This is a genomic window from Vibrio profundi (genome assembly GCF_043642225.1).
In the GTDB taxonomy this organism is placed as follows: Bacteria; Pseudomonadota; Gammaproteobacteria; order Enterobacterales; family Vibrionaceae; genus Vibrio; species Vibrio profundi_A.
Window position 1 is genome coordinate 309,842 of the sequence record NZ_JBHZSF010000003.1, and the last position, 57,671, is coordinate 367,512.

A 57,671-nucleotide genomic window follows, 5' to 3' on the forward strand; every position below is an offset into this window, starting at 1 on the left:
GTGTTGCTTTTGCTGCGAAAGCTGCGATGACAGGTGATTTCGCGATTATCGGCTCGATGTTATTTGGTTTCCTATACGCACCGCTTGTTATTACCGGGATCCACCACACAACTAACGCCGTTGATCTGCAGCTAATGCAAGAGCTAGGTGGTACACCAATTTGGCCACTTATTGCACTTTCAAATATCGCTCAAGCGTCAGCTGTAGTAGGCATTATCATCCTGAGCAAACGTGAAGGTGAGCGCGATATTTCTGTGCCTGCGGCGATTTCTGCTTACCTTGGCGTAACTGAACCAGCGATGTACGGAATTAACTTGAAATATAAGTTCCCAATGTTAAGCGCAATGATTGGTAGTGCTGTTGCTGCTGCGATTTGTGGTAGTGCTGGTGTCATGGCAAATGGTATCGGTGTTGGTGGCTTACCGGGCATCCTTTCAATTCAGCCTCAATATTGGTCAATCTACCTAGTGGCGATGCTAGTAGCGATTGTATTACCGGCGACTTTAACATTGTTCTTTTATAAGCGAGCTCAAGCAAAAGGCGAATTGTCTCCTGCGAGTGCAAGCTAGTCCCACAGCGTAAATACAAACCTTTTGGAGTGGTGGCGTTCACCACTCCGCTTTTGATTTTTAGTGAGTAAGTAGAGATGACGATTCAACAGAAAGATGCTTTGTGGTGGAAAGCGGCAACCATCTATCAAATTTACCCGAAAAGCTTTTGTGACAGTGGGGCGCAAGGCTCTGGTGATCTAAAGGGGATTATCTCGAAATTGGATTACCTGAAAGATTTAGGCGTCGATGCGATTTGGCTGACCCCTGTTTATGAATCACCAATGATTGATAATGGTTACGATATCTCCAACTATTACGCAATTAACCCTGAATTTGGCACTATGGCTGATTTCGACTTATTGCTAGCAGAGGCGCATCAGCGTGGTATTCGCATTGTGATGGATATTGTGGTTAACCACACGTCTACAGCGCATGAGTGGTTCCAGTCTGCACTTGGAGATAAAGCTAGCCCATACCGCGATTACTATATCTGGAAAGATCCGGTTGATGGACAGGCTCCAACGAATTGGCAATCAAAATTCGGTGGCAATGCATGGGAGCTTGATGAGGCGACAGGTCAGTACTATTTACACCTTTTTGCTAAAGAGCAAGCCGATCTGAACTGGGAAAACCCGAAGGTTCGCGGCGAAGTGAAAGAGATCATTAGCTACTGGGCGGAAAAAGGCGTCGATGGATTCCGCTTAGATGTGATTAACCTGATCTCTAAGCAGCAAGACTTTTTAAACGATGACATTGGTGATGGGCGTCGTTATTACACTGATGGCCCACGTGTCCACGAGTATTTGAAAGAGATCAGTGAAGCGGTATTCCAGAAGTATGGCAGCGTGACCGTTGGAGAAATGTCTTCAACGACATTAGAACATTGCCAACAGTATTCGAACGTAGATAACAGTGAGTTATCTATGGTATTCAATTTTCATCACCTAAAAGTCGATTACACCGATGGTGAGAAATGGACAAAAGCTCCGTTTGATTTCTTACAACTTAAATCGATTTTTAACCACTGGCAAACGGGTCTAAACGGTAAGGGATGGGGAGCGCTATTCTGGTGTAACCACGATCAGCCTAGAATTGTGAGTCGTTTGGGTAATGATCAGCAATACCGTGTGGAATCGGCGAAAATGTTAGCGGCTTCTGTGCATATGATGCAAGGCACACCTTATGTGTATCAAGGTGAAGAAATTGGTATGACAAACCCTGGTTACACCAGAATTGAACAGTACCAAGATGTCGAAAGCACCAACATGTATCAACTGATGGTGAATGAGCAAGGGCTTGAACACGAAGACATGATGGAGATCTTGGCTCAGAAATCTCGAGATAATTCGCGCACACCGATGCAATGGAATGATCAATTGAATGCCGGGTTCTCAAAAGGTAAACCTTGGCTAGATGTGGCAGAAAATTATACTGAAATCAATGCAGAGCAGGCTGTTCAAGATGAAGACTCGGTTTTCAACTTTTATAAGCGGCTGATTGAGTTAAGAAAGGAAGTGGCTGTGATTACCGATGGTGATTACACAGATTTGCTACCTGAACACAGTTCGATATTTGCCTACTCTCGAAAAAATGCCAGTCAAACTTTGTTGTGCATTAATAACTACTATGCAGAAGACACAGAGTGCGTTTTACCTGAATGTTATGAGATGGCGAAAGCGAAGACTTTACTGTCTAACTATCAAGGTTCATCCGCTATAGCGGCGTCGAGTCATCAGGTACTACGTCCTTACGAGACTCGCATTCTTTTAATTGAAGAGTAGTTGAATCTAAAATTTTGATTGCGCCTAATCTCTATCACCCTCGAGAGTTTAGGCTTAACTAAAGGCTTTGGAGTGCTCCCCAAAGCCTTTTTCCGTGTAGCTCGCTCGAACTAAGCACTTTCAATCGAGGCCAATATCGCGACGGTTTCCTCAATGGTTGTTTGTTCGACCGACATCAACTCCACTTGTTCGATTAAGCCGATACTCGGGTTGAACCAGCGTTCTGCTGAGGTTGCAAACTCCGTAGAGTCCATTTCCGCACAGTTGAGGTAGTAGGTATTCTTCTCTGTTAAATTGGCGGCCTCAATAGATTTACCTGAGATCTTGAAGCTTTTACGTACGCCTGTTTCTGCGATTTCTTGTTGCCATGTTACTAGGCAAGAAGCGTCAGCAGGTAGAGCTTGCACCCATTCATTCTCTTCAAAATCACTCAACATGTTTGCGACCGCAGTCCCATCTAAAGTGACTTGTAATGAAACGGTTTCTTCACTGATATCAATGGTTGGATTGCTCGCTTTTACGTCAGCCCCTGTTAAGCGGAATAGTGGGCTGCTGTACATCATCCTTGTAATGAGTCGACTATCTATGAAGTAAGCTTCAGTAATTTCGTGCAACCCACGATCGGGGCCAGCAAAATAGATCGCGCCATCTTCATGCTCCCCCTCACTATCGACGGAGGTTTCCTTAGCCGCATAAAACTCAGTAATGCCATAATTGATAAGATCATTGACCACTTTGGTCAGGGCTTCGTTTCCACTTTCTTCTTCAAGCTCGGCAATAATCAACTCACCGCTTAACGGCATAAAACTCAGCCTCATATCACCTTCTAATTGAGCATCGGTAGTAAACGAGTAATTTAGAATCGTGTTGGGCTTGGGTGCAAATTCAGAGTTTTTAATTGGGTAATCAACTTGCTTATTTGAGCCTTTATGGCTCTTCGATGAACCGGAAGAAGAGCTATCTCCGCCGCCACATCCATAAAGAGCAAAAAGAGAGAGGGTAAGCAGCGTCATCGTTTTTTTCATGTATAGCGTTCCTAATGTTGATGGCCTGGATGACCAGATGTTTTTAGGAATGCTATTGTTGCTAGGGTAAATAGGGCAAAAAATGAAGACACATAAGATCTTAATTTATATTTAAGTTGTTGTTTTTATTTGGATGGAAGACTTTTTTTTGTGAGTTGATTGTCGATAGCTGTGCAGTAGTTAAGCATTAAATTCTCCCACTGTTTAATGATCCGTGGTTCTTTGATACTTAATTTTAAGTTTTTCCAGGGCTGGAGGCAGGTCGATTTTGACTCCGGCTTTGATAGCCTTGCAAACAATTCTTCGGAAGGTACGACTCTCAATAAAGCGACCAAAGATTCCATGTAGTTGAGGCGGAACTTATCCATGTCTCCCTGTTGGTAAGCGATATGGGAAACCATCATATAAACCAGTGCATTCTCGATACTGGTGTTGCCTGCAGGGTTAGTGAGGAAGTCTTTCGCAGTAGGAAGATCTCTTACCTTGAAGTGAATAATCCCTAGCCAGAGCTTAAGTTCATTTGGAATGAGCTTAAAACGTGTTTGAACTAAGTTTGTGAAGTTAACCAGACGTTGGTGGTTGGTCTCGAAAAGTGCCAGTTGTCGTGCCAGCAGAGTGGATGTCATCACGTTGAGCTTCGTCTTTTCAAGATTGATGGCTTCACCGTTAAGCAAATGGTTGAGTTCCGCGCTATTGGTCGACCAGATAGGTGACAGCGGTGCAGGCAGAGTAAAATAATTGGCTAGCTCATGGTTGATTTCCATCAGACTATCGCTGATGTTGTCTATATCGATAGAGTAAACCCCACGAAACGCGAGCTTTCCAGAGGTTGGATAAATTAGGCTTATTTTAGCGACAAGGTGATTGTCGATTTCCTGATCTTTCAATTGAACGTTAAGAAGATAGTCACTGGTACGCATGTTCTTGGCACCGGGGAAAAAAGGAGAATTGTCGATAGGGTCTAGGAAGTAGCTCGGGGCATCTTGGTTAGCCAGATCGGTATAAGCATATTCGATTTGCTGCTGAAGCAGCAGTGCTTTTATGACCTTTCGATGCATCCTTGCATTTTCACCAATAGCGTCGATCCTATTCAGTAATAACTCGACTTTAGGTATTAATCTTTGCTCACGTTCAAGTTCAAAAGCCTGATTCGTCGATTGCCAAAACAGGAAACCGAATACAGTGGTGCTGATCATCAAGCCAACAGTAACCAGCAAGAGCAAAAGGTTGAATGAAGAAGGGAGTCTGTTTACTGAAGTTGGCTCTGGGGTCTCAGGTGCTTGTTTCGCGGATTCTTCTATCAAATTGATAGAGTTTGGATTGAGGAAATATCCCTTACGCGGATAGGTCACCAGGATTTTAGTGGCGTCGCTGTCCGGTAGGTGTTTTTGAATGATAGAACGCAGTGTGCTGATCCTGTTGGTGAGCACGTTCTTTGAAATGAAATTGCTTTGCCAAACTGATGCGATGATGTGCTCTGCAGATAGCGGTTCTCCCACGCTTGTTAGAAACAACTCAAGCAGTTCAGTAGAACGAGGCTCTAAATCGATAACTTGTTCGTTATAGCTTAATACGCGTGTCGTTGGATTAAACGCTAGGCCTTCAATATCAATGGAGGTTTGATTGCTTTTAGCACTTGAGAGGTAATCTTGCATAAGAAAGGCGATGGTTTCTAAAACCTAAATTCTAGCTGCTTTTATTAATAAAAACAGCCAGTAATTTATTACTCAGTTTATATTACGAAGAGTAATTCACTGAGTAGCGAGTCGGTTTATGATTCATCGCTAGAACAACGTTAAGTGCAACAGTGCCTAGAATGGATACTGCAATAATCCATGGCGTGACGAAGAAGAATGACGCAAATAAAATGCAGCAGTCTATCGCCATTTGAGTTTTTCCAACTGAAATGCCATAGCGGTCTTGAATAAACAGACACAGCACATTAAAGCCGCCTAAGCTCGAGCGGTGTCTAAATAGAATCAACATGCCTAATCCCATTAGTAACCCGCCAGCAATCGCACAGTAAATTTCACTGATGCTGTCTAGTGAAATAACTAGGTATAAATGATCAGCGAATACAGACACTAAAGCACCTGAAATAGCGCTGTTGATTGCAAATCGACGTCCAAAGCGTTTCCATGCCAATAAATAGAAAGGACAATTGGCAATAAAATAGAGAACACCAAAAGATAAAGGTGTGAATTGGCTGAATAAGAGCGCCAAACCTGTGGTACCGCCAGTCAGCAAGTTGGCTGACTGTAAAAAGAAGACACCTTGAGCGACTAGGAAGGTACCAGTCAAAATAGCCATCCAATCTTCTTTACGTGAGTGTTTTTCCATCAATATCATAATTAACTAGCCAATAATGGCGAGCATAGTAGAGAAAAGTTAATGTTTTCGGTAGCTAGAGAGGTAAAATTAGGGTAAATGTATGTAATCTGCGTTTTACAGGGTGTAAAGCGTAAAATTGACAGTAAGGAATACCGTCAATGCGACCAGTCGCACAACCATGATAAACCTTACTAGTCATTATGAAAAAACTGCATGAGAAAATTGCAATTAGCTCTTTATGACCTAGATCAAATTATGTAGAATGCGTCACATTAGAACGGTGACGAAAACGTTTGCTTTCGGTCGTTGTGTGGTTTTTTTGAAACTTTCAGTACAATCTGAGTCAGGAGATACAGATGCTTAAGCGTGACATGAACATTGCTGATTACGATGCGGATCTATTCGCAGCTATCCAAGAAGAAACTCTTCGCCAGGAAGAGCACATCGAACTTATCGCTTCAGAAAACTACACTAGCCCACGTGTAATGGAAGCTCAAGGTTCTCAGCTTACTAACAAATATGCTGAAGGTTACCCAGGTAAGCGTTACTACGGTGGTTGTGAGTACGTAGACAAAGTAGAAACTCTAGCAATTGAACGTGCATGTGAATTGTTTGGTGCTGAATACGCAAACGTACAGCCTCACTCAGGTTCTCAAGCGAACAACGCTGTATACATGGCGCTACTGAACGCTGGTGACACTGTTCTAGGTATGAGCCTAGCGCACGGTGGTCACTTGACTCACGGTTCACCAGTAAACTTCTCTGGTAAACTGTACAACATCATTCCTTACGGCATCGACGAGAACGGTCAAATCGATTACGAAGAGATGGAAGCACTAGCAGTAGAACATAAGCCTAAGATGATCATCGGTGGTTTCTCTGCTTACTCTCAAGTTTGTGATTGGGCGCGCATGCGTGAAATCGCTGACAAAGTAGGTGCTTACTTCTTCGTTGATATGGCGCACGTTGCTGGTCTAATCGCTGCTGGCGTATACCCTAACCCAGTTCCACACGCTCACGTTGTTACAACAACGACGCACAAAACGCTAGCAGGCCCTCGTGGTGGTCTAATCCTTTCTTGTGAAGGTGAAGATCTATACAAGAAGCTGAACTCAGCTGTATTCCCAGGTGGCCAAGGTGGACCTCTAATGCACGTTATCGCAGGTAAAGCAGTAGCGTTCAAAGAAGCACTAGAGCCTGAGTTTAAAGAATACCAAGCTCGCGTGGTTGCTAACGCAAAAGCAATGGTTGCTGAATTCCTAGCTCGCGGTTACAACATCGTTTCAGGTTCTACTGAGAATCACCTGTTCCTAGTTGACCTAATCGACAAAGACATCACAGGTAAAGAAGCAGATGCAGCACTAGGTGCAGCGAACATCACTGTAAATAAGAACTCAGTACCTAACGATCCACGTAGCCCATTCGTTACTTCTGGTATCCGTGTTGGTTCTCCTTCTATCACTCGTCGTGGTTTCTCTGAAGCTGACGCGAAAGAACTTGCTGGCTGGATGTGTGACATCCTAGATAACATGGGCGATGAGTCTGTTATCGAAGCAACTAAAGCAAAAGTATTAGAGATCTGTAAGCGTCTACCGGTTTACGCTTAATTTTTTCTTCGTAGAGTGGACGAATTTCTGTGTCGCACATACTCATTTGCTAGCGCAAACTCCGTGTGAGCTCCTTGAACTTCGCTCATCTACTTCGAAAAAGAGTTTAAAGGTCCCTTTGGGGGCCTTTTTTGCATTTGAAGGTTACTGGTTTTTTCATAATAATGGGATAGAGTCAGCTATCGTTAGGGGGCAGTGAGCTAGGGAGAGAAGCAAAAAGGCCAACAGAAGTTGACCTTTAAATACTGAATTCAAGTGCTACGGCTTACTGCTTATTTATCTAAACTGTTTAGCTTCCGGTAGGAACTCGAAGCCTGCAGAAGCGAGTTTTGCGATGAGTGTGTCTTTGTCGATATCATAAAAGTTTACAACGCGATCTAAATCCCCACCAAAGTCATCACGCAACTTCATATTGACTATGCTCATGAGCATCACAGGATCCATTTTCTCAAAGTTAGCCAGGTTCATTGTTAGTCCTCAAAGTCAGAAATGAGCAGGTTTGCAGCTGCAAATGCAGCGCGCTCGCGAGTTTCTTGAGGAAGTGTTTCATCTGCCGCGATGTCATTGAAGGCTTTTACTGCGCAAGTAATTGCTTGAGGAATGTAGCCTTGGTCGCCACTGCCAATTTGTGAATAGAGTTCACGAACTAGGTCGCAACAGTCGTATACTTTCATGGTTTAACCCTAACTAAATGATAACTGCTCTCAATATACACATTGAGAAAAACAAAGACAAAGCCGTTCTGTTTAATTACAGAGTTTGTTTGTCTTTGCTCAATAAGTTTGACGATTTATAAAGGCTAGCTGGTGACTTGTTGTTCTAGACGCAGTATCACTTCTTCTTCCAACCCGAGTTGGTTAGCCAGCTCTTTTAGGTAAGCTTTTTCCATGAAGTTCTGCTCGTCGGCCACAATCAAAGAGGCTAAGTAGATCTCACTAGCTTGTTGAGGTGATGTGGCGAGCTGAGCTATTTCACTTGGATCGAGTGGCTTATGCAGTTCTTCAGAGACTAATTTGGTTAGCCGATAATCCGCGCCCATGCTTTCAACGGCTTGCTCAATCTTAGCCATTTCTTGTTCATCGACATGCCCGTCGGCTTTGGAAGCGGCGATCATCGAGCGAAGAATGAGTAGATTATGATTAGAATCTTGCTCATCAAACGTTGCTTGGGGAGAAGAATCTGGTGTGCCTTGTTTGGCTTGGTAATCGTTATACACCTTGTAGGCCAGTGCACCAAGCGCTGCGGCTCCTCCGATACCTGCTACTTTCTTACCCATCTTTTTAGTCTTTTTCGACCCCATTAGCATTCCAAGAACGCCTCCGCCAACCGCTCCCGCACCAAGAGCCCCAAGTTTACCTTTGTCTTTGGTTAGCCCTCCTAAGCTTGAAGAGCCTTGGGCTAGCTTTTGACTGCCTTGTTTAACGATGTTTGATTTGAGTGCTTGGTTGAGTAAACTTTTTATGTCCATGGTTCACCTCCGATGGAAAGCCAGTTTATAGAGTGAGTAAACTCAATATACGACTAAGTATATGAACTGAAGATTAACTGACATTTATTTACGTAATGGTTTGATAAATGGCCTATTGCAGCTACAAAAAAGGCTACCTAATGGCAGCCTTTATTACGTTTAATTGGTAACGTTGACTAAGTGATGATTACTTAGCAAATTGACTCGTTACGTGTTCAACGATTGAATCGATAGCGATAGCTTCTTTCGTACCTTCGCGACGGTTCTTGTACTCGAAGTTGCCTTCTTTCATTGAGCGGTCACCGATCACGATAGTGTGAGGGATACCAATTAGCTCGATGTCAGAGAACATTACGCCTGGACGTTCTTTACGGTCATCGAATAGTACTTCGATACCCATAGCTGTTAGTTGAGCGTATAGCTTCTCAGCCGCTTCTTTAACTTCTTCAGACTTGTGCATGTTCATAGGAACGATAGCCACTTGGAAAGGTGCTAGTGCGTCTGGCCAGATGATGCCGTATTTGTCGTGGTTCTGTTCGATTGCAGAAGCAACAACACGTGATACACCGATACCGTAACAACCCATCTCTAGGATAACGTTCTTACCGTCTGGACCAAGCACGCCACAGTTCATCGCTTGTGAGTAAACGTTACCTAGTTGGAAGATGTGACCAACTTCGATACCACGTTTAAGCTGAAGTGTACCTTGACCACATGGGCTTAGGTCGCCTTCGATTACATTACGTAGGTCTTCTACTTGAGCAAGCTCAACGTCACGACCCCAGTTAATACCGAAGTAGTGTTTGCCGTCGATGTTTGCACCAGCGCCGAAGTCGCTCATTACAGCAACAGAGCGGTCAACGATGAATGGTAGTTCAAGGCCTACAGGGCCTAGTGAGCCAGGACCTGCGCCAACCAGTGCACGAATCTCTTCTTCAGATGCCATCTCTAGTGGAGAAGCAACTTGTGGAAGGTTTTCTGCTTTCACTTCGTTTAGCTCGTGATCACCACGGATGATTAGAGCAATGATGTCTGCATCTACTTCATCAGAAGCTTTAACAAATAGAGTCTTAACGGTTTTCTCAATCGCTAGGCCGTGTTGCTCTACTAACTCAGCGATAGTTTTCGCGTTTGGCGTATCAACCAGTTCCATCTCTTGAGTTGGTGCAGCTGCTTCTTCTGTAGGAGCAAGTGCTTCTGCTTTTTCGATGTTTGCCGCGTAGTCAGATTCTGTAGAGAATGCGATTAGGTCTTCACCACTTTCTGCTAGTACGTGGAACTCTTGAGAGCCACTACCACCGATAGCGCCAGAGTCAGCAAGTACTGGACGGTACTCAAGACCCATGCGGTCGAACGCTTTACAGTAAGCATCGTGCATTGCTTGGTAAGACTTTTCTAAGCCTTCTTTGTCGATATCGAAGCTGTACGCATCCATCATTAAGAATTCACGTGAACGCATTACGCCGAAACGTGGGCGGCGCTCATCACGGAACTTAGTTTGAATTTGGTACAGGTTCAGTGGCAGCTGTTTGTAAGAGTTTACTTCGTTACGAACGAGGCTAGTTACCACTTCTTCAGCTGTTGGGCTAAGAACAAACGGACGTGAATGACGGTCAGTAAAGCGAAGTAGCTCTGGGCCCATTTTTTCGCTGCGACCAGTCTCTTCCCATAGCTCAAACGGCTGCACTACGGGCATTAAAGTCTCAACTGCACCTGCATTATCGATCTCTTGGCGAACGATGTTTTCGACTTTACGCAGCACACGCAGACCGGTAGGTAGCCAAGTGTATAAACCTGAAGCTAGCTTACGGATCATACCTGCACGTAGCATCAGCTGGTGGCTGATAACTTCTGCGTCGTTTGGAGTCTCTTTCAGAGTAGAAAGAAGATAGTTACTGGTACGCATTCTATGGTATCCGTTTCATCATAAATAAAAGAAAATTTGCGGCCGCAAATGACGACGGCAAATCTGATATAGCCGCTTATAATATCAGCCTATTTAAGATCTCAAAAGCGTTCAATGTCAGTAACATTGATGAATAATGCTTCAACGACAAATTTCACGTTCAGATCGAACAAATTTACTGCATATTCTTTGTGGTCAGGCTTGCCTTTTTTGTAGGCAGGGCGAGGATCTTGTGCCAACACTTCTTTGATCACTTGAATGATAACTCGAGCATTTGGGTGAGAGTTCAGTTTGCTGATAGCAAGTTCACTAAAGTTAACTTCAAGTGTTTCTGGTTTTTCATCAGCAAATCCACCAAGTGCATTTGGAATGGAATCTGAATACGGGATATACGGTTTTATATCGATAACAGGAGTGCCGTCTACCAAGTCCGCACTTCCTAGCTCTAGCCAAACTTGGTTGCCTTTTCGTGTGACACCTTTCAATTCTACCGCAGACATTCCAATCGCATTCGGTCTAAAGGTTGCCCGAGAAGCGAATACACCAATGCGCTCGTTTCCGCCAAGGCGAGGAGGGCGTACTGTCGGTTTCCATCCTGCTTCGATGTTTTGATCGAAGAGGAATAGTAGCCACAAGTGACTGAATTGCTCGATTCCGCGTACTGCTTCTGGAGAATTGCAGTTGCCTAACAACTGAATGCGAGAGCTGGCGGTTGGCGTAAGTCTTGGTTGCCTTGGTACGGCAAATTTTTCTTTAAAGGGGCTTTGAATATGTCCGATTGGTTCAATTGAATGCATTAGAAAAGGTGCTGTTTAACGAAAGTGGCTCAAAGGTAGCACATTTTAGCTCTTTACTTTTAAGTGATAATGGTTATCATTTGTTATGTTATAACATTTCATTGGAATATTGAGGACATTATGAAAGATGGAATTCACCCAGAATATCGCCCTGTTGTGTTTCATGACACAAGTGTCGACGAGTACTTTGTTGTTGGATCAACACTCAAGACAGATAGAACGATTGAATGGAAAGACGGAAAAATGTACCCATATTGCACGTTAGAGGTTTCTTCTGAATCTCACCCTTTCTATACGGGTAAGCAACGTGTGATTCAGACTGAAGGGCGTGTCGCCAACTTCAATCGTCGTTTTGGTCAATTAGGTAAGGGAGCGAAATAGAATGAAAGTTGTGAAATCACTTAAAAGTGCGAAAAGCCGCCATCCTGATTGCCAGATAGTAAAGCGCAGAGGTCGTCATTATGTTATCTGCAAAACCAACCCTAGATTCAAAGCGGTTCAGAAATAGTCAGTCAAATTGATGTGACGCGAGTGTAAAAACGAGGGGAAAGTCAAACTTCATTCATTTGTCTGTTTTTCTTTTCCTTCGAGAAGAACCTGACAGAATATTGCGTATTAACTTAGAGTATGTCGTGTTTTATTTTCAAGTGAATCAATGGTTTATACCATCAGCTATATTTGTAGTGAATGTGTATTTATGAATTATAAATCTAGATTTTGTATTTAATGTAGATTTATTTGCTAATTAATTGTTTAAATATAGTTAAAAATAGTCATCTATTACACATTTTGTAACATTTTGAATTTCTAATTGATAATTTTGTCGCGTACCCTTCGCCTGCAATTTGAACATTTTTGTCACAATTGCATAGGAATCACTACAAGGAGGGAACTGATGAGTTCATCAGCTTCAATAAAAAACAACTCGCCAAAGAAACCTATTTTTACCCGTTTTCTCGATGGTGTTGAATATTTGGGGAATCTATTACCCCATCCAATCACTCTTTTCGCAATCTTCTGTGTCGCTATTCTAGTTACTTCAGGTATCGCTGGATATTTTGAAGTGTCTGTTATGGACCCTCGGCCAGAAGGTGCTCCAGGTCGTTCTGCTGACGGAATGATCTATGTTGTAAGCTTACTGAATGCTGAAGGCTTACAACTCATCGTAACTAATCTAGTTAAAAACTTTGTTGGCTTTGCGCCATTAGGTACCGTGCTGGTTGCAATGCTAGGTGTAGCGATTGCTGAGCACTCAGGTCTATTATCTGCGGCGATGCGTGGCATGGTAATGGGCGCATCTAAGCGTATGGTTACGGTAACCGTAGTTTTTGCCGGTATTATCTCTAACACGGCTTCAGAGCTTGGTTATGTAGTACTTATCCCGCTTGCAGCAATGCTTTTCCACTCTTTGGGTCGTCACCCATTAGCGGGTCTAGCGGCAGCATTTGCTGGTGTATCTGGTGGTTACTCTGCAAACCTTCTGATCGGTACGGTTGATCCACTGCTTTCTGGTATTACAGAAACAGCAGCACAAATGATCGACCCGACTTACAGCGTCGGTCCTGAATCAAACTGGTACTTCATGTTTGTTTCGACTTTCTTCATTGCGATTGCAGGTGCATTTGTAACTGAGAAGATTGTTGAGCCAAAACTGGGTAAATACAACGATGAAGAAGCGTCTGAAGACCTATCAAATGATTCGATGGGCAAACTAACCGACGTTGAGAAGAAAGGCCTTAAGCTTGCGGGTATCGCAGTGCTAGCGGTTTCAGCGCTTCTTGCTTGGACGATTGTTCCAGCTGACGGCGTTCTACGTTCAGCCGCAGGTACGGTTTCAGGTTCTCCATTCCTGAAAAGTATCGTAGCGTTCATCTTCGTATTCTTCGCGGTTCCTGGTTTTGTTTACGGTAAAGTTACCGGCACAATGAAAACAGACCGTGATGTGATCGAAGCAATGTCTAAGTCGATGTCTTCAATGGGCATGTACATCGTACTTGTGTTCTTTGCTGCTCAGTTTGTCGCTTTCTTCAAGTGGACTAACTTCGGTCAAGTATTCGCAGTTGCAGGTGCTACTTTTCTACAAGATATCGGCCTAACGGGTCCAATGTTGTTCTTCGCATTCATCCTAATGTGTGGCTTCATTAACCTGATGATCGGTTCAGCTTCTGCTCAGTGGGCAGTAACAGCGCCTATCTTCGTTCCAATGCTAATGCTAGTAGGTTACGCGCCTGAAACGATTCAAGCGGCTTACCGTATCGGTGACTCAACAACAAACATCATTACTCCAATGATGAGCTACTTCGGTCTTATCCTTGCTGTAGCAACGCGTTACATGAAGAACCTAGGTATTGGTACTCTGATCGCAACCATGCTTCCATACTCGATCGTATTCATCGTTGGTTGGAGCTTAATGTTCTACGTTTGGGTATTCGTATTTGGCCTACCAGTAGGTCCGGGCGCTGCAACGTACTACACGCCTTAGTGAGCAGTGATAAGTGAATATTTGATTCGCTATCAACTGAATAAACTATGAGATACCAAAGAGCCTGCATTGATGTAGGCTCTTTTTATTGGAGCCTACAATTTATTGCAGCCTACAAACTTACAACCCCGCAAAACGATAGGTCACACCTAATTCAAATGACCAACCTAAATCTCGCTGGATCAAGTCGCTGTTACTGTCGTGATGTATTAAGTCGGCTCGTGCGATACCAATCCAAGTGGGTGTGAACTCATAGAGTCCGATTAACCCGGCTTGATAGACTAAGGTTGACCCAGAATCAAACTGACTCAACCCTGAGGAAGAAGCCTCCGAGTTAGAAATACCGTAAAGATGATTTGAGAGCTTTTTATCTCGATAGTCGATTTCTATGTAAGGCGTGATAGTGAGTGGCTGTGTCCACGTTTCTAACGTTCTGCCTAAGTGGAGCTGAACTTCATAGCCATTATGTTCTGAAGTCACATCGTGTAAATAGGTGAGGCGTGCGCCTGCCGTACCTAAGGTTATCCCTAACTCTCCATTGCCATCTCTGTCTTGAATACCATTAGGCAGATCAACGAAGGTATCTGACACTTCAGCAAAGCGCCAGTTTCCTGATAGCCCCACATAAGGTAGCAGTTGCCAATTGGCTAGGCTGCCATCAATAAAGCCTTTCGGACCTGAATAGAAGAGGTTGGGTGTTGCACCGAATTGAGGGGAACTTTTAGTGGAGAAAACACTTTCACCATAGGTGATGCTGCCTCCAATGATTCCGTATTCTTCATTGGCAAAGCCTTCATCAGCAAAAGAAGGTTGAGTGGTGCAAAAAAGAATGGATAGCGATAGGGCGATTCGACGAATCATAATCAATACTCCGTTATTGTAATAAATATCAAGAACGGAGTATGTCGATTAAAATTTCACTGAGCTTGTTGTTACCTAAAAGAGACTTTCTCAGATCTCTCTGGAGAAAAGGGGAAGGTTAACGCTTTGCTAACAGGCGATCGAGGTGGTTAGCGAACTCTCGACGATCGGTTTGAGAAAGCGTGCTTGGGCCACCAGTCTGGATGCCACTTGAGCGCATCGTTTCCATAAAGTCACGTATGTTGAGGCGCGCTTTGATGGTCTCTTTCGTGTAAAGCTCTCCACGAGAACTCAGTGCTAGTGCACCTTTAGTAATGACTTCGTCAGCCAGAGGAATATCTGAAGTAATCACGAGGTCGCCTTTCTCGGTGCGTTTTACTATTTCGTTGTCGGCGATATCAAATCCACTCGGGACTTGAATCGAGTGAATGTTGACACGTTTTGGTACTGGCACAACGTGGTTGGCGATGAAGGTGCATACGACACCCGTTCGCTCGGCGGCGCGTACGATGGTTTCTCGGATAACCTTGGGACAAGCGTCTGCATCAACCCATATTTTCATTATGATTTAGTCTCGTTTAATTTTGCTTCTAGCATGTTCACTCTAGCGCTGAGCGCTTCAATTTGTTGTTCTAGCTGAGTGATTTTATCTGGTGACTCTTGAGTATTATCCGCCACTTCAATTTTTGGCACTTTATTGGCATTTTTCCAACTACGGATGGCAGCAATAAGAGCGGGCATAGGAACTGGTGTCCCCATACGAGATTTTACCAAAGCAACGGTGGGTTCTTTCCCTTGAGATTGAAGAGACTTCATCACAGATTCTAGTTCTTCTGAAACGTCTTTAGTGAGCATATGTGCCTCCTTTTCCTTAATATCAACATAGTACTCGCTCTGATAATGATTAGCGAATATCTAAAGTGGAAAACACTTGTGCGAGATCTCTTACAAAGCCTGTAGGATAAAGCGAAATTGATGGTGAGAAATTATTTTAACTTTCTGTAAGTTATTGATTTTTAAAAGTTGTTGTTTTTGTGGTGTTTTGTTGGAGATAAAATGTGACGGCAATCTATTGTCCGAAATCGTATTTCGCGTAAATTAAACCTTGTCGGAAGGATTCTGACACGGAACAGGAAAGCACCAAGGATTTGGTTATCTTCAGGATGAAGATTTGATTGCTTAGGATGAGTAGTCAAGCAAGGAGCGAAAGGACATTGTAGGGATACAACAGTTAATAGGATGTTAGCTGCAACGGAATGACAATGGACACCTTTAGGATAAAGGTTTGGAACAACATCAGGATGATGTAAAGGACACCGCTCACGGAACAAGTGATGTGCGCTAACTAGGATTGTTAGCTTTCAGGATGATTGGACACCGCTAGGACGGCGAAGTAAAGGAAAGAGCTGAAGGACTACAGCCACTATTATGGATGATGCATGGAGCATTAATTAGTAGCCGGACTGCTGCGAGTAAGACTATAGCCCTGACACTTCGGTGTCGGGGCTTTTCTTTTTCTGCTCCCCCTCACGCGCAACACAAGGAATGTGATATGACGATTGCGACTTCAAGAACACTTTTGGTCCCCTATACCGAGCAACTAGAGCATGATTTCATTGTACTCAATTGCTGCGGTGTGAACCGAGCCGAAATGAACGGCCCTCATACTTTAAAAACGGCCAAGCGGTTATTTGCGGAAATTTTAGGCCGTGAAAAGCACTTCGCGCGCGCTGTTATTGATAATAGCACTCGGGAGTACATTGGACATTTGGCGATTACGCAATGTGACGGTGAGAATGAATTGGTATTTCTCATTGATAAAGCCTGTTGGAGTAAAGGGATTGCCACAGAAGTGCTTAGACCATTTTTTAGCATGGCGTGCTTTGAGCTAAATATAGGCCATGTCATCGCGACAGTGAACGTGGATCACCAAGCTTCTATTCGTTTATTAGAAAAATTGGGCTTTACTCTGCAGGCAACAAAAAAGGACGCATACGGTCCTTATTATCTTTATCAATTTAATGACGGGAAAATGTCTACATCCTATGAGGTTGTAGCTCAAAGTGCATAGGCCTAAAGCCGACCATGATTAACTCCCCTTTATAGCAATCGTCACCTAAAGAAGAAAATTCAAATTGGTAGACGGTATGCCACTTCCAGACGTGCGTGAGTTCGTAGCGCATTTTAAATTTATGGCCACTAAATGCCACGCTCAGAAGTTGCAAATCGAGTTGTTTGCACTTTCTCGCTACGGCGGCTTTAGCTAATTCGGATTGCCGACGCTGCTGCCAGAAAATAAAACAGCAGAAGCACAGCAATAAAATAGCCAGTAAATCTCCAATCATCCTCTGTGCCTCCTTGAGTTATGGTTCGTCTATGATTTGGTTGCTTGTTGCAACTTGACTAGTGCGTTAGCTAGCTCTTCTGATGGTCTAGAGTTGAGTAGCGGCAAGAACACCATTCTTAGCGTCGGGATCATAACGAGATCGGCAAACAGTTGATTGAATAATGTTTGGTTCCCCGTTTGAGCGAGTCTTAATAGAAACTGTTCTGCAATGACTGGGTCTTGCAGTGACTGCCAGCTTCTACCGGCTAATCCTATTAGTACCTCTTGATGGCTCAGTCGTGGGCTAGCAAGAATCGCTTTAATAACCGATGCACTTACACTCTCTGGAGCACCAGAAAGTGTGCGAACTAAGGCTGAAAGCAGGAAGAGATCGGGTTCTGAACTCGAAGTTTCATTTTCAGCAAGCTCTTGAATTCGTTGTGCTAGCTTCTCTGGAAGTGGAGTATGCTCTAATGCTCCTAGAGTCGCGTATAAGGGTTCACTTGGCAGCTTCTTCAGGGCTTTGCGAATCGCGACACCATTTTGATTGTGTTCGAGGCGGGCACACATGTCGGTAATGCCTTGAAGGCCAACGGTCTGCCAGTTATCCCAACCTAAATCTCCAGTAAAGTAATGTTGTGCATGTTCGTAATACTGGCTAGTTGGCAGATCTAATGCTGCGCGAACTTGGCTGTGAAACACTGCCATTTTGTCTTCAGAAGGTTTGAAAGTATACGGGTTGTTAGACAGCTTTTGTTGCTGCTCTTCACTCATTTCACCATTTAGGCGGGTGCCCATCGCTTCAATGACAAACTTCAAAAAGTTGCCCACCTCTGCTTGTAGCAATAGCCCTCGTTCATCGAGTTTAAATTTGAGGAACCAGATCCACGGCTGTTTCTCTTCATTCCAGTATGAAATTGCTAGGTGAGCCTGCCTTTGTAGTGGGAAAGGGTAAGGCTGTTTGCCTTGTTCTACATTGGCGAATAGGTCGTTATCGATCTTTTGGATACGACGGCCTAAATCGTAGATGTCGTATTGGCAGCCACTGTTTTTAAGCAATTGAGTAAGGGTATGAATAGTGTCCATGAGTATTAAGGTCCTAACTTTCTTTCCTCAATAGATGGTACTCTATGCCACAATTTCAAGGTCACTAGATAAATAACTTGGTGAAAAATGACAGCAGCCGCAAAGTTACCCCAATTATTGAGTTTGTTAGAGAAGCACTTACAAGCTGAGAACCTATGGGAACAAACTTCTCCACCGCAAGAAGCGTTAGCAAGTACCCAACCTTTTGCGATTGATACGTTGCAACCAGAGCAATGGTTGCAGTGGATATTTATTTCAAAAATTGAATCTATGCTGAAGCTGCATCAACCTTTGCCACAAGGTTTCTCAATTCATCCTTATTTCAGTGAAGTCTGGAAAGGGCAGCCGGAGAAGGCTGCGATCTTAGAGGTGATTCAATGCATTGATGAGGCGTGTGCGTAATGCTAGAGATTATTTTTCAAGACGAATACTTTGTAGCGGTAAACAAACCTGCGGGAATGTTGGTTCATCGTTCTTGGTTGGATAAACACGAAACACAATTTGTAATGCAAACATTACGTGATCAAATTGGTCAGCATGTCTTTCCATTACATCGTTTAGATAGACCAACGTCTGGCGTGCTCGTGTTTGCTTTATCAAGTGAAGTCGCGTCTGAGGTGATGCCGATGTTTGCGAATCACGAAATGCAGAAAACCTACCATGCAATCGTTCGAGGTTGGATTGAAGAAGGGGATACGCTGGATTATGCGCTTAAGGTCGAGCTAGACAAAATTGCCGACAAGTTTGCAAAAGAAGACAAAGAAGCTCAAGAGGCGGTCACCGTTTATGAGCCGTTGGCAAAAGTGGAAGTCCCGTATTCTACAGGCCGTTTTCCTACGAGTCGTTACTGTTTAGTTGAAATGTTACCGAAGACAGGGCGTAAGCACCAATTGCGCCGTCACATGGCGCATTTGAGGCATCCGATCGTGGGCGATACTTCTCATGGAGATGGGAAACATAACCGATTGTTCCGAGAAAACTTGGACTCTCACCGCTTGTTGTTGCATGCGTCTGAATTGAAGTTTACGCATCCGTTTACCAAACAAGAAGTGGTGATGAAAGCAAGCCTAGATGACACTTGGATTCATTTATTTGAAGAGTTTGAATGGGACCGAAAATTGGTCGGTGTCTAAAGAATAGAAAAGGGACGATGATTGACATTGTCCCTTTTTTGAATGCGATATCTTATTTAAGCTTTTCTAGGTCGGCTTCAATTTCGGCAATTTTGCTCGATACCACTTTTTCTAGGTGACGTAAGTCTGTGAGTATTTTCTGTTTCACGTCGACTTCTGCGAGTTTTGCAGGCTTGGTGATTTTGTTCAGCTCATCAATAACTAACGTGAGATTACGATTTATTTCAGTAACTTCTTTATATTGGTGGCTTCCGCTATCCACTAGAACGTTTTTGATTTGGCGCGGGTATTTGAATTTGACGCTTTTAGCGAAGAGTTCGCCTTTTTGCTTGTGGAAGTAAATCTTAAGAATGTCTTTATGAGCTTCTTGACGAAGGGAGTAACGTTCAATCTGTTTAGGTTCATGGATACCTAAACCAGTGAGGTTTGGATACATAGGCTACCTCTAGTTCTGTGTGTGATACATCAATGTTATAGATAGTGACAGAAACAATGTAGCAGCCTAATGATGAGCTAGATAGTTGATATGCTAGAAAAGAGGCTAAGTTGTGGGCAAGATCGCTCATTTGTGAACTGCCCACACCATAATCTGTTTGCCAATTAATTTGGGGCTAACTCCGTGATATTTTCAATGAGCTTACTGCGTAGCGCTTCTTGTTCTTCATCACTGAGTCTGCCGCCTGACTCTCCGGTTAAAATAAACAAATCTTCTGCTCGTTCACCAATGGTGGTGATTTTTGCTCCATGAAGGTTGATTTTTAACTCTGCAAAAGTGGCACCAACTTGTGCGAGTAGCCCTGGTGTATCGAGTGCGACAAACTCCATTAATGTTCGTTTTTTGCTTTTCGTCGGAAGGAAATCGACGCCTGTTTTGACTTTAAAGTGCTGCAAATTACGAGGGGTACGACGAGTCTTTATCTTTGTTGGGCGGCCATCTTGTAATACGTGAGTGATGTGCTTAATCACAGCCTTGTGCCTGCTTTCTTCGATGGCTTCTCCGTACTGATCTAATACCATGAATGTGTCCAACACATGGCCATCTTTACTGACCATGACTTGAGCATCGTGTACGTTGAAGTTACGTCTATCAAGCTCCGCCACAACGGTAGCGAAAAGGGCGGGCTGATCTTTTGAGTAAACAAACACTTCAGTACCGCCACGTGTGGCCTTCTTGCTTATTAGTACCAGCGGTTTGCTAGGATCCTCTTGGCGGAGAAGATGTTCACAATGCCAGGCTATTTGTTTGTGGGTGTGGCGCAAGAAGTAATCCGCTTTAAATCTCTGCCACAGCACTTCTATCTCACGAGCACTAAAGCCTTCTTTACGCAGCTGCGCGGAAGCCATTTGTTGGTTGTGACGGATTCTGTCCCGCACATCAACAGGGTTCTCTAGCCCCCGACGTAATGCGCGTTGAGTAGAGTGAAATAACTCAGCTAAGAGTGTGCGTTTCCAACTATTCCATAGTTCAGGATTCGTCGCGCAGATATCGGCAACGGTTAAGCAAACAAGGAATTCTAAGTATTCTTCATCGCGAACTTTTTTGGCAAACTCGGCAATGACATCAGGGTCATAAATATCCCTTCTTTGCGCAGTCACTGACATAAGAAGGTGGTTTTTCACTAACCAAGAGACGAGTTTCGCTTCAGGTTTAGATAACCCATGTTCCATACAGAAAGCGTAGGCTTCGACAGCTCCAATCTCTGAATGATCGCCGCCTCGGCCTTTCCCTATATCATGGAAAATAGCCGCAAGGATGAGCAGCTCTTTTTTCTGGATCCTCGGATAGACCTCACAACAGATTGGGTGCTTATCGTGATTTGCCGCATAGCTGAAGCGGTTGATGTGTTTTAGTAAGCGAATACTATGTTCATCGACGGTATACACATGGAAGAGGTCGAACTGCATTTGACCTACAATTTGGCTCCACTGCGGTAAATAGGCGGCTAAAACGCCTAGTTTGTGCATCAAGCTAAATGCTTTGTGCAGCGCATTAGGGTGGCGAACCAAATCCATGAATTTCTCTCGAGCTTCAGGAATGGTATGCAGAAATTTATTCAAACGCCTTCTGGCGGTTCGCAGTTGGCGGAGCGTCGGTGGGCTTACGCCTTCTATGCTGGAATCATTGGCGATATGGATAAACATGTCGAGAATGGTTTCTGGACGCGCTTGGAATAAAGCAGGCTTTCGGGCTTCGATTAGCGCGCCTCTGCGTTGAAAATCACTGTCTATGATTTGTGCTTCTAAAGTTTCCCCACCATTGATAATCGCCTGATCAAAGAGTTTGAGGAGCATTTTATTGAGTTCGGCGACGCGGCGCAGTGTCCGATAAAACTCTTTCATCATCATTTCGACGCCTCGATTGCCTTCCCCTGTGTAGCCCAGGTGTTCGGCAACCTGAGCTTGATGAGCAAAGGTAAGGCGATTATCGTAGCGTCTTAACTCAATATGCAAAGCAAAGCGAACCCGCCATAGAAAATCTTGGCACTCAACTAATTCACGGTACTCGGCATCAGTAAGAAAACCGTATTTACTCATTTCAAGTAAAGAAGTCGCACCAAAATGGCGGCGAGCTACCCAACTAAGAGTATGAATATCTCGTAGGCCACCAGGAGTTGATTTAATATCAGGCTCTAAGTTGTAGGTCGTGTCATGATAGCGAGCGTGACGATCTTTTTGTTCTTGGATTTTAGCTCGGTAGAAGACTTCGCTCGGCCAGAAAGAGTCGGCGTGAATGGCTAATTTGAGTGCTTGGAAAGTATCTTCACTGCCACACAATAGACGAGATTCTTGAAGGTTGGTTGCAACGGTTAAGTCATCGCTTCCAATTTCTATACACTGCTCGATGGTTCGCACCGCGTGGCCAACTTCTAGCTTAAGATCCCAAAGCAATGTAATAAACTCACTGACTTTTTCACCTAAAGCTGGTGGTAGTGTTTTTTTGGAAACAACTAGGATATCGATGTCTGAAAGCGGGTGGAGCTCTCCTCGGCCATAACCGCCTACCGCAACTAAGCTGATGTTTGGTCGGTCGTGGAATCCATAAAAACGCCACAAACGATTTAAGAGTAAATCCATGTACTCAGAGCGCGTTAATACTAAATCAGTGACAGGATGATGATTCAAAAACTCGTTTTTTTGATGATGTGTAAAAGCCTCCAATTGTTGTTTAAGTTCTGAGATTTCAATCTGTTCATCTGAAAACATTAGAGGAGATTGGTACGACATAGTCTGCTATCCATGCAAGCAAAGTGAATAGAGCTAACTTACCAGAATATCAGCAGATAAAAAATGCCCTCGTCGAGGCGAGGGCATTTTCATTAAAAAGATGAACAAATTAGTTGTTCATTAGGCGTGGGATTGACTCATCGCTACGTAATGTAAGAACTTCACAACCCTTTTCGGTTACGAGTAATGTGTGTTCCCATTGCGCCGAGTTCTTGCTGTCGCCAGTGTAAACTGTCCAGTTATCTTCATCATCAAGACGACAACCGAACTTACCTGCGTTAATCATTGGTTCAATGGTAAAACACATACCAGCTTTAAGAACTGTACGATCACTGTTTTTGTAGTGAACGACTTGAGGGTCCTCATGGAACTCTGCACCGATTCCGTGCCCGCAGTAATCTTTAACAATAGAGAACTTAGCACGAGGGTTATTTTTGTTGTTTGTCTTGATGTACTTCTCGATAGTCGTACCGATCTCACCAAGTTGAACACCCGGTTTAACCTTCTTCATTGCCGCGTATAAACTTTCTTGTGCGACAAGGCATAGGCGACGATCGGCTGGAGACACTTCACCGATTAAGAACATTTTAGACGTATCACCGTGATAGCCATCTTTAATCACCGTAATATCGATATTAACAATGTCACCATCTTTTAAAACTGCCGGGCGAGAGATAGCGCCAAATTGCTCATCTTGCTGGCTTGGTATACCGTGACAAACAACATGGTTGATTGAAGTACAGATCGACTTAGGAAAACCATGGTAGTTAAGAGGAGCAGGAATAGCGCCTTGCTCTTCAGTAATGTACTTGTGACAAATCTGATCTAACTCTTCGGTCGTCACGCCTGCTTTTACATGCGGGGCAATCATCTCTAGTACATCGGCAGCAAGTTTGCCGGCAATGCGCATTTTTTCGATTTCTTCAGCGTTTTTAATTTTTACGGACATCGACTTTCTCTATTGATTCGGTTGCACGGAAGATGTGCATATGGCGGGTATTTTAGCAGTGCAGCTCATAAGCGCAAGCGTACCTTAACCTTAGCTTTAGGGAGGCTAATGAAGAGTTTATAAAAATCACACTATCACGGAAGAAAAAGATGAGGTCCCCAAGTGTTGCAATCGAGTTCTCTCTTTTGTCCAAAAGTGAATTTTTTCTAGCCACAGATGACCAAAATATGGTATAAAGCGCGCCGGACTCAAGGACTGTTCTCTCCGTATGGCGAAGCAGGGTTTTAGTCTAAACTTAATTATCTTTAAATCACACACATTCCGACACATGTTCCGGGGTGCCTCAACAGTAAAACTATCTGTGCTTTAACAGGTAGATGTTAGGGGTCGGATTCATGGGGGATGTGGAGGCCTAACCCCATAGAGGATTTTAAAATGGCAACTGTATCAATGCGCGATATGCTAAAAGCTGGTGTTCACTTCGGTCACCAAACTCGTTACTGGAACCCAAAAATGAAGCCATTCATCTTTGGTGCTCGTAACAAGGTTCATATCATCAACCTAGAAAAAACTGTACCAATGTTCAACGACGCTCTAGCTGAAATCGCTAAAGTTGGCGAGAAGAAAGGTAAAGTTCTTTTTGTTGGTACTAAGCGCGCTGCATCTGAAGCTGTTAAAGAAGCTGCTGTAAACAGCAACCAATTCTACGTTAACAACCGCTGGTTAGGCGGTATGCTAACGAACTACAAAACTGTTCGTCAGTCTATCAAGCGTCTGAAAGATCTTGAAGCGCAAGCTCAAGACGGTACTTTCGACAAGCTAACTAAGAAAGAAGCTCTAATGCGTACTCGCGAAATGGAGAAGCTAGAGAAATCTCTTGGTGGTATCAAGAACATGGGCGGCCTACCAGACGCTCTATTCGTAATCGATGCTGATCACGAACACATCGCAGTTAAAGAAGCTAACAACCTAGGTATCCCAGTTTACGCTGTAGTTGATACTAACTCTAACCCAGACGGCGTTGACTTCGTTATCCCAGGTAACGATGACGCAATCCGTGCAGTACAGCTTTACCTAAACGCTGCTGCAGACGCGGTTAAAGAAGGTCGTAACAAAGACGTTGCTGCTGTAGTTGCTGAAAAAGATGGTTTTGTAGAAGCTGAATAATAGCGACTCTGAATCACACTTAGTTTTCGTGAAACGTAGTTTAAACATAAACTAAGTTATAGTTAGCATCAGGGGCCCAAATTGGCCCCTGATTTTTACCTTATTTCGAATCAACCGAGGAATAGAGAATGGCAACTGTAACTGCTGCTCTAGTTAAAGAACTTCGCGAGCGCACTGGCGCTGGCATGATGGAATGTAAGAAAGCGCTTGTAGAAGCAAACGCTGACATCGAACTAGCAATTGAAAATATGCGTAAATCTGGCGCAGCGAAAGCAGCTAAAAAAGCTGGTAACGTTGCTGCTGAAGGCGCAATCATCATCAAAGAAGAGAACGGCGTTGCTGCTCTTCTTGAAGTTAACTGCCAAACTGACTTCGTAGCTAAAGATGCTAGCTTCACTGCTTTCGCAGAAGAAGTTGCAGCTGCTGCAGTAGCTTCTCAAGCTACAGCTGAAGAACTACAAGCTCAGTTCGAAGACACTCGCGTTGCTCTAGTTGCAAAAATCGGCGAAAACATCAACATCCGTCGCGTACAGTACGTTAAAGGCGCTGCACTAGCTTCTTACCGTCACGGCGAGAAAATCGGTGTTGTTGTTGCTGGTGAAGGCGAAGCTGAAACTCTTAAGCACGTTGCAATGCACGTTGCTGCATCTCGTCCTGAGTTCGTTAACCCAGAAGACGTACCTGCAGACGTAGTTGAGAAAGAAAAAGCTGTTCAAGTTGAAATCGCTATGAACGAAGGCAAGCCTGCTGAGATCGCAGAGAAGATGGTTGTTGGCCGTATGAAGAAATTCACGGGCGAAATCTCTCTAACTGGTCAAGCTTTCATCATGGAACCTAAGAAATCTGTTGGCGAAATCCTTAAAGAAAAAGGCGCTTCAGTATCTAACTTCGTACGTCTAGAAGTTGGTGAAGGTATCGAGAAAGCTGCAGAAATGAGCTTCGCAGACGAAGTTGCAGCGGTACAAAAAGGTTAATCCTTAGCGTATTGTGTGAAAAAAGACCGTGGCCTATGCTGCGGTCTTTTTATGACTGAAGTACTAGTTTTTGATGAATGACTTTCTAAGTATTCATGACTTTGTGCAAAAGCCACCAGTTAATAGTTATGAATGAAAATTACCTGTATGAGTTTTCATTCATGACTGTTAATCATCAACTCTTTTTTTGGAAGGTAAACTCCATGACTACAAACCCTAAACCAGCGTATCAACGTATCCTGTTAAAACTTAGCGGTGAAGCTCTACAAGGCGAAGAAGGTTTTGGTATTGACCCAACGATCCTTGATCGTATGGCTCAGGAAGTAAAAGAATTGGTAGAACTTGGCGTTCAAGTCGGTGTTGTTATCGGTGGTGGTAACCTGTTCCGTGGTGCTGGTCTTGCTGAAGCGGGTATGAACCGTGTTGTTGGTGATCATATGGGTATGCTTGCAACGGTAATGAATGGCCTTGCAATGCGTGACGCGCTACACCGTGCTTATGTAAACGCACGTGTGATGTCTGCAATCCCTCTTAAAGGTGTATGTGACGATTACAACTGGGCAGATGCAATCAGCCAACTACGTCAAGGTCGCGTTGTGATCTTCTCTGCTGGTACTGGTAACCCATTCTTCACTACAGATTCTGCTGCTTGTCTACGCGGTATTGAAATTGAAGCTGACGTAGTTCTAAAAGCGACAAAAGTAGATGGTGTATTTACTGCTGACCCAGTGGCAAACCCAGACGCAGAGCTGTATGATACTTTGTCTTACAACACAGTTCTTGAGAAAGAGCTTAAAGTAATGGACTTGGCTGCATTTACGCTAGCACGTGATCACAAAATGCCAATCCGTGTATTTAACATGAATAAACCAGGCGCATTACGTCGCGTGGTTATGGGTGAAACTGAAGGTACATTAATCAGCGACGCTGACTAATTTTTCGGGCTTGCTAGAGTGACATACTTTAGTAGGCTTATCCTTATCACTCCAAATAAAAAGCTTTCTTGAAGAAAGAACATAATCAAGGTGAAATTGTGATTAACGAAATCAAAAAAGACGCTCAAGAGCGCATGGACAAAAGTGTTGATGCACTACGTAACAACCTGCAAAAAATTCGTACAGGTCGTGCACACCCAAGCCTACTTTCTGGTATCTCAGTAGAGTACTACGGTGCACCAACACCTCTAACGCAGGTTGCTAACGTTATTGCTGAAGACGCACGTACTCTAGCGATTACAGTGTTTGATAAAACATTGGCACCTCTTGTTGAAAAAGCAATCATGACTTCAGACCTAGGCTTAAACCCTATGTCAGCAGGTACGGTTATCCGCGTTCCACTTCCACCGCTAACGGAAGAACGTCGTAAAGATCTAGTTAAAATCGTACGTGGTGAAGCTGAAGGCGGCCGTGTTGCTATCCGTAACATCCGTCGTGACGCGAATGGCGATCTAAAAGCACTGCTTAAAGACAAAGAAATTTCTGAAGATGAAGATCGTAAAGCTCAAGACGAAATTCAGAAACTGACTGATGCTGCGGTTAAAAACGTAGATGAAGTTCTAGCTGCAAAAGAAAAAGAGTTAATGGAAGTATAATTCCGTCACACTCTTAAGCTTGGAAAACGCTGTACTCACAGTTCAGCGTTTTTTTATGCTACTCTGTCCCATCGTTAGAATCTAATTACCCCTTTTATGCATACTTCTCAAGCTTTCACAGATTCCCTTCCAAAACATATTGCTATCATCATGGACGGCAATGGTCGCTGGGCAAAGGCTCAAGGAAAACCAAGAGTTTTTGGCCATAAAAATGGCGTTCAAGCTGTTCGAAAAACCATTTCTTCTGCTGCCAAATTAGGTATCAAAGCGGTTACGTTATTCGCTTTTAGTAGTGAAAATTGGCGTCGACCAGAAGAGGAAGTTGGTATTTTGATGGAGCTATTTATTACCGTTCTTTCGAGCGAGGTTAAAAAGCTACATAAAAATAATTTACGCTTACGAATCATTGGTGATACCAGTCGCTTTAACGACCGCCTCCAAAAGAAAATCAATGAAGCGGAAGCTCTCACTCAAAACAACACTGGCATGGTTGTGAATATTGCGGCTAATTATGGTGGTAAGTGGGATATTCAGCAGGCGATGAAAACAATCGCTTTGGAAGTTAAACAAGGCAGCCTGTCTGTTGATGATATTGATGAGCCATTGATCACTCAGCACTTAACGATGTCTGACATTCCAGAAGTCGACTTGCTGATCCGTACTAGTGGCGAATGCCGAATCAGTAATTTCATGCTTTGGCAATTGGCGTATGCTGAAATGTATTTTACCGAGCAATTCTGGCCAGATTTTGATGAAGACAGCTTAGTAGAAGCTGTAACTTGGTTTATCAATCGTGAAAGACGCTTTGGCTGTACTGGCGAACAAGTAAAAGCCCTGATGGAAACCCAATAAGGATTATTTAGTTTGAAACAGCGAATCATAACAGCGTTGATTTTGGCTCCTCTAGTTATTCTAGGTATTTTTGAATTATCCCTTCCTACGTTTATTTTGGCTCTTGCAGTGATTACTTTGCTAGGCTTTTGGGAATGGACACAGTTTGTTGAAAGTAAGTCTCGCTATTTAGCGTTAATCCCAACGGTTGCGATAAGTGCGGCGAGTTTCGTTTTTATTCCATTTGATGCGTTTAGCTTAAATAATCTTTCTGATATACATTTTGTCATGTTGGGTGTTGGTTTTGTATGGTGGTTAATTGCGAGTGCTCTTGCGGTGACTTACCCTAAATCGATGCCGAGCTGGAAAAATTCCACGCTCCTTCGTCATAGCTTTGGTATTTTGACTCTATTGCCATTCTTTTGGAGTGTAGTCATTTTAAGAGCAAATGGTTTGGATGTAGATCCTTATCATGGTGCTAAGCTTGTGATGTTTGTTTGTTTATTAGTTTGGGCAGCAGATAGCGGTGCATACTTTTCTGGCAAAAGCTTTGGAAAGAGAAAGATGGCGCCGGAAGTTAGCCCGAATAAGACGATTGAAGGCTTGATTGGCGGTATCATTACTGCGGTGATTGTGGCTTGGGTTTTTGCCGATTTATTTGAGATCCAGTTCTCAAGCCCTATTCAAATGATAGTGATTACATTAGTAACCGTTGTGATCAGTGTTCTTGGTGATCTAGTAGAGAGTATGTTCAAGCGAGTCTCTGGCATCAAAGACAGCAGTAATTTGATTCCGGGGCATGGTGGTATATTAGACCGTATTGATAGTCTCACTGCCGCATTTCCTGTCTTTGCGCTGCTTTATTTAGCATTCTAATTAATAGGGCAGGTATCTGCCCTATTTCTATTTATCCATGGTCATTATGTGATGCGAAAATTAACTATTCTTGGTGCAACTGGTTCTATCGGTGCAAGCACGCTCAAAGTTGTTGATCAAAATCCCAGTCAATTCTCTATTGTTGCGCTTGCAGCGGGAACGAATGTCGAAAAAATGCTTTCTTTGGTTAAAACATATCAACCAAAGTACGCGGTTATGGATTGCGAACATGCTGCGGATCAGTTGAAAGAAGCCTTAAATGAGCAATCACTAGAGGTGATAGTTCTTTCTGGCTCTCAAGGGATGTGTCACGTCTCATCTTGTGAAGAAGTTGATACTGTCATGGCCGCCATTGTAGGTGCCGCAGGTCTTGTTCCGACGATGGCGGCAGTCCAAGCAGGTAAGCGAGTGCTGTTAGCCAATAAAGAAGCACTTGTGATGTCGGGGCAGTTATTCATTGATGCTGTGAAAAAATACGGCGCGGAATTATTACCAGTAGACAGTGAACATAATGCTATTTTTCAATGTCTATCTTCAGAGGTTCAACAAAACCTTGGTTCATGTGATCTAGAAGCCAGTGGAATTGATCATATTTTATTAACAGGCTCTGGTGGCCCTTTTCGATACATGGACGTTGCTGAATTAAACTCGGTGACTCCAGCACAAGCGGTTGCTCACCCGAATTGGTCTATGGGGCCTAAAATTTCAGTAGATTCAGCCACTATGATGAATAAAGGGCTTGAGTACATTGAGGCAAAGTGGCTGTTTAATGCTTCACGTGAACAATTAAAAGTCATTATTCACCCGCAGTCTGTTATCCACTCTATGGTGCAATATCGTGATGGTTCTGTATTAGCGCAGATGGGCGAACCCGATATGGCGACGCCAATAGCATTGACCATGTCTTATCCTGAACGTGTAAACGCTGGAGTAAAGGCTTTGGACTTTACTAAGGTCGGGGAATTAACGTTCCTTGAGCCTGATTTCGCGCGTTACCCATGTTTAAAACTGGCGATTGATGCTTGTTATATCGGTCAACATGCCACTACAGCTTTAAATGCAGCAAATGAAGTAGCGGTAGCGTCTTTTTTAGATCATAAGCTTAAATTTACAGATATTGCTGTGGTCAATGAAAAAGTCATGCTTAAAGTATGTGAAGAACACAGTGACGGTGTGCTTGATAGCTTGGAAAGCTTGCTCGAGCTAGATAAAATAGCCCGCAATTTAGCAAATGAAATAATTAGAGAGCGTTTGATATGACAGGGGTTTTATGGAACTTTGTAGCGTTTATTGTCGCTCTTGGTGTATTGGTTGCCGTCCATGAATTTGGTCATTTTTGGGTAGCTCGCCGGTGCGGTGTAAAAGTTGAAAAGTTTTCCATAGGGTTCGGTAAATCCTTGTGGAACAAGATCGGTAAAGATGGAACCGAATACAGCATCGCTGCGATTCCACTTGGCGGTTATGTAAAAATGCTGGATGGGCGAATCGATGATGTCCCTGAGGATCAACAGCAATATGCGTTTGATAAAAAGCCACTTTGGAAACGTACGTCTATCGTAGCGGCTGGGCCTGCATTTAATTTTATTTTTGCAGTAGTGGCCTATTGGCTTGTTTTTGTGATCGGTGTTCCTGCTGTCAAGCCTGTTGTAGGGGAAGTGACTCCTTATTCAATTGCTGCTGAAGCCGGAATTGAAACTGGGATGGAACTTAAATCTGTTTCAGGAATCAAAACCGCAGATTGGGAATCAGTTAATATGGGGCTGATTTCGAATATTGGTGGAGATTCAATGACGATCACCGTGTCGTCATCAGATAACATCGGAATCGAACAGCAATTACAGTTGAATATCAGTGACTGGAAATTTAACCCTGAAGTAGAGTCTGCGATGACCTCTCTTGGTTTTACGCCATTCACTCCAGAAGTTTCCACCACCTTGGTTAATATTGTTGAGGGTGGCGCAGGTCACAAAGCTGGTTTTGAAGCAAACGATCAAATTGTAGAGTTTGACGGTACTTCGATTGATAAATGGGAGCAGGTTGTTGAAGGCATTCGTGCGAATCCTAATACGCCTATCGAAGTAAAAGTATCTCGTTTAGGCCAAACGGTTAGCCTTACATTGACTCCAGATAGTCGTAAGTTAAGTGATGGGCAAATCATTGGCTTTGCTGGGATTGCACCTGAAGTCGCAGAATGGCCGGAAAACTATCGCTTCGACCTTCAATTTGGTGTAATTGAATCAGTTGGTAAAGCCATTGATAAAACTGGTCAAATTATTAGTTTAACGGCGAGCATGATTAAAAAACTAATCGTCGGCGATGTTGGGCTGAATAATTTGAGTGGACCGATTTCGATTGCTAAGGGCGCAGGAGCAACTGCCGATTACGGCTTAGTTTACTTCTTAAGTTTTATGGCTCTTATCAGTGTGAATTTAGGTATTATCAACCTAGTACCGTTACCAATGTTAGATGGTGGTCATTTACTATTTTTCGCTATTGAAGCCATCACTCGCAAACCCGTACCAGAAAAGGTGCAAGAAGTTGGATATAAAGTGGGTGGTGCAGTTATTTTCTCTTTAATGGCTCTAGCAATATTTAACGATTTTACTCGTCTGTGAATGGTTTATCACAGGGTCTAGTAGTAGCAAGGAATAATTAGAATAAGTATGGCGATTAAGCAAATTCTATTCGCAAGTCTCTTAGCCACTAGTGTGGCAGCGAATGGTGCACAGAACTTCGTAGTTCAAGATATCAAAATTGAAGGTTTACAGCGTGTAGCACTGGGTGCTGCATTGCTAAAAATGCCGGTTCGTATTGGTGATGAAGTGAGTCAGCAAGACGTAGCTGAAATCATTCGCGCTCTTTATGCTTCAGGAAACTTTGAAGATGTAAAAGTACTGCGCGATGACGGCGTTTTGGTCATTCAAGTCAAAGAACGCCCAACGATTGCGAGTATTTCTTTTTCTGGGAATAAAGCAATTAAAGAAGAGCAACTCCAACAAAACTTGGAAGCTTCTGGTATCCGCGAAGGTGAAGCTTTAGACCGCACGACATTAAGCAATATCGAAAAAGGCCTTGAGGACTTTTATTATAGTGTAGGTAAATATAACGCTACAGTTAAAGCTGTCGTCACGCCGCTTCCTCGAAACCGTTCTGATTTGAAGTTTGTTTTCACAGAAGGCGTATCTGCAAAGATTCAACAAATTAATTTCATTGGTAATGAAGTTTTCTCTGATGAAGAGCTATTAGGCCGTTTTAACTTAAATGTTGACGTAGCATGGTGGAACTTCTTAGCCGATGAAAAATACCAGAAGCAGGTATTAGCCGGAGATATTGAAGGGCTGAAGTCTTACTATCTAGATCGTGGTTACCTAAAGTTCAAAGTAGACTCGACGCAAGTTGCGATCTCGCCGGATAAGAAAGGTGTATACATTACTCTTGGTCTTGATGAAGGTGAAGCGTACAAGGTTAAAGATGTCGTTTTCCGTGGCGAGCTAATTGGTCAAAAAGAGCAGTTTGAATCTATGGTACCTTTCGAGGAAGGCGATACCTATAACGGTTCACTCGTTACCAGTTTAGAAGAAAACGTTAAGCGTGTGTTGGGTGAATCTGGCTATGCTTACCCGCAGGTACGCACTATTCCTGAATTTAACGATGAGACCAAAGAAGTTTCTTTGGTTATTAACGTTGAAGCGGGCAATCGTATTTACGTTCGTGATATTCGTTTTACAGGTAACAACTCAACCAAAGACGAAGTCTTACGACGCGATATGCTTCAGATGGAAGGTAGTTGGTTGAGCTCTAAGTCTATTGAATTGAGTAAAAACCGATTAAATCGTTTAGGTTTTTTTGAAACTGTTGACGTTCAGACTGTGCGTGTACCAGGTAGTGAAGACCAAGTTGATTTGGTTTATAACGTTAAAGAAGCAAACTCTGGTAGCATCAACTTTGGTGTCGGCTACGGTACAGAGTCAGGTGTGAGTTTCCAAGTTGGTTTACAACAAGATAACTTTGCTGGTTCTGGTGATCGCGTTGGTATTAGCGCGATGATGAACGACTACCAAAAGAATATTTCTTTAGATTATCGTGATCCTTACTGGACTCTCGATGGTGTGAGCCTTGGTGGTAAGGTTTTCTACAATACGTTCGAAGCATCTGAAGCTGGTATTGTCGACTATACCAACGAAAGCTACGGTACTAGCTTAACGTGGGGTTTCCCGGTAGATGAATTGAATCGAATTGAGTTAGGTGTGGGTTACACCCATAACAAGATCTCGAATCTAGATTCATACGTTCAAATTGACCAGTTCTTATGTAGTTTGAATGAGTGTGGAACCGACACACTTGCTGTGAACGACTTTGATGTCAATATTTCGTGGACACGTAATAACTTAAACCGTGGTTTCTTCCCTACGGAAGGTAACCACCAACGTGCATTCTACAAAATGACGGTCCCTGGCTCTGATGTGAAATACTTCAAAGCGCAGTATGACGTAAGACATTACATTCCCCTGACGAAAAAGCGTGAATTCACACTATTGATGCGAGGTCGTTTAGGTTACGGTAATGGCTACGGTCAAACGGATGGCAACGATAACTTGTTCCCATTCTATGAAAACTATTATGCAGGTGGCTTTACAACGCTGCGTGGTTTTGGCTCTAACTCTGCGGGCCCTAAAGCCGTATACAGTGAAAACGTAGGTAACAACCCAACACACACCACGGCTACCGATGACTCCGTAGGTGGTAACGCGGTTGCTTTAGCGAGTGTTGAATTAATTGTACCAACGCCATTTGCATCTGATGAGGTTCGTAACCAAATTCGTACCAGTGTCTTCTTTGATATGGCAAGCGTTTGGGATACTGAATTCGTCTATCAAGATCCAAGTAACGTGACGTCTGGTGGAAACTATTACTACGACTATTCAGATCCAACGAACTACCGAGCTTCTTATGGTGCGGCACTTCAGTGGATGTCTCCAATGGGGCCTTTGGTTTTCTCAGTAGCAAAACCAACAAAAATTTACGATGGTGATGATGAAGAATTCTTTACATTCACTATTGGTAGAACCTTCTAAATTTAAAGGACAATATTTTGAAAAACATGATTAAAGCAGCTGGCCTTGGCCTTGTAGTATTAAGCTCATCTTTCTTTGCAAACGCTGCTGAAGCGGCTCAAAAAGTAGGTTTTGTTAATACAGCTCAGGTATTTCAAGCGCTGCCACAACGCGAAGTCGTTCTACAAAAGATGCAAGAAGAGTTCAAAGACAAGGCGGCTGAATTGCAAACAATCCAAGCTGAAGCTAAAACTAAAATTGAAAAGCTAAAGCGTGACGGTGAATTGTTAGGTCAAGAAGAAGTAGAAAAACTACGTATCGAGATTGGCCAGCTAGACAGCAAGTACAAGATCAAAGCGCAAGCATTAGAAAAAGCAAGCCAACGTCGTGAAGCTCAAGAAAAGCAAAAGCTATTCAAAGTGATTCAAGATGCAGTACAAAAAGTAGCTGAGAAAGAAGGCTATGACGTTATTGTTGATATTCAAGCAATGCAGTATGGCAAGCCAGAGTACAATATTTCTGAACAAGTAATTAAATCATTAAAATAATCATTTATGACAAAACTGACTTTAGCCGAATTGGCATCAATAACTGGGGGCGAGCTACACGGTGATGGCGAATCTGTCATTACAGCGGTAGCGCCGATGGACAAAGCAAATGAAGGGAGCATTACTTTCCTTTCTAATGCTAAATACAGCAAGCATCTAGCCGATTGTAAAGCTACAGCTGTGATGTTGAAAGAAAGCGAGCGAGAGCTTTGTACAACAAATGTATTGGTTGTAGCTGACCCGTATGTTGCTTTTGCAAAAGTCGCCCAAGCACTAGATACCACACCTACACCCGCTACAGATATTGCCGAATCGGCTGTCATCGCTAGTGACGTTACGTTAGGTGAAAATGTTTCGATTGGTGCAAATGCAGTGATCGAATCGGGTGCAGTAATTGGTGATAACGCCATTATTGGTGCAGGTTGTTTCGTCGGTAAAAATGCTCAGATTGGTGCTAGCTCTAAGCTTTGGGCTAATGTCAGTATTTATCATGATGTGATTATGGGGGAAGCGTGTTTGGTTCAATCAAATACAGTGATTGGCTCTGACGGCTTTGGTTACGCGAATGAGAAAGGCGAGTGGATTAAGATCCCGCAAGTTGGCACTGTTCGCATTGGTAACCGTGTAGAAATTGGTGCGTGTACTACGATTGACCGCGGTGCACTTGACGATACGGTTATCGAAGACAATGTTATTTTAGATAACCAACTTCAAATCGCACACAACGTTCACATCGGATATGGTAGCGCTTTAGCGGGTGGTACTATTATTGCTGGCAGTACCACCATTGGTAAGTACTGTATTATTGGTGGTGGTAGTGTGATCAATGGTCACATTGAAATAGCAGATGGCGTTACAATTACCGGTATGGGTATGGTTATGCGCAGCATTTCTGAAAAGGGAATGTATTCATCTGGTATCCCATTGCAACCAAATAAAGAATGGCGAAAGACAGCTACTCGAGTTCATCGCATTGACGAGATGAATAAGCGTCTTAAAGCAGTTGAAAAGCTAATCGAGAAGAATGAGGAATCTTAATTCCATATTTCTAGGAAAGGCTCGCGAATTGCGAGTCTTTTTCGTTTATAATTCTCAACAATCTGAATAAAGAATACATATAGGAATACGACTTTGACTACTGAACAGAAAACGATGAATATTACTGAAATTCAGGAACTACTACCTCATCGCTACCCATTCTTGATGATCGATCGTGTAACTAACTTCGAAGAAGCGAAGAACCTTACAGCGATTAAGAATGTGTCTGTTAACGAACCTCAATTCACAGGTCACTTTCCTCAACTTCCAGTTTTCCCTGGTGTACTGATTTTAGAAGCAATGGCTCAGGCAACTGGTTTATTGGCATTTAAATCATTTGGTGCACCGTCTGAAAATGAGTTGTACTACTTTGCAAGTGTTGATAAAGCTAAATTCCGCAAGCCGGTAGTACCTGGTGATCAATTAGTTATTGAAGTTGAGTTCCTAAAAGAGCGTCGTGGTATTGCATCGTTTAACGGTGTGGCAAAAGTAGGCGGCGAAGTGGTATGTTCAGCTGAACTTAAGTGTGCTCGTAGAGAGTTTTAATATGATTCATGAAACAGCAAAAATTCACCCGGCTGCAGTTATCGAAGGTGATGTAACGATCGGCGCAAACGTAACGGTTGGCCCTTTTACTTACATTGCTGGTAATGTAACCATTGGTGATGACACAGAAATCATGTCGCATGTTGTGATCAAAGGTCACACAACCATTGGTAAAGAAAACCGCATTTTCCCACATGCTGTTATTGGTGAAGAGAACCAAGATAAAAAGTACGGTGGTGAAGATACAACGGTTGTGATCGGTGATCGCAACGTGATTCGTGAAGCGGTTCAAATCCACCGTGGTACGGTGCAAGATAAAGCAACCACTGTGATCGGTGATGACAACCTGCTTTGTGTTAACGCTCACGTAGCGCACGATGTTATTGTTGGTAATCATACTCATATTGGTAACAATGCTATCTTAGGCGGTCACGTAACGGTTGGCGATTACGCTGGTGTAATGGCGCTTTCTGCGATTCACCCGTTCTGTTCCATTGGTGCTTACGCCTACATTGGCGGTTGTTCTGCTGTCGTTCAAGATGTACTGCCGTACGTACTTGCACAAGGTAACCACGCTGCACCATTTGGTCTTAACCTTGTAGGTCTGAAGCGTAACGGATTCGAAAAACCAGAAATTCGTGCACTACAGAAAGCGTACAAAGAGCTTTACCGCTCTGGCAAAACACTTGAAGAAGCGAAAGCTGCTTTAGTGGAAATGGCGAAAGAGTTTGCTTCGGTAAGTCCTATGCTAGACATGCTAGAGAACTCTGAGCGCGGTATTATTCGTTAATACTTAGTGTGATTAGCATAAAAAAGATCGCTACTATTTAGGCGATCTTTTTTGTTTTAAGCGAGAAGGGAATTGGAAAACTATGGCACAGCAAGAAGTACAAACCAATAACTCGGACTTTGTATCTAACGAGCCTCTGCGTGTAGGTATTGTTGTTGGAGAGCTGTCTGGCGATACGCTTGGTGAAGGTTTTATTAAAGCGATCAAAGCGCAGTATCCAAATGCAGAGTTTGTGGGCATTGGCGGGCCGAAAATGAAAGCGCTAGGTTGTGAGTCTCTATTTGAGATGGAAGAACTTGCCGTGATGGGCTTAGTAGAAGTGCTCGGCCGCCTACCTCGTTTGTTAAAAGTGAAAGCTGGGCTGGTTAAGTATTTCACTCAGAACCCGCCGGACGTCTTCATTGGGATTGATGCCCCAGATTTTAACTTGAGGTTGGAATTAGACCTTAAGAACGCAGGTATAAAAACGGTCCATTACGTTAGCCCATCAGTATGGGCATGGCGTCCAAAGCGTATCTTTAAAATCGACAAGGCAACGGATCTGGTGTTGGCTTTCCTTCCATTTGAAAAAGCGTTCTACGATAAATACAACGTCGCTTGCGAGTTTGTTGGTCATACACTGGCAGATGCTATTCCACTTGAGCCTAATAAAGCAGATGCTCGAGAACTTCTCGGCTTAGAGCAAGATAAGCAGTGGTTAGCGGTTTTACCGGGCAGCCGTGGCGGTGAAATGAAGCTCATTGCTCAGCCTTTTATTGAGACGTGTCAACGGATCAAGAAGAGCTATCCACAAATCAACTTTGTTGTTGCTGCGGTGAATGAACAGCGTAAACAACAATTTGAACAGATTTGGAAAGAAGTGGCACCAGAGCTTGAGTTTAAGACCGTTGAAGACACCGCCCGAAATGTAATTACCGCAGCGGACTCCGTCTTGCTTGCGTCAGGCACCGTTGCCTTAGAATGTATGCTACTAAAGCGCCCGATGGTGGTTGGTTATAAAGTGAATAAATTAACGGGTTGGATAGTTAAGAAACTAGCCATTACCGAGTTTGTATCTTTACCAAACATTTTAGCGGGCGAAGAGTTGGTGAAAGAGCACATCTTAGAAGAGTGCCATGCCGATTACCTTACGCCGTCAGTAGAAACCATGTTGTCTCAGGATAACCAAGCTTTGATTGAGCGTTTTACAGAAATGCATCACTGGATTCGTAAAGGTGCTGATAAGCAGGCTGCTAACGCGGTGTTGAAGCTAATTAATAAACCAATCATTGAGTAGAGTGAAATGGCAGCTAAAGAAAAGAAAGAACTCCCACCGTTTGAATACCCTCAAGGTTATGCGTTGGTAGCAGGTGTTGATGAGGTTGGTCGAGGTCCTCTTGTGGGAGATGTTGTCACTGCTGCGGTTATTTTAGATCCGAACAACCCAATCGAAGGGCTAAATGATTCTAAGAAGCTATCTGAAAAGAAGCGCCTTGCATTATTGCCTGAAATTAAAGAAAAAGCATTGTCTTGGTCGGTTGGACGTTGCAGCCCTGCAGAGATCGACGAACTGAATATTCTCCAAGCGACAATGGTTGCGATGCAGCGTGCGATAGAAGGACTGTCGGTTCAGCCTGATTTGGCGCTGATTGATGGCAACCGTGTACCAAAGCTTCCGATGGATGGTGTTGCGGTTGTAAAAGGGGACTTACGAGTAGCCGAAATCAGCGCAGCATCGATTATCGCAAAAGTGGTACGCGATCAGGAAATGGAAGAGCTTGATAAGTTACACCCAGAATATGGGTTCGCTAAGCATAAAGGGTATCCGACTAAAGCGCATTTTGAAGCGATTGAAAAGCATGGTGTTATCGAACAGTACCGAAAAAGCTTCAAACCAGTGAAAAAAGTCTTAGGCATCGAATAGGCCATTCTTTATATACTATTTCGCTTCGAACGTTAAAATAGCGATAAGCAGTAAACCTAGGTAACTTTCCTAGAATTCAGGAACAATGAATGTCAGATCCAAAATTCGTCCACTTACGGGTACACAGTGATTTTTCTATGGTTGATGGCCTTTCTAAGGTCCCACCTTTAGTTAAAAAAGTTGCGGAAATGGGCATGCCTGCGGTGGCACTGACCGACTTCACCAACTTATGCGGCCTCGTTAAATTCTATGGTACGGCACATAGTTGTGGTGTTAAACCAATCATTGGTGCTGACTTCCTGATGCAGTCACCGGAGTTTGGTGAAGAGCTAACAAAGCTCACCGTTTTAGCTGTTGATAATAAAGGCTATAACAATCTCACATTGCTAATTTCAGAAGCTTACCTTCGTGGCCACGTTCAACATCAGCCAGTTATTGATAAAGAATGGCTTGCGAAATACAACGAGGGCCTGATTGTTTTATCTGGTGCAAAAAGCGGTGAAATTGGCAAAGCGCTACTCAAAGGCAACCAGCCTTTAGTTCAAGAGTGTGTGAACTTCTATCAAACTCATTTCCCAGATCGCTTTTACCTCGAATTGATCCGTACAGGGAGACCTGACGAAGAGTCTTACCTACATTTTGCTCTAGAGCTTGCAGAGCAAGTGGACTTACCTGTTGTCGCGACCAATGAAGTGGTTTTTCTTTCTGAAGACTTTTTTGATGCGCATGAAATTCGGGTTGCAATCCATGATGGCTTTACGCTCGAAGATCCTCGTAGGCCAAAGAACTATAGTGCCCAGCAGTATCTCCGTACTGAAGAAGAGATGTGTGAGCTGTTTTCTGATATTCCAGAAGCGTTAGAAAATAGTGTCGAAATAGCCAAGCGCTGTAACGTGACTGTGCGTTTAGGGGAGTATTTCTTACCTAACTTCCCAACAGAAGGACTCGCAATAGAAGACTTCTTAATTAAGAAGTCAGAAGAGGGCCTTGAGCGCCGTTTAGCGTTTTTATTCCCTGATGAAAAAGAGCGTGCTGAGCGTAGGCCAGAATACGATGAGCGACTAAAAGTTGAGCTTGAAGTTGTCAATAACATGGGATTCCCGGGTTACTTCTTGATCGTAATGGAATTCATTCAGTGGTCAAAAGACAATGATGTTCCTGTAGGTCCGGGACGTGGTTCCGGTGCCGGCTCCCTCGTTGCTTATGCGTTAGATATTACGGATTTGGATCCGCTTGAGTACGATTTGCTATTCGAACGTTTCTTGAACCCAGAACGTGTATCCATGCCCGATTTCGATATCGACTTTTGTATGGATAAGCGTGATCAAGTTATTGATCACGTTGCCGAAATGTATGGCCGTGATGCGGTATCTCAGATCATCACCTTTGGTACCATGGCAGCAAAAGCGGTAATCCGCGACGTTGGCCGTGTACTAGGGCACCCGTTTGGTTTCGTTGATCGTATTTCAAAACTGGTTCCGCCCGATCCAGGGATGACGCTTGAAAAAGCATTTAAAGCAGAGCCTGCATTGCCAGAACTTTACGATGGTGATGAAGAAGTTCGCGAGCTGATCGATAAATGTCGCATCTTAGAAGGGTGTACGCGTAACGCCGGTAAACACGCGGGTGGTGTTGTAATATCACCAACCACGATAACCGACTTTGCCCCAATCTATGCCGATGCCGAAGGTAACTTCCCGGTAACGCAATTCGATAAGAATGACGTTGAAACCGCGGGCTTGGTTAAGTTTGACTTTTTGGGTCTACGTACCCTGACGATCATCGACTGGGCGTTGGGGCTAGTGAACCCGCGCTTAAAGAGAGAAGGTAAAGAGCCGGTTCGTATTGAATCGATCCCTCTGGATGACCAAGCGTCGTTCAACCTACTACAAAACTCTGAAACGACTGCGGTATTTCAACTGGAATCACGCGGTATGAAAGACCTGATCAAACGTCTTCAGCCTGACTGTTTTGAAGATATCATCGCATTGGTGGCCTTGTTCCGTCCGGGCCCACTGCAATCAGGCATGGTAGATAACTTTATCGACCGTAAGCACGGTCGAGAAGCGGTCTCTTACCCAGATGAAACATGGCAACATGAATCGCTAAAAGATACGCTAGAACCAACCTATGGCATCATCCTGTATCAAGAACAGGTAATGCAGATCGCACAGATCCTCGCAGGTTATACGCTGGGTGGAGCGGACATGCTGCGTCGTGCGATGGGTAAGAAAAAGCCCGAAGAGATGGCGAAGCAGCGTGGTACCTTTAAAGAAGGTGCGGAAGCCAATGGTGTTGATGGCGAACTTGCCATGAAGATCTTTGACTTGGTAGAAAAGTTCGCAGGTTATGGTTTCAACAAATCTCACTCGGCTGCTTACGCATTAGTTTCTTATCAAACGCTTTGGCTTAAAACGCATTACCCTGCAGAGTTTATGGCAGCGGTAATGACGGCGGATATGGATAACACGGAAAAGGTTATCGGTCTGGTTGACGAATGTATCCGCATGAAGCTTAAACTACTTCCACCGGATATTAACTCTGGTCTTTATCGCTTTAATGTGGATGAAGAAGGTGCCATCGTTTACGGTATCGGCGCAATTAAAGGGGTTGGTGAAGGCCCTATTGAAGCCATTATTGAAGCGCGAGAAAAAGGCGGCTACTTTAAAGACTTATTCGATTTCTGTGCCCGAATTGATCTTAAGAAGGTCAACAAACGTGTGATTGAAAAACTGATTTACTCGGGTGCATTGGATAGGCTAGGCCCACACCGCGCGGCGATGATGGCGTCGTTAAACGATGCGGTGAAAGCGGCGAGCCAACATCACCACGCTGAGTCTTTCGGTCAATCTGATATGTTTGGTGTGTTAACGGATGCGCCAGAAGAAGTCGAACAAAAGTACACGCAAGTGCCGAAGTGGCCAGAAAAAGTGTGGCTTGAAGGTGAACGCGAAACGCTAGGCCTGTACTTAACCGGTCACCCTGTTAATGCTTACATCAAGGAGCTAGCTAAATATACGAGCTGCCGTTTGAATGATGCAACGCCAACAAGGCGTGATCAATCATTGACGATAGCTGGTTTAGTGATTGCCGCTCGTGTCATGACCACTAAACGAGGAACGCGAATCGGTCTGATGACGATTGATGACCGTTCTGGTCGAATGGAGGTTATGTTATTCTCGGATGCGCTTGAAAGGTATGCAGAACTTCTCGAAAAAGATAAAATTGTGGTCGTTTCCGGACAGGTCAGCTTTGATGACTTTAACGGTGGCCTTAAAATGTCCGCGCGCGAGGTTATGGATCTCGGAAGCGCCCGCGAAAAATATGCACGTGGATTATCGATCTCGATTGATGAATCACAAATTGATGGCCAATTTTTTGAACGATTTAGTCAAATCTTAGAGCCGCATAGAGCCGGAACAGTACCAGTCAATGTATACTACCAACGTGCCGACGCGAGAGCGCGGTTAACTTTAGGCACCGAATGGCGTGTAACGCCAAGTGATACATTACTAGACGAATTAAAACAGCTGCTTGGCAATGGCCAAGTAGAACTCGAATTTAACTAAATTTAGCTCCGCCTACTTGAGAGCTGAATCAACAAGGATTCATAGATGAGCCTGAACTTTCTAGAATTTGAAAAGCCTATCGCTGAACTTGAAGCAAAAATTGAAGCGTTACGTGACGTTTCTCGTCATGGTGGTGACACTGCGGTAGATCTAGACAAAGAAATTGAACAACTAGAGAAAAAGAGCTTAGAGCTTAAACAGAAAATCTTTAGTGATTTAGGTGCATGGCAAGTCGCTCAACTTGCTCGTCACCCACAGCGCCCATATACGAAAGACTACTTAGCAAACGTATTTACTGAATTTGAAGAGCTAGCGGGTGACCGCGCTTACGCTGACGATAAAGCTATCGTTGGTGGTATGGCTCGTCTAAACGGTCGTCCTGTTATGGTTATCGGTCACCAAAAAGGTCGTGAGACTAAAGAAAAAGTGATCCGTAACTTTGGTATGCCGAAACCAGAAGGTTACCGTAAGGCGCTACGTCTAATGGAAACGGCTGAGCGTTTCAATATGCCTATTATCACTTTCATTGACACTGCTGGTGCATACCCGGGTGTTGGCGCGGAAGAGCGCGGCCAGTCTGAAGCGATTGCGAAAAACCTAAAAGTAATGGCTGGTCTAAAAGTGCCAGTAATTTGTAACGTTGTCGGTGAAGGCGGTTCTGGTGGTGCACTAGCGATTGGTGTTGGCGACTACGTGAACATGCTTCAGTACTCGACGTACTCAGTAATCTCTCCTGAAGGTTGTGCTTCAATCTTATGGCGTGATTCAGACAAAGCGCCACAAGCAGCTGAAGCTATGGGTCTAGTAGCTCCTCGTCTAAAAGAGCTGGAGCTAATTGATGAGATCATTCCTGAGCCGCTAGGTGGCGCACACCGTGATCCAATCCAAATGGCTGAGAATATGAAAGCAACGCTAGTTAAGCAGCTTGAAGAACTAGAGCAGTTTGATAATGACACGCTTCTCGAGCGCCGTTACCAGCGTCTGATGAGCTACGGTTACTGCTAATCTAGCAAGAAGATAATATTGTATTGAAAGGGTTGGACGTTGTGCCAACCCTTTTTTATTATGGTCGCAACATCCACCTTTCTGGTTTTAGCATGCCGACGCTTTCTGAGATTTTTCATCATTCACTAGGTTCTTTACCATCACAACCGAAGCGGCTTGTCATTGCGTTTAGTGGCGGTGTCGATTCTCGAGTGCTGCTTGAATTAGCTCAAGAATATCAAGTTGAATTCCCAAGCATAGAGTGTCTTGCAGTCCATGTTCATCACGGGTTGAGTGAGAATGCTGATGACTGGGTAAAGCATTGCCAAGGCTGCTGTGATGAGAAAAAGATCCCACTTGTAGTAGAGAGGGTCAGCTTGGATGTTGAGTCTGGCAGTAGCATTGAAAAGTTGGCTCGTGATGCTCGGTATAACGCATTGAAAAGTCATCTTAGAGCGCAGGATGTACTACTTCTTGGTCAGCATAGTGATGACCAACTGGAAACTTTTTTGCTGGCGCTAAAGCGCGGGAGTGGGCCTAAAGGTTTATCTTCAATGGCTTCGAGTATGCCTTTTGGAGAGGCCGTGGCATTACGACCTTTATTGGATGCAAGCCGAGCTGATATTGAGGATTTCGCTCACTTCTCACGCTTGAATTGGATTGAAGATGAGAGCAATCAGGATCAACGTTTCGAGCGTAACTTCTTGCGACACGAAGTGACGCCAGTGCTGACCAAGCGTTGGCCTAGCTTTCGTACATCAGTTCAAAGAACTGCTCATCTTTGTGCTGAACAGGAAATGCTATTAGATGAACTGCTTGATTCCCATTTAAACCAAGCGGTGCAACCGGACCTCAGTTTGAGTATCGAGGCTGTGTCAGGCCACTCTCCTTTACTAAGATTACGTCTAATTCGTATGTGGTTTTCAAAACTAGGGTGCTTGATGCCTAGCCAAAAGCAATTGCATGCGATCTGGAATGAAGTTGCTTGTGCTCAGCGAGATGCTAACCCTGAACTTGTGTTAGCTAATGGCAGTATTCGCCGCTTCGAACAAAGGCTTTATTGGGTTTCTCAAACACAAGATATCTCTCGTTGGCAGTCGGTTATCCACTTAGGTGAAACGGTAGGTTTACCCGATGGGCTTGGCACACTTTGTCTGACGCCTAGCGGGTCATCGCTTTCGATCGCCTTGCCTAAAGGGGTAGCACAACTTGATGTTATTTTTGATCCTGAAGGGCTTAAGGCTCATCCAGTTGGTAGAGGCCATAGTCGAAAGCTGAAGAAGCTTTTCCAAGAATACCAAGTACCAAGTTGGTTGAGGAGGAGAACCCCGATATTGATGCATGAAGATCAAGTGGTGTGTGTCGTTGGTTTGTTCGTTGATCGTGCATTTGATGGTCAAGATTGTGAAGTTATCTGGAGTAAGCACTCATAATTTATGTCACAATTCCATTTATCTTTACATAAAAATAAATATGGAAATAGCAATGAAAAGAGTCGCTTTAGGATTAGTTCTTGGTTTGGGTTTATTAAGTGGTAATGCGATGGCTGCAGGTGATGTAGCTGCGGGGCAAGCAAAGGCTGCAGTATGCGCTGCGTGCCACGGTGCTGACGGCATTGCTATGATCCCAGGCTATCCGCACCTTAAAGGTCAAAATGAGCAATACATCATATCTTCTTTGAATGCCTACAAAAACAAAGAGCGTAATGGCGGTCTTGCTGCAGTAATGCAGGCGCAAGCTTCTATGCTGAGTGACGCTGACATTGCAAACTTAGCAGCGTACTACGCGAGCCTTAAGTAATTTAAGTTGTTAGTTTTTTTAGAAGCCAGAGCAAAGTCGCTCTGGCTTTTTTGATTGAATGTTTGGAATAGCTAACCGATAATAGCTCGATTAGCAAAGTTTAAGGGATGAACATGAAAAAAATTGAAGCCATTATTAAGCCATTTAAGCTTGATGACGTGCGTGAAGCGCTAGCAGAAGTGGGCATTACGGGTATGACGGTATCTGAAGTGAAAGGCTTTGGTCGCCAAAAAGGTCATACTGAGTTGTACCGCGGTGCTGAGTACATGGTCGATTTCTTGCCAAAAGTGAAACTAGAAATTGTAGTGACAGACGAAGTGGCAGACCAATGTGTCGATACCATTATTGAAACGGCTCAAACCGGAAAAATCGGTGACGGTAAAATCTTTATTACCGACGTTGAACGCGTAGTGCGAATTCGTACTGGCGAAGAAGACGAAGACGCCGTTTAAAATAGAATTCAATAAAAGGAGCGATTATCGCTCCTTTTTCATTTTGTATATCGAGTTATATGTATAAGAAAATCAGTCTAACTTTTGGATTTTTTATCATGGTGGCCGTGGTTGCCTACCACTCCATTTTTACCATCCCACCTCAACCTGAACTGGTGGTTGAAAGCCCTTCAAAGATACAAAAGCAATACAGCTGTTTTGACAACGCGGCTCCCGCTCCGATCGCGACTGCTAACGGAATTAGTGTACTGGTTTGGAATATTTATAAGCAGAACAAACCAAATTGGCGTCAGGCATTACAAGAGTATGCTGCAGATACTCAGCTCATATTGTTACAAGAAGCGAGCATGACTGGTGAGCTAAAAGCGTGGGTTGCCAATATGGGCTGGGGAAGTAATCAAGTTAATGCGTTTGAAGCATTTAATACCAGTGCAGGTGTACTTAGCCTAGCAGCGCAACTTCCATCAAAAGCATGTGGCTTTACCTATACAGAGCCTTGGCTGCAATTGCCTAAGTCAGCGTTATGGACGCTCTATGAGCTAGACAATGGTGAGCAGCTTGCCGTTATTAACATTCATGCTATTAACTTTACTTTAGGGACTGAAGACTACGTAAAACAGTTATCAGTATTGACTGATAAGCTGGCGCTGCATGATGGGCCAATGATATTCGCAGGGGACTTTAATAGTTGGAGTGAGTCAAGAATGGATGTTTTGAAGTCTGAACTATTCAAAATTGGTTTAGCCGAGGTGAACTTTACTCCAGATAACCGAACACAGTTTGTGTCGGGGTTATCTTTGGATCATGTCTTTTATAAAAACTTAACGCTAGAAACAGCAGAGGCGCCTATAACAGACGCCTCTGATCACAATCCGATGAAAGTGCACTTTTCTCTTTAGATTAAAAAATCAGTAGGTAAAGTGCCCAAATCACGTAGTAGCCAATCCAAGGCAAAGCTGAGATGACAAGGGCTTGTCCTCGCTCAAATTCAGTCCACGTTAAAACTGCCGCATAACCAAGAACAATGTACCAAGGTAATAGCAAGGGCAGTGAACTCGCGAACTGAGACCATTCATTGGTTAGGGGGAGTTTGATTAAACCATTTAAGCTGTTTAGGTCGGCTGCGTAATTCATTACCTGACCATGTTTTAGCAGTAGACTCGCATAGCTTGCGACATCACCGAGAACAGCTGGGAACATCACTACGGAAGAAGCAGCAAACCATTTCCAGTAGCCATGCTGGTGTTGGCTAGGTTTGGCTGCAAGGTTGAACCAAAATGCCAACATGATGATTGCAAGAGTACGGCCGAAGACATCACTGATGATCTCACTGGCGAGCAGCGTGTTGCTGTCGAGTATTTCGAGTTGGCTTGGGTTTGTCACTGCCAACTGAAGTGCTAATTCGCCACTCAGCCAATTGAAGTCAATATTGGAGAAATAAGCTCCCCAAAATAAGAAAGGGCTCAGCATTAAAATAATATAAGGCTGCCAGCCCCATGCTCCACGTTGATATAACGCTAGGAAACATGCTGTTGGTGAGCGGAAAATATCCAACAGCATGACGAGTGGGTTACTTGACGGGTTCATACACTTACCTTAGTTACGTCCACATACAGCTTCAGTTTTTGACCTGGCTGTAAGTATTTTTTCTTCTGTAGCGTGTTCCACTTAACGATATCTGAACTCTTTACTTTGAATTTGTTTGCAATTCCGCTGATGGTGTCACCAGAGCGAACGCTATAAAAAACAGTACGGATGATCGCGCCATCACTGCTGTTCTTCCAAATTACCAGTTCTTGGCCGACTCGAAGTGTGTCACGAGGTCCCATACCATTCCATTTTGCTAAAGATTGGTGAGAGACTTTGTTTGCACGCGCGATATCCCATAGGCTATCACCGCTTTTTACGGTGTGGGTTAGCTTATATTTACCACGAGATTTCGATTGGGTACTAGCAAGGCGGTTAGAAGCACTTAACGCATAAACTTTGTCGTTTTTAGTCGAGGTTGGAATCATTAAGTGTTGGCCAATACGAATATTGTTATTGCTCATGCCATTTGCTGAGCGAATCACTTTAGTCGTGGTGTTGTATTTGTTCGCAAGCACGCTAAGGCTATCGCCTGATTGCACTTTATAACGAACCAGTTTCATTCCTTTGCCGCGATTATTCTCAACTTCTTGATTGAATCGTTCAACGGAAGATAGCGGTAGCAATAGTTGATGAGGGCCGTCAGGGGCGGTAGCCCATTGATTATACGCTGGGTTATAGCCTTGCAGCTCTTTAACGGAGATACCTGCATAATTTGCAGCGATGGCGAGATCGAGCTGTTCTTTAGGGTCTACCAGTTCAAGTACAGGTTGGTTAGCTATGGCTGGAATGTTTAGACCATATTTTTCCTGATTGGCGACGATGTCTGCGAGAGCTAATAATTTAGGTACGTAGCTACTGGTTTCTTTAGGAAGATCTAAAGAGAAAAAATCAATTGGCTTACCGAGCTTCTTGTTTTTCCTTATTGCACTTGAAACTCGTCCGCCGCCACTATTATATGCGGCGATTGCGTGGTTCCAGTTTCCTTCAAAGCGTTTGTTTAGGTAGGTTAGATAATTGAGGGCTGCGTCTGTAGAGGCGTCGACATCACGTCTTCCGTCGTACCAAAAATCTTGTTTTAGTCCAAACCAATCAGCCGTACCCGGTACAAACTGCCATAGCCCAGCAGCGCTGCCGTGAGAGTAGGCGAAGGCGTCAAAAGAGCTTTCTACAACCGGTAGGAGTGCCAGCTCTAAAGGCATATCTCGAGCTTCGATTTTCTCTGTGATGAGGTAGAGAAAGGGTTCTGCGCGCTTGGATACGGTTTTTAGATGATTTGGGTGTTTAAGATACCAAGTTCGGTAGTAATCTACTTTCTTGTGGTCTGGGACAGTCATCTCAAGTTGCATAGCAATACGTTGCCAGACGTCTTCTTGAGTTTGAGGGGTGATGACTGGAGCTGGTGGTTCAACCGCTTTTTCTGATTGAGAAGGAGTCGAAACAACCTCTGATTTTACCTGTTGGTCAGGAGTAGGTTGGTTCGTTTGCTCTGACCCTTGGTCTGGATTATCTGACTGAGTTAATTGGCAACCGGTAAGCAGGAATGCCAATGCCCAGCTGTATTTAACTCGCATGATACAGCCTTTTATATAAACGGCTGCTGATAATACTTGTCACACTATATGAGTGACAAGCAACAAATCGTTAAAATTCGTTCTTCCACTCACGTAATGCAGTAAAAATTGACAAAGGATCGGTTTGAGGTGTTCGGTTTGAAACCGATTTAATAACGCTAGGTTGAGTATATCGTAGGAAAGGATTGACCCACTTTTCCTGGCGTAAGGTGGTTGGGATGGTGGGCTTGTTTTGAGCGCGTAGTCGATTCACTTCGTCACGATATTGGTGAAGTAAATCGTTATCCGGTTCCACAGCGAGCGCAAAAGCAACGTTACTCGCGGTATATTCATGGGCGCAGTAAACTTCAGTCTCTTGAGGGAGCGCAAGAATTTTGTTCAATGAGTCGAACATTTGCGCTGGTGTGCCTTCAAAGATACGGCCGCAACCTGCCGAGAATAGAACGTCACCACAAAATAGTTTCGCATCCCCAACATAGCCTATATGACCTTTGGTGTGTCCACCTAAGCCGAGCACTAAGAACACTTCATCAAATAACTCAATTTGATCACCGTCTTCTACCGGGTGCGTCAAGGTTGGAATGGGTTCATCTCTCGGGCCGACGACATCAACTTTAGGGAATTGTCGAACTAACTCAGGCACGCCTCCGATATGATCATGGTGGTGGTGCGTAATTAAGATTGCATCTAAAGTTAGCTCATGTTTCTGCAAATATTCTAGTACTGGAGCGGCATCTCCTGGATCAACAACAGCACAACGGCGATCGCTATTTTGTATCAGCCAGATGTAATTGTCGTTAAATGCGGGTATGCTTTTGATATATAACATTATTGGTTCTCCAGTCATCATAAGTGAGACAGATTGTTGATTAAGCCTGCACGTAGCCGTCAAAAAATCGAGCACCCTTATACTTGGTCCCAGTTACACAACGGGGATTGGGTGTGCGAATCGATACAGACTCGCCTAGATGAGTGGTGCCCAAAACTTTTTGGTTACCATATGCTCAAATTAGGCGGGCTGAGCTGTGAGCTAACCAGCGCTACATGTAACATTCAACATCAAGTAAACCTAGATAGCCAGAACCCATTACATAATGTTGCTGCAGATGCTTATAATTTGCCCTTTTTGGAAAAAAGCTTTGATGTAGTGATACTTAGCCATCAACTTGATTATAGTAATGACCCACACCGCTTACTACGTGAAGTAGACCGAGTCATGATGGATGATGGGTATTTGATTATTACGGGCTTCAACCCTTTAAGTTTCACCGGTTTGGCAAGTCTAATGCCTTGGCGGAAAAATAATCTTCCGTGGAGTGGACGTATGTATACGCCGAGTCGTATTAAAGATTGGCTTGGTGTACTGAATTATCAAGTTACTCATTGTGATATGTACGCTTTGTTTCCAATGAAGAAGTATCAAACCATGTGGACTTGGTTAGAGAATAGCTTAGGTGATTGGGCATCAGGTGCAGGAAGTCAGTATTTTATTGTGGCGCGAAAACGCACTTACCCACTTAAACCGATTAAGCCTCACTGGCATTTAAAGCGTCGCTGGTCTCCAGTGGGAGCGAGCTTGAATACGAATGTTCGGCGAGATGTTCAGACCATGAATTCTCAAGCGATAGGTAAGAAAAAAGCCACACTACCAAGGAAGTAGGTGGCTTTATTGGTCATTCTATTTGATTAGCTTGGTTTATAGCCTGTATCTTCTTCTGTTGGGTTTTCCGCTGCCGTTCTTGCTAATTCATCACACATTTCATTTTCACGGTGTCCGGCGTGGCCTTTCACCCAGCGCCAGTCGACATCATGACGAGCGGTCTCTTTATCCAACTCTTGCCATAAGTCCGCGTTCTTAACCGGTTTTTTATCGGCCGTTTTCCAACCGCGTTTCTTCCAATTGTGTATCCACTGAGTAATACCCTGACGTACGTATTGACTATCGGTGGTCAATATCACTGAGCAAGGCTCCTTGAGGGTTTTCAGTGCCACGACAGCCGCCATCATCTCCATTCGATTGTTGGTTGTTTGGGTATAGCCCTTCGCTAGGGTTTTCTCGACGTCTTTGTAGCGAAGTACAATTCCGTAGCCACCGGGACCTGGGTTACCTAAACAAGAACCGTCTGTGAAAATTTCAACTTGTTTCGTCATGATTTGATACTATTACCTGAAGCGCATTATTGGCATAGTCTGACACAGTTATCCTTATGAATACCAGCAACAATTCTGAACACAAACGTATCGTCGTACTCGATACCGAAACAACCGGTATGAACACTGAAGGTGGGCCACACTACCTTGGCCACCGAATTATTGAAATTGGTGCGGTTGAAATCATCAACCGAAAGCTGACCGGGCGACACTTCCATGTTTACCTAAAGCCGGATCGTGCGATTCAAGAAGAAGCCGTAGAAGTCCATGGTATTACTGATGAATTCTTGATTGATAAACCGCTTTATCAAGATATTCATGACGAGTTTCTCGAGTTTATTAAAGATGCGGAGCTGGTGGCTCATAACGCGCCCTTCGATACGGGCTTTATGGATTACGAGTTTGAGAAGTATGATCCGTCGATAGGCAAAACGGACGACTTCTGTAAGGTGACGGATACCTTGGCGATGGCCAAGAAAATTTTCCCTGGCAAGCGTAATAACCTAGATATTTTATGTGAACGTTACGGTATTGATAACTCTCACCGAACCCTCCACGGGGCATTACTCGATGCTGAGATACTAGCGGACGTTTTCTTATTGATGACCGGTGGTCAAACATCGCTTCAATTTAGCGGTGGTCAGCAAGGCGGAGCAGAAGAGATCCGCCGTGCGCAAACTGGACGAAAATCGCTAAAGGTTTTACGTGCAACGGCCGATGAAGTAACAGCACACCAAGAACGGTTAGATATCGTCGAGAAGAGCGGAAGCTGCCTCTGGCGTCAGTAGGAGATACTATGTTGAGGGTAATCATTACCTGTTGTTTGTTATTTGTTAGTGTGGCAGTTAATGCTGCCACTGAGTCCAGCATGACTCTATTGGATAATCGCTTTCGAGTGGATCCAAGCATCGAACAAATAACCTTTGTGATTTATCGCTCAAAAAGTTCTCAACCTGTCGTGTTAGTGCGCCCAGATGGTAAAAAGTACTATGCGTGGCGCAGCGCAGATAATGTTCGTTGGTACCAAGAGCCATCAATGGACATTATCTCAGTTGATAAGCCGATGCCTGGGCCTTGGCAGGCAGTAGGTAAGGTCTCTCCTAAGAATAACATCAAGCTGTTATCCCATCTGACTCTGACAACCGATGTATTCCCCAACAAAGTCTATCAAACGGAAAACTTAAAATTTACCGCTCGTTTAACCTCTGATGGTAAACCTTTAGTTCTTCGTGACTTTCTCGATCGTGTAAAGCTAAAAGTGACCTTTACTAAGTTTGTTGAAAATGAAGATACTTTGGTTAAAGAAGCTCGTCCTATCCCTATTGTGATGGGGGAGTTTGCGGATGATGGACAAGACCTTGATGAACTCCCGGGTGATGGGGTGTTTACGGTTAACTTGCCGATTCAGATTGAACCTGGGAAGTATCGAGTTCGGATCACCTCTGGTAATGGGGTATTCCTGCGGGCTCAAGAGCAAGAAGTCTTAGTGTATCCATCGCCAATCTCGACTACCTTCATTCAATCTCGAAATGAAGATAAACCCCACTCAATGGTGACATCTGGAGAGCAAGGGATGATTGAACCGGGAAGTTTGGCGGTTCATTTGGAACATACTTCTCCTGATGAGTTTGTTAGCTACAAACAAGGGCAAGCGAAGGAAGAAGAGATGAAGGTGCCATTGTCAATTGATTACAATGGGGACATCGGTATTTACTCGCTAACGGGGCGTGTGTATGCGAATGATGCTTCTAATAAGCGCCCATTGATGTTCACCATCAACCCGCATACTTATAGTGTCGTGGAAGAAGTTGACTTAGCTGAATCAAGAAGGTTGCAAGAGGAAGCTTTAGCCGAGCAGCGTAGGATTGCCGCTGAGAAAGCGCTGATTGAGAAACGTGAAGCGGACAGAATGCGTAATATGATCATTATCGGTGTTGGTAATGTCGTGGCGATTATCTTAGGCCTGCTTATTTGGTTTGTCATGCGTAAGCTAAAAGCGAAGAAACAAATGCTTCCTGAGATGCAACTCCAAGCACCTAAAAAATAGGCTTATATAAAAATGTAAAGAGAAGGCGGGGCTTATACCTCGCCTTTTTTGTATTGAATCAAAGCCCACCGTTGAGCATATTGAGCAGTCATAAAAGTACAGCTTAGTCAGACGCTTTGGTGCATGGTAGGTAATTAAAGGTGTCTATGAAGCGTCAGGTAAGGCGGAGAAAATACAAAAAGGGCAGGTGATTTAAAATCACCTGCCCTTTGTTATTTCGCTATCTTTGGTTATTTCAAGCGACGTTATCCATTGTGGAGTAGCTTGACTTTGCCGCTAGCTCTTCTGGATTGAAGTCATCCACATTGATGGTGTAAAGACGGTGCGCTTCAGCATCAACCAGAAGATCTGCTTCTTCCTGCGTTAGAATGTTTTTCTCTAAACCAATCTCAGCGACCAGATCTAGTCTTAAGAAAGGACGACGTTTGTGCGTCTCTTTACACACTTTATCAAATAGCGGTTCTGCTTTAAGAATGATGGCTAGAGCTTGTTCAATTTTGCCTACAGCATTGTGCTCTGTTGGTTCTAGGTATTGGTTACGACCAATTCGAGAACGAGTAGCACTTGGCGTTTGGATAATACTTGCGACCTTGCTATCTAACTTATCATTTGGAGCGCGGCGAACACGACCAAATGGCATAATGATAAATCGTAATGCTCGACCAATAACAGGGTTCGGGAAGTTGGCTAAGAACTCATCAATTGCCACTTCTGCTTGTTGTAAGCTGTCTTGCATTCCCCAGTGTACCAACGGTAGATCTTCAATTTGACGACCGTCATCTTCAAAGCGTTTTAGCGTTGCAGAACTTAGGTAAAGTTGGCTCAAGATATCGCCTAAGCGTGCAGATAAGCGTTCTTTACGTTTCAATGAACCGCCAAGTACTGCCATTGAAATATCGGATAACAATGCCATGTTTGCGCTGTAACGATTGAGTTGTTGGTAGTAACGCTTGGTCGCATCTTTGGTTGGTGAGTTTGACCCCAGCCCGTCAGTGATACCAAACCATAAACTACGAACTAAATTACTCATAGTGAAACTAACATGGCCAGCCAGTGCGGCATCAAACTTATCGACAGCATCGGAGCTTTCTGAATAAGCAGCTTCCATTTCAGCCAACACATAAGGGTGACAACGGATCGCCCCTTGCCCGTAGATGATCATCGAACGAGTAAGAATATTCGCGCCTTCTACCGTAACAGCGATAGGAGCACCTTGATAGCCACGCGCTAGGAAGTTGGATGGGCCTAAGCAAATGCCTTTGCCTCCAACGATGTCCATGGCATCGATGATGCTCTGCTGGCCACGGTGCGTACAGTGGTATTTAACGATTGCTGAAATTACCGATGGTTTTTCACCTAAGTCGATACCTGCAACTGTTAGGTTACTGGCTGCGTCCATCACGTAGGCGTTACCCGCTAAGCGCGCTAATGGCTCTTCAACCCCTTCCATTTGGCCAATCGGCTGTTTGAACTGACGGCGGATACGAGCGTAAGCACCAGTTGCGAGTGCCGCTGTTTTGATACCACCTGTTGAGTTCGAAGGTAGTGTAATGCCACGACCAACAGACAAACATTCAACAAGCATACGCCAACCTTGGCCTGCCATTTTCTGACCACCAATAATGAAATCCATTGGTACGAAAATATCATTACCTTGAGTTGGACCATTCTGGAAAGGTACGTTAAGTGGGAAATGGCGATTACCAATCTCTACACCTTTTAGGTCAGTTGGGATCAACGCACACGTGATGCCTAAATCTTCTTGATTGCCAAGTAAACCTTCTGGGTCGCGCAGTTTAAATGCGAGTCCTAATACTGTTGCGACAGGAGCAAGGGTAATGTAACGCTTGTTCCACGTTAGGCGCATACCTAAAACAGTTTCACCTTGCCATTCGCCTTTACATACCACGCCATAGTCTGGAATTGAGCCCGCGTCGGAGCCGGCTTCTGGGCTAGTAAGTGCGAAACATGGAATCTCTTTACCTTCAGCTAAACGAGGTAAGTAGTGATTTTTTTGTTCTTCAGTACCGTAGTGTTGAAGGAGCTCACCTGGACCTAATGAGTTAGGTACGCCAACAGTCGATGAAAGCACACCAGACACACCGGTTAACTTTTGTAGTACTAATGATTGAGCGTAAGCCGAAAACTCTAAGCCACCGTATTTCTTCTTGATGATCATCGCGAAGAACTTATGATCTTTTAGGTATTGCCATACTTCTGGTGGAAGATCCGCTAACTCGTGCGTGACTTGATAATCGCTGACCATTGCGCAGACTTCATTGACAGGGCCATCTAGGAATTCTTGTTCTTCTTTAGAAAGTTTTGGTTTTGCAATGTTGTGGAGCTTGTCCCATTGAGGTTTACCTTTGAATAGCTCGGCTTCCCACCAAACGGTACCTGCATCTAAGGCTTCTTTTTCGGTTTGAGACATTGCCGGTAAAACAGTCTTAAACAGCTTAAGCGCTTTTTGGCTAATTAATGTTTGGCGAATACTTGGAACTGCAAGTATCGCTATAGCTAATAAGTAACATAGCCAACCAGTAGTGCTGACTAGGTCAGCGACAGATAATGCAACCATTGCAGTAGTGAGTAGCAGTAAAGATTTTACTAAGCTGACTCGATGGTATAAGCAGACGCTTAATACTAGGGTCACACTAAGTAGAGAGAGCAATATGTCCATGTTTGAGTTCCTTTTCAGACATCACTTAACGTTAAGTATAGTTTTTGGTAAGAGGTCGAACCAGTCAATGTAATCAAAATATTAAATATTTGTAAAACCCCACTGTGAGTTAAAAGTGATCTCTGTAGAGTTAAAGTTCTAAAGTTGAGAGGTCGGTGATGAATTTCTGTGCAAATATTTCATTCGAACTCAATAAAGGTGGCAATCTTTTGGCTTAGGTGTCGACACTACGAAATGTTTGTGGGTAAACTCAGGTAAAAGGGATAAAGAACCCTAACTCTCAATCCGCAAGCAACATCTGCTTGAATAAAAATAAGAGATACGCCTTATGTACCAAGACCTAATCAAAAGTGAATTAAACGAAGCTGCTGACGTCCTGAATAAGTTTTTAACTGATGACCACAACATTGCTCAAATTGAAGCGGCAGCAAAGATGATCGCTGATTCTTTCAAACAAGAAGGTAAAGTACTGTCTTGTGGTAATGGTGGTTCTCATTGTGATGCAATGCACTTTGCAGAAGAGTTAACTGGTCGTTATCGTGAAAATCGCCCAGGTTTTGCGGGTATCGCGATTTCTGATCCAAGCCATTTGTCTTGTGTCAGTAATGATTTTGGCTACAACTTTGTATTCTCTCGTTACGTTGAAGCTGTAGGTCGCAAAGGTGATGTGCTATTTGGGTTATCAACGTCTGGTAATTCAGAGAATATCCTTAATGCTATTGAAGCCGCTCAAGCAAAAGGTATGAAAACGATTGCTTTAACGGGCAAGGATGGCGGCAAGATGGCGGGTTGTGCTGATATCGAAATCCGTGTACCTCATTTCGGGTATGCAGATCGAATTCAAGAAATCCATATCAAAATTATTCACATCATTATTCAGCTCGTTGAAAAAGAGATGGAATAATTAAAGTAATAGCGAAGAAAGTTGAAGCCAATTTGTCTTCAATAATGGTTTAGAACAGGGAGTAAGTTAGACCATGTGTGAATTGCTCGGTATGAGTGCGAACGTGCCAACCGATATTTGTTTTAGCTTCACAGGCCTAATGCAACGTGGGGGAAATACCGGCCCACATCGTGATGGTTGGGGGATCACTTTTTATGAAGGTAAAGGTTTCCGCACTTTTAAAGATCCGAATCCAAGCTGTGAATCGAAAATAGCGGAGTTGGTTCAAAACTACCCGATTAAAAGCTGCGCGGTCGTGAGTCATATCCGTCAGGCCAACCGTGGTGGTGTGAACTTAGAAAACACGCATCCATTTACTCGTGAACTGTGGGGGCGTTATTGGACTTTCGCTCACAACGGTCAATTGAGTGATTACGATGATTTATCTGGAGGGCGTTTTCGTCCAGTTGGCGAAACAGACAGTGAGTTATCGTTTTGCTGGTTGTTGAAGCAACTGGAAGACCGTTACCCAGAGCCGCCTCAAGATCTTGAAGGTATGTTTAATTTTGTCGCTGAGTGTTGTGACAAGTTAAAAGAGAAAGGTGTGTTTAATATGCTCCTGAGTGACGGTGAATATGTGATGACTTATTGCACCAACCACCTTTATTGGATCACTCGTCGCGCGCCATTTGGTAAGGCAAGCCTTATTGATGAAGACGTAGAGATTAACTTCCAAGAAGAGACGACACCTAACGATGTGGTGACGGTTGTGGCAACTCAGCCGCTCACCGACAACGAACAGTGGTCGAGAATGAAGCCTGGTGAGTTTGCTCTGTTTCATTTTGGAGAATTGGTCGCTTCGAACAAATACCAGCTGGTGGATGTCAAATATGCACCTAAAAAGGTCGCCAGTCAGGCACCAACTGAACCGTTATAAATAAAAAAGAGGCTGAATATCCAGCCTCTTTTTTTATTCTTCTGCGTAACCGTGTAGACCCAATTCTTTACTATCTAAAACCGCTTTTCCGTTTATCATCGATAAACGTTCTTCGATAAACCATTTACTTACCAATGGATAAATCTGATGCTCTTGCGTAA

General features: G+C 43.8%; 56 protein-coding genes and 1 pseudogene (2 of these 57 running past the window's edge). 35 read left to right on the plus strand and 22 right to left on the minus strand.

Annotated elements, in window-relative coordinates; all coding sequences use genetic code 11:
- Positions 1-569, plus strand: partial view of a PTS trehalose transporter subunit IIBC gene (gene treB / locus ACHUFI_RS07975; protein WP_394247944.1) — the 3' end only. The gene continues 859 nt to the left of window position 1, outside the view; the window shows 569 of its 1,428 coding nt (coding positions 860-1,428); the start codon falls outside the window, past its left edge; its stop codon occupies positions 567-569.
- A gap of 77 nt (positions 570-646) precedes the next feature.
- The gene (treC, locus tag ACHUFI_RS07980; protein ID WP_394247946.1) at positions 647-2,332 is read left to right on the plus strand and encodes an alpha,alpha-phosphotrehalase; all 1,686 of its coding nucleotides are present in this window, start codon (positions 647-649) and stop codon (positions 2,330-2,332) included.
- Positions 2,333-2,442: 110 nt separating this feature from the next.
- Here the strand turns inward: treC and ACHUFI_RS07985 are convergent, their stop codons facing one another.
- From ACHUFI_RS07985 to ACHUFI_RS07995, 3 genes are all read right to left on the minus strand, one after another.
- Positions 2,443-3,357 carry a hypothetical protein gene (locus ACHUFI_RS07985; protein WP_394247948.1) on the minus strand — a complete coding sequence of 305 codons (915 nt, stop codon included), beginning with the start codon at positions 3,355-3,357 and terminating at the stop codon, positions 2,443-2,445.
- A gap of 125 nt (positions 3,358-3,482) precedes the next feature.
- On the minus strand, positions 3,483-5,012 hold the full coding sequence (locus ACHUFI_RS07990) for a winged helix-turn-helix domain-containing protein (RefSeq protein WP_394247950.1): 1,530 nt from the start codon (positions 5,010-5,012) through the stop codon (positions 3,483-3,485).
- Positions 5,013-5,094: 82 nt separating this feature from the next.
- Complete coding sequence (locus ACHUFI_RS07995; protein WP_394247952.1) at positions 5,095-5,697, minus strand: YitT family protein; 603 nt, start codon at positions 5,695-5,697, stop codon at positions 5,095-5,097.
- 347 nt (positions 5,698-6,044) lie between these two features.
- On the opposite strand from ACHUFI_RS07995, the gene glyA reads away from it, so the two are divergent.
- On the plus strand, positions 6,045-7,295 hold the full coding sequence (gene glyA / locus ACHUFI_RS08000; protein WP_394247954.1) for a serine hydroxymethyltransferase: 1,251 nt from the start codon (positions 6,045-6,047) through the stop codon (positions 7,293-7,295).
- 276 nt (positions 7,296-7,571) lie between these two features.
- On the opposite strand, the gene ACHUFI_RS08005 is transcribed toward glyA, so the two are convergent.
- The 5 genes from ACHUFI_RS08005 to tsaA all read right to left on the minus strand — a co-directional run bounded on the left by ACHUFI_RS08005 (position 7,572) and on the right by tsaA (position 11,466).
- Positions 7,572-7,763, minus strand: a complete 192-nt coding sequence (locus ACHUFI_RS08005; RefSeq protein ID WP_394247955.1) for a DUF4250 domain-containing protein — start codon at positions 7,761-7,763, stop codon at positions 7,572-7,574.
- Positions 7,764-7,765: 2 nt separating this feature from the next.
- Positions 7,766-7,969: a YaeP family protein gene (locus tag ACHUFI_RS08010; RefSeq protein WP_394247957.1), complete on the minus strand. Its 204-nt coding sequence runs from the start codon at positions 7,967-7,969 to the stop codon at positions 7,766-7,768.
- Positions 7,970-8,094: 125 nt separating this feature from the next.
- A complete protein-coding gene (locus ACHUFI_RS08015; RefSeq protein WP_394247959.1) occupies positions 8,095-8,763 on the minus strand; it encodes a tellurite resistance TerB family protein in 669 nt (222 codons plus the stop codon).
- A gap of 187 nt (positions 8,764-8,950) precedes the next feature.
- Positions 8,951-10,669 (minus strand): proline--tRNA ligase, encoded by a 1,719-nt coding sequence (locus ACHUFI_RS08020; RefSeq protein ID WP_394247961.1) that lies wholly within the window; start codon positions 10,667-10,669, stop codon positions 8,951-8,953.
- Positions 10,670-10,770: 101 nt separating this feature from the next.
- The gene (gene tsaA / locus ACHUFI_RS08025; RefSeq protein WP_394247963.1) at positions 10,771-11,466 is read right to left on the minus strand and encodes a tRNA (N6-threonylcarbamoyladenosine(37)-N6)-methyltransferase TrmO; all 696 of its coding nucleotides are present in this window, start codon (positions 11,464-11,466) and stop codon (positions 10,771-10,773) included.
- 120 nt (positions 11,467-11,586) lie between these two features.
- On the opposite strand from tsaA, the gene ACHUFI_RS08030 reads away from it, so the two are divergent.
- The 3 genes from ACHUFI_RS08030 (at position 11,587) to ACHUFI_RS08040 (ending at position 13,948) form a co-directional block, all read left to right on the plus strand.
- Complete coding sequence (locus ACHUFI_RS08030; RefSeq protein WP_394247965.1) at positions 11,587-11,847, plus strand: type B 50S ribosomal protein L31; 261 nt, start codon at positions 11,587-11,589, stop codon at positions 11,845-11,847.
- A gap of 1 nt (position 11,848) precedes the next feature.
- Complete coding sequence (ykgO, locus tag ACHUFI_RS08035) at positions 11,849-11,974, plus strand: type B 50S ribosomal protein L36 (RefSeq protein WP_004734365.1); 126 nt, start codon at positions 11,849-11,851, stop codon at positions 11,972-11,974.
- 387 nt (positions 11,975-12,361) lie between these two features.
- On the plus strand, positions 12,362-13,948 hold the full coding sequence (locus ACHUFI_RS08040; RefSeq protein WP_394247968.1) for an AbgT family transporter: 1,587 nt from the start codon (positions 12,362-12,364) through the stop codon (positions 13,946-13,948).
- 120 nt (positions 13,949-14,068) lie between these two features.
- Here the strand turns inward: ACHUFI_RS08040 and ACHUFI_RS08045 are convergent, their stop codons facing one another.
- The 3 genes from ACHUFI_RS08045 to ACHUFI_RS08055 all read right to left on the minus strand — a co-directional run bounded on the left by ACHUFI_RS08045 (position 14,069) and on the right by ACHUFI_RS08055 (position 15,664).
- Positions 14,069-14,809: a MipA/OmpV family protein gene (locus ACHUFI_RS08045; RefSeq protein ID WP_394247970.1), complete on the minus strand. Its 741-nt coding sequence runs from the start codon at positions 14,807-14,809 to the stop codon at positions 14,069-14,071.
- A gap of 118 nt (positions 14,810-14,927) precedes the next feature.
- A complete protein-coding gene (locus ACHUFI_RS08050) occupies positions 14,928-15,371 on the minus strand; it encodes a YaiI/YqxD family protein (protein ID WP_394247972.1) in 444 nt (147 codons plus the stop codon).
- The gene (locus tag ACHUFI_RS08055) at positions 15,371-15,664 is read right to left on the minus strand and encodes a hypothetical protein (RefSeq protein ID WP_394247974.1); all 294 of its coding nucleotides are present in this window, start codon (positions 15,662-15,664) and stop codon (positions 15,371-15,373) included. The genes ACHUFI_RS08050 and ACHUFI_RS08055 overlap by 1 nt, the downstream gene beginning before the upstream one ends.
- A gap of 697 nt (positions 15,665-16,361) precedes the next feature.
- Here ACHUFI_RS08055 and ACHUFI_RS08060 point away from each other — a divergent pair.
- Positions 16,362-16,880, plus strand: a complete 519-nt coding sequence (locus tag ACHUFI_RS08060) for a GNAT family N-acetyltransferase (RefSeq protein WP_394247976.1) — start codon at positions 16,362-16,364, stop codon at positions 16,878-16,880.
- Here ACHUFI_RS08060 and ACHUFI_RS08065 read toward each other — a convergent pair.
- Both ACHUFI_RS08065 and ACHUFI_RS08070 read right to left on the minus strand, forming a co-directional pair.
- A complete protein-coding gene (locus ACHUFI_RS08065; protein WP_394247978.1) occupies positions 16,846-17,154 on the minus strand; it encodes a DUF3301 domain-containing protein in 309 nt (102 codons plus the stop codon). The genes ACHUFI_RS08060 and ACHUFI_RS08065 overlap by 35 nt on opposite strands.
- Before the next feature lie 29 nt (positions 17,155-17,183).
- Positions 17,184-18,221, minus strand: a complete 1,038-nt coding sequence (locus tag ACHUFI_RS08070) for a DUF3549 family protein (protein WP_394247980.1) — start codon at positions 18,219-18,221, stop codon at positions 17,184-17,186.
- Positions 18,222-18,308: 87 nt separating this feature from the next.
- Between ACHUFI_RS08070 and ACHUFI_RS08075 the strand changes: the two genes are divergently transcribed.
- Both ACHUFI_RS08075 and truC read left to right on the plus strand, forming a co-directional pair.
- On the plus strand, positions 18,309-18,623 hold the full coding sequence (locus ACHUFI_RS08075) for a YqcC family protein (protein ID WP_394247982.1): 315 nt from the start codon (positions 18,309-18,311) through the stop codon (positions 18,621-18,623).
- A complete protein-coding gene (gene truC, locus ACHUFI_RS08080) occupies positions 18,614-19,354 on the plus strand; it encodes a tRNA pseudouridine(65) synthase TruC (RefSeq protein ID WP_394247984.1) in 741 nt (246 codons plus the stop codon). The genes ACHUFI_RS08075 and truC overlap by 10 nt, the downstream gene beginning before the upstream one ends.
- A gap of 52 nt (positions 19,355-19,406) precedes the next feature.
- Here the strand turns inward: truC and ACHUFI_RS08085 are convergent, their stop codons facing one another.
- The 3 genes from ACHUFI_RS08085 to map all read right to left on the minus strand — a co-directional run bounded on the left by ACHUFI_RS08085 (position 19,407) and on the right by map (position 23,528).
- Complete coding sequence (locus ACHUFI_RS08085) at positions 19,407-19,790, minus strand: DUF3461 family protein (protein WP_394247986.1); 384 nt, start codon at positions 19,788-19,790, stop codon at positions 19,407-19,409.
- 164 nt (positions 19,791-19,954) lie between these two features.
- Entirely contained in the window at positions 19,955-22,579 is a 2,625-nt protein-coding gene (gene glnD, locus ACHUFI_RS08090) for a bifunctional uridylyltransferase/uridylyl-removing protein GlnD (RefSeq protein ID WP_394247987.1), read from the minus strand.
- A 109-nt stretch (positions 22,580-22,688) separates the two neighbouring features.
- Positions 22,689-23,528 carry a type I methionyl aminopeptidase gene (gene map, locus ACHUFI_RS08095; protein WP_394247988.1) on the minus strand — a complete coding sequence of 280 codons (840 nt, stop codon included), beginning with the start codon at positions 23,526-23,528 and terminating at the stop codon, positions 22,689-22,691.
- Between the two features lie 435 nt (positions 23,529-23,963).
- On the opposite strand from map, the gene rpsB reads away from it, so the two are divergent.
- The 21 genes from rpsB to ACHUFI_RS08200 all read left to right on the plus strand — a co-directional run bounded on the left by rpsB (position 23,964) and on the right by ACHUFI_RS08200 (position 46,550).
- Positions 23,964-24,695, plus strand: coding sequence for a 30S ribosomal protein S2 (rpsB, locus tag ACHUFI_RS08100; RefSeq protein WP_394247990.1), 732 nt, complete (start codon positions 23,964-23,966; stop codon positions 24,693-24,695).
- 128 nt (positions 24,696-24,823) lie between these two features.
- Positions 24,824-25,669, plus strand: coding sequence for a translation elongation factor Ts (gene tsf / locus ACHUFI_RS08105; RefSeq protein ID WP_394247992.1), 846 nt, complete (start codon positions 24,824-24,826; stop codon positions 25,667-25,669).
- A gap of 203 nt (positions 25,670-25,872) precedes the next feature.
- The gene (pyrH, locus tag ACHUFI_RS08110) at positions 25,873-26,604 is read left to right on the plus strand and encodes a UMP kinase (RefSeq protein ID WP_004738586.1); all 732 of its coding nucleotides are present in this window, start codon (positions 25,873-25,875) and stop codon (positions 26,602-26,604) included.
- Positions 26,605-26,702: 98 nt separating this feature from the next.
- A complete protein-coding gene (frr, locus tag ACHUFI_RS08115) occupies positions 26,703-27,260 on the plus strand; it encodes a ribosome recycling factor (protein WP_394248094.1) in 558 nt (185 codons plus the stop codon).
- Between the two features lie 96 nt (positions 27,261-27,356).
- Entirely contained in the window at positions 27,357-28,112 is a 756-nt protein-coding gene (locus tag ACHUFI_RS08120; protein WP_394247994.1) for an isoprenyl transferase, read from the plus strand.
- Between the two features lie 12 nt (positions 28,113-28,124).
- Positions 28,125-28,967: a phosphatidate cytidylyltransferase gene (locus ACHUFI_RS08125; protein WP_394247996.1), complete on the plus strand. Its 843-nt coding sequence runs from the start codon at positions 28,125-28,127 to the stop codon at positions 28,965-28,967.
- A gap of 51 nt (positions 28,968-29,018) precedes the next feature.
- Entirely contained in the window at positions 29,019-30,227 is a 1,209-nt protein-coding gene (ispC, locus tag ACHUFI_RS08130) for a 1-deoxy-D-xylulose-5-phosphate reductoisomerase (RefSeq protein WP_394247998.1), read from the plus strand.
- Positions 30,224-31,582 (plus strand): sigma E protease regulator RseP, encoded by a 1,359-nt coding sequence (gene rseP, locus ACHUFI_RS08135; RefSeq protein WP_394247999.1) that lies wholly within the window; start codon positions 30,224-30,226, stop codon positions 31,580-31,582. The genes ispC and rseP overlap by 4 nt, the downstream gene beginning before the upstream one ends.
- A gap of 48 nt (positions 31,583-31,630) precedes the next feature.
- Entirely contained in the window at positions 31,631-34,042 is a 2,412-nt protein-coding gene (bamA, locus tag ACHUFI_RS08140; RefSeq protein ID WP_394248001.1) for an outer membrane protein assembly factor BamA, read from the plus strand.
- Between the two features lie 26 nt (positions 34,043-34,068).
- Entirely contained in the window at positions 34,069-34,569 is a 501-nt protein-coding gene (locus tag ACHUFI_RS08145; protein WP_394248096.1) for an OmpH family outer membrane protein, read from the plus strand.
- Between the two features lie 6 nt (positions 34,570-34,575).
- Positions 34,576-35,607, plus strand: a complete 1,032-nt coding sequence (gene lpxD, locus ACHUFI_RS08150) for a UDP-3-O-(3-hydroxymyristoyl)glucosamine N-acyltransferase (RefSeq protein WP_394248002.1) — start codon at positions 34,576-34,578, stop codon at positions 35,605-35,607.
- A 93-nt stretch (positions 35,608-35,700) separates the two neighbouring features.
- Positions 35,701-36,153: a 3-hydroxyacyl-ACP dehydratase FabZ gene (gene fabZ, locus ACHUFI_RS08155; RefSeq protein ID WP_394248003.1), complete on the plus strand. Its 453-nt coding sequence runs from the start codon at positions 35,701-35,703 to the stop codon at positions 36,151-36,153.
- Position 36,154: 1 nt separating this feature from the next.
- Positions 36,155-36,943 carry an acyl-ACP--UDP-N-acetylglucosamine O-acyltransferase gene (gene lpxA / locus ACHUFI_RS08160; RefSeq protein ID WP_394248004.1) on the plus strand — a complete coding sequence of 263 codons (789 nt, stop codon included), beginning with the start codon at positions 36,155-36,157 and terminating at the stop codon, positions 36,941-36,943.
- Positions 36,944-37,025: 82 nt separating this feature from the next.
- Positions 37,026-38,219, plus strand: a complete 1,194-nt coding sequence (gene lpxB, locus ACHUFI_RS08165) for a lipid-A-disaccharide synthase (protein WP_394248005.1) — start codon at positions 37,026-37,028, stop codon at positions 38,217-38,219.
- A 6-nt stretch (positions 38,220-38,225) separates the two neighbouring features.
- Positions 38,226-38,846 carry a ribonuclease HII gene (rnhB, locus tag ACHUFI_RS08170; RefSeq protein WP_394248006.1) on the plus strand — a complete coding sequence of 207 codons (621 nt, stop codon included), beginning with the start codon at positions 38,226-38,228 and terminating at the stop codon, positions 38,844-38,846.
- An 89-nt stretch (positions 38,847-38,935) separates the two neighbouring features.
- Positions 38,936-42,415: a DNA polymerase III subunit alpha gene (gene dnaE, locus ACHUFI_RS08175; protein WP_394248008.1), complete on the plus strand. Its 3,480-nt coding sequence runs from the start codon at positions 38,936-38,938 to the stop codon at positions 42,413-42,415.
- A 45-nt stretch (positions 42,416-42,460) separates the two neighbouring features.
- On the plus strand, positions 42,461-43,420 hold the full coding sequence (accA, locus tag ACHUFI_RS08180) for an acetyl-CoA carboxylase carboxyl transferase subunit alpha (RefSeq protein ID WP_394248010.1): 960 nt from the start codon (positions 42,461-42,463) through the stop codon (positions 43,418-43,420).
- Between the two features lie 92 nt (positions 43,421-43,512).
- Entirely contained in the window at positions 43,513-44,832 is a 1,320-nt protein-coding gene (gene tilS / locus ACHUFI_RS08185) for a tRNA lysidine(34) synthetase TilS (protein ID WP_394248098.1), read from the plus strand.
- 52 nt (positions 44,833-44,884) lie between these two features.
- Positions 44,885-45,199 (plus strand): c-type cytochrome, encoded by a 315-nt coding sequence (locus ACHUFI_RS08190; protein WP_394248012.1) that lies wholly within the window; start codon positions 44,885-44,887, stop codon positions 45,197-45,199.
- 113 nt (positions 45,200-45,312) lie between these two features.
- Positions 45,313-45,651 carry a nitrogen regulatory protein P-II gene (gene glnB / locus ACHUFI_RS08195; RefSeq protein WP_004738609.1) on the plus strand — a complete coding sequence of 113 codons (339 nt, stop codon included), beginning with the start codon at positions 45,313-45,315 and terminating at the stop codon, positions 45,649-45,651.
- Positions 45,652-45,710: 59 nt separating this feature from the next.
- Positions 45,711-46,550: an endonuclease/exonuclease/phosphatase family protein gene (locus ACHUFI_RS08200; protein ID WP_394248014.1), complete on the plus strand. Its 840-nt coding sequence runs from the start codon at positions 45,711-45,713 to the stop codon at positions 46,548-46,550.
- 1 nt (position 46,551) lies between these two features.
- Here ACHUFI_RS08200 and ACHUFI_RS08205 read toward each other — a convergent pair whose 3' ends face one another.
- From ACHUFI_RS08205 to gloB, 3 genes and pseudogenes are all read right to left on the minus strand, one after another.
- Positions 46,552-47,238 carry a YIP1 family protein gene (locus ACHUFI_RS08205; RefSeq protein WP_394248015.1) on the minus strand — a complete coding sequence of 229 codons (687 nt, stop codon included), beginning with the start codon at positions 47,236-47,238 and terminating at the stop codon, positions 46,552-46,554.
- A pseudogene (locus ACHUFI_RS08210) lies at positions 47,235-48,638 on the minus strand (LysM peptidoglycan-binding domain-containing protein); the annotation flags it as partial. The pseudogene ACHUFI_RS08210 and the gene ACHUFI_RS08205, both read right to left, overlap by 4 nt.
- Before the next feature lie 244 nt (positions 48,639-48,882).
- Positions 48,883-49,641 carry a hydroxyacylglutathione hydrolase gene (gloB, locus tag ACHUFI_RS08215; RefSeq protein WP_394248017.1) on the minus strand — a complete coding sequence of 253 codons (759 nt, stop codon included), beginning with the start codon at positions 49,639-49,641 and terminating at the stop codon, positions 48,883-48,885.
- 39 nt (positions 49,642-49,680) lie between these two features.
- On the opposite strand from gloB, the gene ACHUFI_RS08220 reads away from it, so the two are divergent.
- Entirely contained in the window at positions 49,681-50,472 is a 792-nt protein-coding gene (locus ACHUFI_RS08220) for a class I SAM-dependent methyltransferase (protein WP_394248100.1), read from the plus strand.
- Positions 50,473-50,498: 26 nt separating this feature from the next.
- On the opposite strand, the gene rnhA is transcribed toward ACHUFI_RS08220, so the two are convergent.
- The gene (rnhA, locus tag ACHUFI_RS08225) at positions 50,499-50,963 is read right to left on the minus strand and encodes a ribonuclease HI (protein ID WP_394248019.1); all 465 of its coding nucleotides are present in this window, start codon (positions 50,961-50,963) and stop codon (positions 50,499-50,501) included.
- A gap of 56 nt (positions 50,964-51,019) precedes the next feature.
- On the opposite strand from rnhA, the gene dnaQ reads away from it, so the two are divergent.
- Positions 51,020-51,751 carry a DNA polymerase III subunit epsilon gene (gene dnaQ, locus ACHUFI_RS08230; RefSeq protein ID WP_394248021.1) on the plus strand — a complete coding sequence of 244 codons (732 nt, stop codon included), beginning with the start codon at positions 51,020-51,022 and terminating at the stop codon, positions 51,749-51,751.
- Positions 51,752-51,759: 8 nt separating this feature from the next.
- The gene (locus tag ACHUFI_RS08235) at positions 51,760-53,010 is read left to right on the plus strand and encodes a TIGR03503 family protein (protein ID WP_394248023.1); all 1,251 of its coding nucleotides are present in this window, start codon (positions 51,760-51,762) and stop codon (positions 53,008-53,010) included.
- A 235-nt stretch (positions 53,011-53,245) separates the two neighbouring features.
- Here the strand turns inward: ACHUFI_RS08235 and fadE are convergent, their stop codons facing one another.
- Positions 53,246-55,690 carry an acyl-CoA dehydrogenase FadE gene (gene fadE, locus ACHUFI_RS08240; protein WP_394248025.1) on the minus strand — a complete coding sequence of 815 codons (2,445 nt, stop codon included), beginning with the start codon at positions 55,688-55,690 and terminating at the stop codon, positions 53,246-53,248.
- A gap of 328 nt (positions 55,691-56,018) precedes the next feature.
- On the opposite strand from fadE, the gene lpcA reads away from it, so the two are divergent.
- Positions 56,019-56,594 (plus strand): D-sedoheptulose 7-phosphate isomerase, encoded by a 576-nt coding sequence (gene lpcA / locus ACHUFI_RS08245; protein ID WP_394248027.1) that lies wholly within the window; start codon positions 56,019-56,021, stop codon positions 56,592-56,594.
- A gap of 73 nt (positions 56,595-56,667) precedes the next feature.
- The gene (locus ACHUFI_RS08250) at positions 56,668-57,510 is read left to right on the plus strand and encodes a class II glutamine amidotransferase (RefSeq protein ID WP_394248029.1); all 843 of its coding nucleotides are present in this window, start codon (positions 56,668-56,670) and stop codon (positions 57,508-57,510) included.
- 33 nt (positions 57,511-57,543) lie between these two features.
- Here the strand turns inward: ACHUFI_RS08250 and purN are convergent, their stop codons facing one another.
- Positions 57,544-57,671: the 3' portion of a phosphoribosylglycinamide formyltransferase gene (gene purN, locus ACHUFI_RS08255; protein WP_394248031.1), read on the minus strand. The gene runs 511 nt beyond the window's last position; 128 of the gene's 639 nt are visible here — the last part of the coding sequence; its start codon lies off the right edge, out of view; it ends in the stop codon at positions 57,544-57,546.

Coding starts and splice junctions, on each gene's coding strand:
- rnhB (WP_394248006.1), top strand. CDS start 38,226: ATGGCAGCTAAAGAAAAGAAAGAACTCCCACCGTTTGAATACCCTCAA.
- ACHUFI_RS08045 (WP_394247970.1), bottom strand. CDS start 14,809: ATGATTCGTCGAATCGCCCTATCGCTATCCATTCTTTTTTGCACCACT.
- glnB (WP_004738609.1), top strand. CDS start 45,313: ATGAAAAAAATTGAAGCCATTATTAAGCCATTTAAGCTTGATGACGTG.
- glnD (WP_394247987.1), bottom strand. CDS start 22,579: ATGTCGTACCAATCTCCTCTAATGTTTTCAGATGAACAGATTGAAATC.
- ACHUFI_RS08190 (WP_394248012.1), top strand. CDS start 44,885: ATGAAAAGAGTCGCTTTAGGATTAGTTCTTGGTTTGGGTTTATTAAGT.
- gloB (WP_394248017.1), bottom strand. CDS start 49,641: ATGTTATATATCAAAAGCATACCCGCATTTAACGACAATTACATCTGG.
- rseP (WP_394247999.1), top strand. CDS start 30,224: ATGACAGGGGTTTTATGGAACTTTGTAGCGTTTATTGTCGCTCTTGGT.
- lpxA (WP_394248004.1), top strand. CDS start 36,155: ATGATTCATGAAACAGCAAAAATTCACCCGGCTGCAGTTATCGAAGGT.
- ACHUFI_RS08070 (WP_394247980.1), bottom strand. CDS start 18,221: ATGGACACTATTCATACCCTTACTCAATTGCTTAAAAACAGTGGCTGC.
- ACHUFI_RS08055 (WP_394247974.1), bottom strand. CDS start 15,664: ATGCTCACTAAAGACGTTTCAGAAGAACTAGAATCTGTGATGAAGTCT.
- ACHUFI_RS08235 (WP_394248023.1), top strand. CDS start 51,760: ATGTTGAGGGTAATCATTACCTGTTGTTTGTTATTTGTTAGTGTGGCA.
- ispC (WP_394247998.1), top strand. CDS start 29,019: ATGCGAAAATTAACTATTCTTGGTGCAACTGGTTCTATCGGTGCAAGC.
- rnhA (WP_394248019.1), bottom strand. CDS start 50,963: ATGACGAAACAAGTTGAAATTTTCACAGACGGTTCTTGTTTAGGTAAC.
- lpxB (WP_394248005.1), top strand. CDS start 37,026: ATGGCACAGCAAGAAGTACAAACCAATAACTCGGACTTTGTATCTAAC.
- ACHUFI_RS07990 (WP_394247950.1), bottom strand. CDS start 5,012: ATGCAAGATTACCTCTCAAGTGCTAAAAGCAATCAAACCTCCATTGAT.
- accA (WP_394248010.1), top strand. CDS start 42,461: ATGAGCCTGAACTTTCTAGAATTTGAAAAGCCTATCGCTGAACTTGAA.
- ACHUFI_RS08010 (WP_394247957.1), bottom strand. CDS start 7,969: ATGAAAGTATACGACTGTTGCGACCTAGTTCGTGAACTCTATTCACAA.
- treC (WP_394247946.1), top strand. CDS start 647: ATGACGATTCAACAGAAAGATGCTTTGTGGTGGAAAGCGGCAACCATC.
- ACHUFI_RS08085 (WP_394247986.1), bottom strand. CDS start 19,790: ATGTATCCAAACCTCACTGGTTTAGGTATCCATGAACCTAAACAGATT.
- ACHUFI_RS08060 (WP_394247976.1), top strand. CDS start 16,362: ATGACGATTGCGACTTCAAGAACACTTTTGGTCCCCTATACCGAGCAA.
- ACHUFI_RS08120 (WP_394247994.1), top strand. CDS start 27,357: ATGCATACTTCTCAAGCTTTCACAGATTCCCTTCCAAAACATATTGCT.
- fadE (WP_394248025.1), bottom strand. CDS start 55,690: ATGGACATATTGCTCTCTCTACTTAGTGTGACCCTAGTATTAAGCGTC.
- tsf (WP_394247992.1), top strand. CDS start 24,824: ATGGCAACTGTAACTGCTGCTCTAGTTAAAGAACTTCGCGAGCGCACT.
- ACHUFI_RS07995 (WP_394247952.1), bottom strand. CDS start 5,697: ATGGAAAAACACTCACGTAAAGAAGATTGGATGGCTATTTTGACTGGT.
- ACHUFI_RS08075 (WP_394247982.1), top strand. CDS start 18,309: ATGACAGCAGCCGCAAAGTTACCCCAATTATTGAGTTTGTTAGAGAAG.
- ACHUFI_RS08005 (WP_394247955.1), bottom strand. CDS start 7,763: ATGAACCTGGCTAACTTTGAGAAAATGGATCCTGTGATGCTCATGAGC.
- lpcA (WP_394248027.1), top strand. CDS start 56,019: ATGTACCAAGACCTAATCAAAAGTGAATTAAACGAAGCTGCTGACGTC.
- rpsB (WP_394247990.1), top strand. CDS start 23,964: ATGGCAACTGTATCAATGCGCGATATGCTAAAAGCTGGTGTTCACTTC.
- ACHUFI_RS08145 (WP_394248096.1), top strand. CDS start 34,069: ATGATTAAAGCAGCTGGCCTTGGCCTTGTAGTATTAAGCTCATCTTTC.
- ACHUFI_RS08020 (WP_394247961.1), bottom strand. CDS start 10,669: ATGCGTACCAGTAACTATCTTCTTTCTACTCTGAAAGAGACTCCAAAC.
- bamA (WP_394248001.1), top strand. CDS start 31,631: ATGGCGATTAAGCAAATTCTATTCGCAAGTCTCTTAGCCACTAGTGTG.
- lpxD (WP_394248002.1), top strand. CDS start 34,576: ATGACAAAACTGACTTTAGCCGAATTGGCATCAATAACTGGGGGCGAG.
- ACHUFI_RS08040 (WP_394247968.1), top strand. CDS start 12,362: ATGAGTTCATCAGCTTCAATAAAAAACAACTCGCCAAAGAAACCTATT.
- ACHUFI_RS07985 (WP_394247948.1), bottom strand. CDS start 3,357: ATGAAAAAAACGATGACGCTGCTTACCCTCTCTCTTTTTGCTCTTTAT.
- ACHUFI_RS08065 (WP_394247978.1), bottom strand. CDS start 17,154: ATGATTGGAGATTTACTGGCTATTTTATTGCTGTGCTTCTGCTGTTTT.
- ACHUFI_RS08015 (WP_394247959.1), bottom strand. CDS start 8,763: ATGGACATAAAAAGTTTACTCAACCAAGCACTCAAATCAAACATCGTT.
- ACHUFI_RS08205 (WP_394248015.1), bottom strand. CDS start 47,238: ATGAACCCGTCAAGTAACCCACTCGTCATGCTGTTGGATATTTTCCGC.
- tilS (WP_394248098.1), top strand. CDS start 43,513: ATGCCGACGCTTTCTGAGATTTTTCATCATTCACTAGGTTCTTTACCA.
- ACHUFI_RS08030 (WP_394247965.1), top strand. CDS start 11,587: ATGAAAGATGGAATTCACCCAGAATATCGCCCTGTTGTGTTTCATGAC.
- ACHUFI_RS08200 (WP_394248014.1), top strand. CDS start 45,711: ATGTATAAGAAAATCAGTCTAACTTTTGGATTTTTTATCATGGTGGCC.
- ykgO (WP_004734365.1), top strand. CDS start 11,849: ATGAAAGTTGTGAAATCACTTAAAAGTGCGAAAAGCCGCCATCCTGAT.
- glyA (WP_394247954.1), top strand. CDS start 6,045: ATGCTTAAGCGTGACATGAACATTGCTGATTACGATGCGGATCTATTC.
- dnaQ (WP_394248021.1), top strand. CDS start 51,020: ATGAATACCAGCAACAATTCTGAACACAAACGTATCGTCGTACTCGAT.
- ACHUFI_RS08250 (WP_394248029.1), top strand. CDS start 56,668: ATGTGTGAATTGCTCGGTATGAGTGCGAACGTGCCAACCGATATTTGT.
- ACHUFI_RS08050 (WP_394247972.1), bottom strand. CDS start 15,371: ATGAAAATATGGGTTGATGCAGACGCTTGTCCCAAGGTTATCCGAGAA.
- tsaA (WP_394247963.1), bottom strand. CDS start 11,466: ATGCATTCAATTGAACCAATCGGACATATTCAAAGCCCCTTTAAAGAA.
- pyrH (WP_004738586.1), top strand. CDS start 25,873: ATGACTACAAACCCTAAACCAGCGTATCAACGTATCCTGTTAAAACTT.
- dnaE (WP_394248008.1), top strand. CDS start 38,936: ATGTCAGATCCAAAATTCGTCCACTTACGGGTACACAGTGATTTTTCT.
- map (WP_394247988.1), bottom strand. CDS start 23,528: ATGTCCGTAAAAATTAAAAACGCTGAAGAAATCGAAAAAATGCGCATT.